Source organism: Vibrio sp. OPT41 (assembly GCF_015163595.1).
Classification (GTDB): domain Bacteria; phylum Pseudomonadota; class Gammaproteobacteria; order Enterobacterales; family Vibrionaceae; genus Vibrio; species Vibrio alginolyticus.
The window spans coordinates 200,981-244,686 of sequence record NZ_JADDYH010000054.1 but is presented as its reverse complement, the minus strand read 5'-3'; the positions used below and the strand labels follow the sequence as shown (position 1 = coordinate 244,686).

Annotated in this window: 22 protein-coding genes; 8 read left to right on the top strand and 14 right to left on the bottom strand. The window is 43.7% G+C overall.

What is annotated here, in order from left to right; all coding sequences use genetic code 11:
• On the bottom strand, nucleotides 1-8,397 hold an 8,397-nt coding region (locus IQP38_RS19890), incomplete at its 3' end, for a hypothetical protein (protein WP_228010129.1).
• A 253-nt stretch (nucleotides 8,398-8,650) separates the two neighbouring features.
• On the opposite strand from IQP38_RS19890, the gene IQP38_RS19885 reads away from it, so the two are divergent.
• On the top strand, nucleotides 8,651-9,613 hold the full coding sequence (locus IQP38_RS19885; protein ID WP_193837934.1) for a peptidoglycan DD-metalloendopeptidase family protein: 963 nt from the start codon (nucleotides 8,651-8,653) through the stop codon (nucleotides 9,611-9,613).
• A 353-nt stretch (nucleotides 9,614-9,966) separates the two neighbouring features.
• On the opposite strand, the gene IQP38_RS19880 is transcribed toward IQP38_RS19885, so the two are convergent.
• Nucleotides 9,967-10,605, bottom strand: coding sequence for a CatB-related O-acetyltransferase (locus IQP38_RS19880; RefSeq protein WP_193837933.1), 639 nt, complete (start codon nucleotides 10,603-10,605; stop codon nucleotides 9,967-9,969).
• A 94-nt stretch (nucleotides 10,606-10,699) separates the two neighbouring features.
• A complete protein-coding gene (ampC, locus tag IQP38_RS19875; RefSeq protein WP_193837932.1) occupies nucleotides 10,700-11,851 on the bottom strand; it encodes a class C beta-lactamase in 1,152 nt (383 codons plus the stop codon).
• A 359-nt stretch (nucleotides 11,852-12,210) separates the two neighbouring features.
• Here ampC and IQP38_RS19870 point away from each other — a divergent pair, with 359 nt between their 5' ends.
• Nucleotides 12,211-13,614 carry a PLP-dependent aminotransferase family protein gene (locus IQP38_RS19870; RefSeq protein ID WP_193837931.1) on the top strand — a complete coding sequence of 468 codons (1,404 nt, stop codon included), beginning with the start codon at nucleotides 12,211-12,213 and terminating at the stop codon, nucleotides 13,612-13,614.
• 514 nt (nucleotides 13,615-14,128) lie between these two features.
• On the opposite strand, the gene IQP38_RS19865 is transcribed toward IQP38_RS19870, so the two are convergent.
• The 4 genes from IQP38_RS19865 to IQP38_RS19850 all read right to left on the bottom strand — a co-directional run bounded on the left by IQP38_RS19865 (nucleotide 14,129) and on the right by IQP38_RS19850 (nucleotide 26,896).
• Complete coding sequence (locus IQP38_RS19865; protein ID WP_193837930.1) at nucleotides 14,129-23,761, bottom strand: Ig-like domain-containing protein; 9,633 nt, start codon at nucleotides 23,759-23,761, stop codon at nucleotides 14,129-14,131.
• A gap of 120 nt (nucleotides 23,762-23,881) precedes the next feature.
• Nucleotides 23,882-24,496: a phage tail protein gene (locus tag IQP38_RS19860; RefSeq protein WP_193837929.1), complete on the bottom strand. Its 615-nt coding sequence runs from the start codon at nucleotides 24,494-24,496 to the stop codon at nucleotides 23,882-23,884.
• Between the two features lie 146 nt (nucleotides 24,497-24,642).
• Nucleotides 24,643-25,590 carry a formyltransferase family protein gene (locus IQP38_RS19855; RefSeq protein ID WP_224721233.1) on the bottom strand — a complete coding sequence of 316 codons (948 nt, stop codon included), beginning with the start codon at nucleotides 25,588-25,590 and terminating at the stop codon, nucleotides 24,643-24,645.
• A gap of 7 nt (nucleotides 25,591-25,597) precedes the next feature.
• Nucleotides 25,598-26,896 (bottom strand): hypothetical protein, encoded by a 1,299-nt coding sequence (locus IQP38_RS19850; RefSeq protein WP_054576104.1) that lies wholly within the window; start codon nucleotides 26,894-26,896, stop codon nucleotides 25,598-25,600.
• 870 nt (nucleotides 26,897-27,766) lie between these two features.
• Here IQP38_RS19850 and IQP38_RS19845 point away from each other — a divergent pair.
• Nucleotides 27,767-30,940: an AAA family ATPase gene (locus IQP38_RS19845; RefSeq protein WP_005373448.1), complete on the top strand. Its 3,174-nt coding sequence runs from the start codon at nucleotides 27,767-27,769 to the stop codon at nucleotides 30,938-30,940.
• A gap of 134 nt (nucleotides 30,941-31,074) precedes the next feature.
• On the opposite strand, the gene IQP38_RS19840 is transcribed toward IQP38_RS19845, so the two are convergent.
• Nucleotides 31,075-31,548, bottom strand: coding sequence for a DUF1842 domain-containing protein (locus IQP38_RS19840; protein ID WP_005373450.1), 474 nt, complete (start codon nucleotides 31,546-31,548; stop codon nucleotides 31,075-31,077).
• Between the two features lie 283 nt (nucleotides 31,549-31,831).
• Between IQP38_RS19840 and IQP38_RS19835 the strand changes: the two genes are divergently transcribed.
• The 3 genes from IQP38_RS19835 to IQP38_RS19825 all read left to right on the top strand — a co-directional run bounded on the left by IQP38_RS19835 (nucleotide 31,832) and on the right by IQP38_RS19825 (nucleotide 35,697).
• The gene (locus IQP38_RS19835; protein WP_193837928.1) at nucleotides 31,832-33,523 is read left to right on the top strand and encodes an FAD-binding oxidoreductase; all 1,692 of its coding nucleotides are present in this window, start codon (nucleotides 31,832-31,834) and stop codon (nucleotides 33,521-33,523) included.
• An 87-nt stretch (nucleotides 33,524-33,610) separates the two neighbouring features.
• Nucleotides 33,611-33,937, top strand: coding sequence for a hypothetical protein (locus tag IQP38_RS19830; RefSeq protein ID WP_005373454.1), 327 nt, complete (start codon nucleotides 33,611-33,613; stop codon nucleotides 33,935-33,937).
• Nucleotides 33,938-34,407: 470 nt separating this feature from the next.
• Complete coding sequence (locus IQP38_RS19825) at nucleotides 34,408-35,697, top strand: linear amide C-N hydrolase (RefSeq protein ID WP_017635214.1); 1,290 nt, start codon at nucleotides 34,408-34,410, stop codon at nucleotides 35,695-35,697.
• 146 nt (nucleotides 35,698-35,843) lie between these two features.
• Here the strand turns inward: IQP38_RS19825 and IQP38_RS19820 are convergent, their stop codons facing one another.
• From IQP38_RS19820 to IQP38_RS19800, 5 genes are all read right to left on the bottom strand, one after another.
• Entirely contained in the window at nucleotides 35,844-36,887 is a 1,044-nt protein-coding gene (locus IQP38_RS19820) for a GMP reductase (RefSeq protein ID WP_005373458.1), read from the bottom strand.
• 436 nt (nucleotides 36,888-37,323) lie between these two features.
• Nucleotides 37,324-38,865: a bifunctional ADP-dependent NAD(P)H-hydrate dehydratase/NAD(P)H-hydrate epimerase gene (locus tag IQP38_RS19815; RefSeq protein ID WP_017635213.1), complete on the bottom strand. Its 1,542-nt coding sequence runs from the start codon at nucleotides 38,863-38,865 to the stop codon at nucleotides 37,324-37,326.
• A gap of 86 nt (nucleotides 38,866-38,951) precedes the next feature.
• Nucleotides 38,952-39,389 carry a PAS domain-containing protein gene (locus IQP38_RS19810; protein WP_005373463.1) on the bottom strand — a complete coding sequence of 146 codons (438 nt, stop codon included), beginning with the start codon at nucleotides 39,387-39,389 and terminating at the stop codon, nucleotides 38,952-38,954.
• On the bottom strand, nucleotides 39,389-40,393 hold the full coding sequence (locus tag IQP38_RS19805) for a response regulator (protein ID WP_005373466.1): 1,005 nt from the start codon (nucleotides 40,391-40,393) through the stop codon (nucleotides 39,389-39,391). The genes IQP38_RS19810 and IQP38_RS19805 overlap by 1 nt, the downstream gene beginning before the upstream one ends.
• A gap of 367 nt (nucleotides 40,394-40,760) precedes the next feature.
• Nucleotides 40,761-41,669, bottom strand: coding sequence for an aldo/keto reductase (locus IQP38_RS19800; RefSeq protein WP_193837927.1), 909 nt, complete (start codon nucleotides 41,667-41,669; stop codon nucleotides 40,761-40,763).
• Between the two features lie 95 nt (nucleotides 41,670-41,764).
• Here IQP38_RS19800 and IQP38_RS19795 point away from each other — a divergent pair, with 95 nt between their 5' ends.
• Nucleotides 41,765-42,178 carry a helix-turn-helix domain-containing protein gene (locus IQP38_RS19795; protein ID WP_005387686.1) on the top strand — a complete coding sequence of 138 codons (414 nt, stop codon included), beginning with the start codon at nucleotides 41,765-41,767 and terminating at the stop codon, nucleotides 42,176-42,178.
• Here the strand turns inward: IQP38_RS19795 and IQP38_RS19790 are convergent.
• A complete protein-coding gene (locus tag IQP38_RS19790; protein WP_225466132.1) occupies nucleotides 42,159-42,773 on the bottom strand; it encodes a hypothetical protein in 615 nt (204 codons plus the stop codon). The two genes, IQP38_RS19795 and IQP38_RS19790, sit on opposite strands and share 20 nt — an antisense overlap.
• Nucleotides 42,774-43,244: 471 nt before the next feature.
• On the opposite strand from IQP38_RS19790, the gene IQP38_RS26645 reads away from it, so the two are divergent.
• Nucleotides 43,245-43,706 (top strand): chloride channel protein (locus IQP38_RS26645; protein WP_228010128.1); only part of this gene is annotated, 462 nt, incomplete at its 3' end.

Sequence of the window (43,706 nt, the reverse complement as noted above, 5' to 3'; positions counted from 1 at the left end):
TAAGTCTTGGTAGTCACGAACTAGTAACGCCACATTCAGCTCTGACGAGTCTGGTACCACTACATCACCAGTCCAAACACTTGGGTCCGCGGTTGCCATTAATGAGGTGATCGTCGTGCCACCTAACTCCGCTGCGGCGGATTGCAGATCTTTATCGAATTCCAGCGTCACCGTCACGCTTTGGCCGATGGCTTGGTGCTCAGGCGTAAACGTCACGTTAGTCAGCGTTGGCAGAGACTGCGCCAGTGTAAAGCTCTGGCTTTCACTCACTTCAATGCCGGCTGAGTTCGTCCCTGTCACAATCACGGTATAAGTGCCGTTGGTTTGGTGACTCATATCAATCGCGTCACTGGTCCAATTGCCACCGGCTTGTACCGTCGCACTGCTGCTTTTCAATACCGTCGCGCTGCCTTGGGCTTTTACTTCAAGACGCAGGGACTGACCGTCAAAACGTGTCGACGTGCCTTCGAATTGTAGCGTGGCGGCATGCGTTTCATCCACATTGCCCACTGGCGTGATGGCTAAGGTTGGCGTGATCGGTAATTCGTGAGCGGTGTTATCCTCACCTATGTTGCCAGTCAAATCTTTAAATTGACTAACAACCAAGTCGACACTTAACAGCGCGGTGCTCGGAACTTGTACATCACCAACCCAGACCTTTTTATCTGCCGTTGCTGACAGAGAACTAATGCGATTGCCGCCAAGCGTAGCGGTCGCCTCTTGGAGCTCTTTATCAAACTCAAGCGATACATTCACGCTTTGACCCACACTCTGATGCTCGGGGTTAAATGTCACATTGGTTAGTTTTGGTAAGATTCCTTCAACCGCGATACTTAAGCTGCTTCCTTTTCCAGGAATTGTGTTGGTACTTTGATAGCTATTGTCTTCTACCTGAATAGTGATATTTTTATCTTGTTTTTCTGGGCTGACATAGTTAACCGTCCACGTAATATTGTCTGAAGTCGACCAAGTATCTTGTTTTAACGTTCCTGTTGCACCGCTATCACTAGCGACAAGATGGACATCTGAGATATCAAAGTTCGTAACTTCTTCTGTAAAGTTAAACGCAAGCGTAATCTCTTCGCCTCCAAAAAGAGGGGCGCTTGAGGCGGTAGAGATACTTAGCCCGGGAACGGTTGCCGCTTCCACATGCGCGTCAATAGAACTTTCACTCTTGTTATCCACCTTGTCTGTTGCTGCCACCGTGATCGTATGATCGCCTTTCGGTAACAAATAGCTTATGACATAAGGCCCCGCTTCGGTTGTCGGCTCAGTAATCGCTTGAGGAGCCACAGTGCTGCCACCACTCACCGCTTTTGACGTGACGAGATTTAAATTTTTATCTGTAATGTATGCACTAATTTCTAGTTGATACTTATCGTTTGTCGGCACCTTAGAGGTTTGATTAGCACTTAAGCCGGAAATACTTGGAGCGTCATAATCAACAATAGACTCGATAACCTTTCCATCATAACTTTTTCCTAGTAATTCAAAGCTTGTATTCTCTCTTCCAACTGAGTCCGTCACTGTCACTTTAAGGGTATATGACCCTTGGTTATCGACGGCAAAGTTCATCATTCCATTGCCACTGGATGAAACAATATCACCAGAGTAACGTAAGGAATCACCGAGACTTGGAATAAGCTCCACAGAGTATTGTGAAGCTTTCACTCTTTCTCCTTCCACCGTAGATACCGTAAACGGCTGGCTCGCCTTGGTTAAAAACAGTTTCCCACCCTGCAAACTCGTAATTCCATCGAAATCAATCGTGACTTTAGGAACACTAATATCAATGACTTTTCTGATGTCTGAATATAGCCCAACACTATCTGTTGCTTTGATATCAACTGTGATTGAACCACGCCCCTCTAACTGAGATTTTGATAGTTCAAAGTACGTAGATGAACCGTTCCCATCCTCTACTCTTTCTTCTTGATAGCTTGGGTTTAAAACCGAATAGTTTACTTTTGCCAGGCTGCTACCAGTGTCCGTTATGTCGAAACGAAAACGAACATTATCTGGATTTGTTGGCGATTCAGTTACGATAATCTCATCGCCAACACTTGGAGATGTATTGTCAACTTTAATATCAACGGTCGCTTCACCGACTCTCGACCAAACATCCGTTGCTGTAATCGTTGTCCTGATCGTTTTTCCATCCGCATCGCTAGGAAGTTCACTTGTAAATGTTGAACACTTGTAGGTTGGATCATCTGCACACACCTCTAATTGTGCAAACTTCTCCGGATTATCTTTATAGTTGTAGGATTCCGTTCCAAACCTGGCCATCACATTGTCTAGTCTAGAGTTTTCATACAGCTTAATTCTGAACTTGGCGACAAGCTGCTGACCATTAATGGTTGTGTTTCCAACCGGATCAGTAATTTCAACGACTACCGAACCTTTAGGTAATTCAAGCAGTAGATCGTGCTCTGGCGTCAAGTTTCCTGCTAAATCAGATAAGTTCTTGATTTTGTATTCTTGAGTTGTACTCAGGCCATCAATAATATCGGCATAGGATTCAGAATACGTACACTTGATATTTCCAACACCTTTGGCACAAGTCGTTGGCGTATAAGCTTTGTTGCCAAGATTACGAACCAACTTTGGATATTCATCTGAACTTTCGGTATTCACGCCTGATAAAGCATCATTAAAAGAGAGCTCAAATGTGAGCATCTTCTTCTTCAAAGCTTCATCAAACCAAACATCACTTCCTTTAAAACTGTATGAGTTACCATCCACGACTGTCGGTGCATCAATATCCACCATCGAGAAATTGAACTTGTTGATCGTTTCACGCCCATTTGTACCCAAGGTTTTAGTAATCAAAGTAACAGGTGCTTTGGTCATGTTTTGCCCAACATTGACACTACAACTGTAAGGTTCTTGCGATACGTTGATAACACCAGAAGTTGGTTGCTCATTAGTTGGTGGCGCATCTAGAGAGTTGTATTCTTCACGAACCCAACACTCTAACGTTTTGGCTTTGACCGCACTCAATGTAGTAAAGGTGACATCAAGAACACCATCAGATAAGTAATTTTGGAAGTCCAGCGGGCTTTCAACTGTTAGAACCACGCCTTCACGCTGTACGCTAAAGGTTTGGTTTACTTTTCCAACCTTTCGGTCTTTTTCATCAAGGTAACGAACTTTGTTATAAACCTTGATATCAAGTTCATAATTACCATCTTTGGCAATTTGTGTAGAAAGCAACGTTGCAGTCCAAGTGCCATCTGCGGTTTCTGAGAACGTAAAGTTAGTCCCGTTTTGCTCTCCAGAGAATCTATAAGTTGAGTCAATTCGATCAACGCCACTATCATCAACAATATCAAGCGTAAGTACGATATTCCCATCTTGATAGATGGTGTTGTTTGTAATTGGCGTTCCATCCGTGTAACTCATCGCCAGCGTCACCTGCGGGATTGAGTTGTACACTTTGACGGTAAAATCTTGCTCATCACTGGTTAAGGTTGTGTTGCCACGAACATCAGACCCTTTTAAACGAACCTTGTGTGTACCCGTACCTAAATCACCAAGGCTCACTTTGAGATCCTCATTGATTTTTGTACCAGGAGAGCCAGGTAATGGCTCCAGATCGCTAAACGTCCAATACTCTAGGCTTTCTCGATTTACGCCATTAATTGAAACATCACCGTTTGCATTTAGGTCTAGCGCCGTTAGGTCAAAGACATAGTTACCTAAGTAGTAGTCATTCGCATTGAAACCACTTAAGCCTAATGTTGGCCCATCACGATCAAGAATAACCTTGTGCGTGTTAGAACTAGACTCAAAACCATAAATATCGGTTGCTTTTACATACAATGACGTTGTTTTTTCATCTTCAGAAATGTCTATTTTATCTGTGTCACTCTTGATAAGAGACATGACAAACTCTTTAGATGAATCCGTTGGCACAATTGTCTTAATTGGCGAATCTTTACCACTTTGATACAGCGAGACTTGCTCAAGGTCTGAATCGTCTATTACGGATTTAAATCGCACGTTGAACTCACGCCCTATGACATAGTTCTCTTTGGACAATGTGTCTTCAACCCAAGGTGTATTTAGGATGATTTCAGGGCCTTTGTTATCGACTTGGAATGTGAATTTCCCTGTTGTACTGACATTGGCAGGGTAAGCGTTGTCCGTCGCAGTGACGTAAAACTCATTCCATTCATCGTAATCAAATGCTTTTGAAACCAGTTGGACTTTGACGTCAGGCTGTTCACCAACTAGGTATGGTACGTCACACGCCTCTGTTAGAGGGTCACAGCTTTCTAATGTCAGAGCCTGACCAGATCCGCGGCGCAAATCTATTTTTACGTTATTGCCAGAGCTTAACGTCCCCCAATCAATGACAGGTGCCCATTGGTTATTACCACCTAAACGGCTTTGAACCTGCTCACTTTTTACAATAGGGGCCTCAGAGTCGATACGAATATTGAACCTCGGAGCGGTGCTAGTTAACTCTGAAACGGAGTTACCTAAGTTGTCCTCTGCTGCTGCAACAACTAACCAATCTCCATCACCAGGATAAATCGTAGAGCCTTGATTTGAACAAATCTCGCCCGTACATAGTTTGACTTTAAACGCGTCTTTCGAGTTACTTGCAAAGTTTTCTGGTGTGTATGTTACTTTTTCACCGGTTTGCTGGTAGAAAACAAGGCCCCTCGAGGCAAGCTTATCACCAACAATATCCTCAACGTTGAAGGTTAATTCATGAGTATTGTTCGCATTTAAATAAATACCGTTTTCTACAGGTTTACCATCGACATCATTGGGTGGAAGGTAACTGGCCTTAGGGAAGTCGTTATCAATAAACACCGATTCTATAAACGGAGATTTACCATTGTAACCATACGCATTGCCATGTGGGTCCATAGCACTGGTCTCCACGGCAAACTCTATAATATCTTTTAGTTCACTAGACTGGGAGTTAAGGGTGAAGAAGTACTCTTTTCGATAAGCATTGCTGCTGTCTGAGTTTTCTACGATGTTGATGTCCAGTGGTATTTCAATATTTGGCTCATTGGCTTGATACCACATCGTGCTAAACTTCGGGCCGTGAGCGTCGGTTCCTACAATACCAGAAGGATCGTCTAGGACAATTTTAGAAACAACCTCGCCAGCGATATAAAGCCTATTACCAACCATCGTCTCTCTACCGCTTTCAATGGTTAATTTTGGCTGCGGAGGCAAGGTATCGATACTGCTACCCTCTGTATCAAAAATGTTCTTACCATTTAAGTCAGGATTAGCCATCGAAATATCATCAGCATAGAGCTGCGCGATATTGGTCTCAATACCGTATTTGCTCGCCATGATTTCATAATAAGATTGCGCCAGATCTTTTCGGTAAGTTTCAGCGCCAAACGTGTAAGAATCGAGCGTAACTTGACTTCCTCCTGCCCCTACACCATTTGCTTTTCCATCGTAGCTAAAATCATCGTAACTAGCAGATGCAAAATCTAATGAGTTATTTCTTGGCATTCTCTCGGCAATACTATCAATTGCTTCAACAAGGAATCGGTGTAGATAGTCATTTGATGGCTTGTCTGGAATCGCTTTAGTCGTAAGCATTTCATTGGTTGCATAAGACACAACCGTTGGGTCAAACCCAAAGAATGAGTTGTTATTCGTACCTGATAACGCGTAGCGCACCTCATCAAGAATTTGAATCGCACGTTCTGAAGTTTTCTCTCCCGCTGTCACTTGATCCCACTGGAAATCAAACAAACCAGTCTGATATGTCGATAGTTCAGTAATATAGTAAGTTTGAGAACCTTTGAGCTTAAAATACACACCAATATTGGCCTTGTTTAAGTCAACCGTAACTTTCTTGGTCCCTGGATCTCTTTTCCATTGGTAATAGTATGGCTCACTGCCTTCGATACCAATTAAACGAACACGCATGAAATCATAATTCACTACGTCAGTTGTGGTTTCACAACTCGCTACGTCAAGAGCCATGGACTGGTCACTTTCCAGTTGCTGGATAGTGGTACAACTTGCAAGTGAAGTGAATTCACCACTTGGGCTCAACCCTTCAAGTTGAGCTCGCGCACCAATAAATGGTGTCACCACTTTTATGGTTGGTAGGTCAAAGCTACTTCTAAAATATACTTCTCTTGGAGTGCTTTCGTTATCAGACTCATCGATGGTTTGAATGACTAACTTTTGACTACTGTTTTCTGATACCGATTTAAAGCTGTCACCCAAAATATCTCTTACAAAAGGAATGTAATAAATGACATCCTCTACTCGCCCATTGCTATCTAACAGCGTTTCGTGCGGAATTTTTGCGATGTAATCGTCATCGGATGCGGTTGTGTCAATAACTTGCTGAAGTGAGTAGTTGTTATCGTTGTTTTGGCTTACGTAGTACTTGACGACGAGCTTAAGCTTATTAGCGTTGGAGCCTAAAACCGTATCGGTGTTTACGTCTGAAACTTTCACACGAACATAAGGGATTTTATTCTCTTTCAATAAATTAGCGTTGAAGTTACTAAAATCTATCCCTTTTAATGAGTTCTGAATCCCTAAACTTGCGTACGCATAGTCAATCTTCAGGAAATCGCGGCTTGCTTGAACATTGTCTGGGGTGTACGTATCTTGAGAGTAGATACCATCGTAAGTGGTTCGTTCACCATCTAAACCCACATTTACGTACGTCATTGACGTACCTTCAGGATAGGTTATCGTCTGTGCTGGCGCTTGATCGTCACGACTTACTGCATGCTGCGCAGCGCCCGTATTCCCTTTGCTATCCTTCGCTCGAACCTCAAAGACCGTCGTAGATAGGAATTCATCAGTTGGGTAAGCCTTACTAAACTCACAAGCATTTCCAGACTCTACAGTGACAGGAGAACATGTGACGCCCTCATGTAAGCCATCTTTAAATGAAATACTGACCGAACTAATCTCTTGCGAGCTTTCTTTTACAACCCCTTTCAGAACGTATTCTTTAAGTTGGTTATTAATTGCACTCGCCGATGTAATATCGATAACAGGCGCATCGTTATCCCATTCAAAGTTGATATGAAGACCCGAATGGCTGCCTGGAATTAACTCATTACCCAGTACATCCGCTGTATATAAGACTAACCGTGCTGCTTTTACGTTTGAGAGCCCTGTGGCAGGGTTCATATCTACACTATCGATCTCTTTGGTATTAATGTTAACTTTAACGTTGGTCTCTCGAAGGCCAACTTCAAAATCATCAAATTCAACCGAACAGAATGTGCTTCCAAAATCTTGTATGTCGTTACATTGAAATTCACCAGACCAAGAGCCATTAATCTGATACTGAATAAAGGCGGATACGTCTTCTACACCGATATCATCAACAATTTTTAGGTCAACTTTATCGGTGCCTGCAAGTACATCACGGTCAATGCGTGTCACGATAGGCGCTGTGGTATCGATCTCCGTCCCATCTCGCGGTGGAATGACACCATCTGTACTGCCATATGTACCTAAGTCATTAAGCTTCTTACTAAAGTCGACATAGTCGGCAGCATCAGTACCAGAAATATTGATACTTGGGTCGTTTACCACGATCAAAACGTGCTGAGATAAGTCACGTGTGTAAACGTCGCTGTTTATCTTTTTCTGTCCAAAGCTGAGGGGAGTCACTGCTCCTGAAGTCTGACTCACTTCAAGACCATCAAGAACACCATCTGCAATAACATCCCGATATTGGATGTCAGCGAAATGCATTGAAGTGTAGACGTTATCGCTGTTGCCGTATTTTTTTATAAGATCGTAAGAGTAAGACGAGTATGCAGTTAATAAAGCGCCGTATTGATGCCCAGCACTAGCAAAACTGCTTTGCCCACCTTTGGTTATATCAATAGGTTTGGTCTCATTTACGTCAAAACCATACATGCTATTGATACTATCCAAAGCGGTTGAAAAGGCACTCTCATCTGTGGCCCCCTGAGAAATTTTGTACTTTGCCAAGCCTGCTGCCAAGTTCGACAGCGGAGTAAGCATTAACTTTTGCTCACTCCCCTCTTTAAAGTTCACAACACCTTCAAATTTAAGTGTCTTCGCATTACTCACAGATACCGTTTCATTTGTAAACGGATCGGTATAACTCCCCTCTTTTGCAACAACAAAAAGAGGCATTGACGACGATTCAAACTCTAGCAGATAGTTTCCGAAGGCATCAGACGTCGTGTTAGCCAACTTCCGACCTAAGTTTCCATTTTTGAACTCGAAAACCTCAATCTTGGCGCCATTGACTGGGGCGTCAAACACCATACCGGAAATGCTTCCTTTGCTTCTAGCTGGAGGTGTGTTGTCTCCTCCATCACCACCACCACATGCACTCAATAAAAGAGATGTAAGAGTAAGACCTAATGTTAATTTCAGCGTATTTTTAGCGAACATAGTAATTTGGCAAAATATATTTTCCCGAGATTATATTATTGAAAAATATTTTCTCAACGTGACATTAACACCAACAAAATAGGCATAAACACCAAGCCAACCGTCACTTTGACTGAATTATTAAAATTATTTTTACATCCTATAATTATTAACTTAGTTAAAACAGAGGAATTACTCATGCTTTAATGCTAGTTTTTATTTAAAATATTATACTCTACGCACAACTGTCAGTATTGATAAACCAACAAAACTAATGACTATTTTAATAATAAAAAGGGGTGTGCAAGCTCCTACCGTAGCCCTTATCACTACTGCGTTAATCATATTGATTAGCGTATCGCTTTCTCACTACTTCCTCACTCCTGTGGATAGGCTACCTACCATCAAGCCTTTAGAATTCGAAAGTGAGAATGTGCAGCCATCAATTAAAAAGAAGACTCGTAAGCAAAAAATCACTATCGGTGTTGTTGAATACTCTTTTGTCGCTTCATTATTAAAATCAGGAGTGAGTCAAAAAGAGATCAACTTGCTATTAGCACTTATCAAAAGCAAGTTTAATATTATTGACTCTATTAAAAGAGGTGATAACTTTATCTTAAGAACTAAATTAAATAGTAAAAATGAAACTTACATTAGTTCTTTTTACTATTTAGGCAGTAAAACTGATTTATTTATTATCAATGATGGTCACGGTAACGTATTTGATGAGCATGGTGTGTCGATAAATAATCAGTTCATGTTTTCTTCACCCTTTGATAAAAACTACAGAGTGAGCTCTGACTATGACTTAAAGCGAACACATCCAGTGACCAATATAACGACTCCGCACTTAGGCACTGATTATGCCACACCTGTAGGTACACCGATTCGTAGTATTGCTGATGGCGTCGTTTTAAAGTCCCGCTACAACCGTTTTGCCGGCAACTACATTAATATCCGCCACACAAATGGCTCTGTATCACGCTACCTACACTTATCTCAGCGCAACGTCCATGTTGGTGAGAAGATCAGCCGAGGACAAGTGATAGGGAAAACGGGTAACACAGGAAGAACAACAGGGCCGCATTTACATCTTGAACTGCACATCAATGGTGTTCCGGTTGATTACGAGCGATACATTCAAAGGCACCCAAACACTGACGTAAATATAGAAATGCTGATTGCAGCGAGAAAAGAAAAAGCGGAATTAACAGCGGAATGGCAACGGTATAAGTAGTCAAACAGGTAACAACAGCCACTTCGATTCGCTCTTTCTTCATTTATCTGAAGCGAGTCCTCGTAACCCTCTGAGCGCTTCGTAGTCTGTCGCCACTAACCAATTTCATGATCAAAAAGAGCCGCTACATGCGGCTCTTAATGATTATAATTTCCCGATATTCCATCGGTTTCCCCTTTACCAAACACGTTGTCCTCTTGTTCTTGAACGCAAGTGGTGCGCACCTCTATCATGTTCACATAAAAAATCAATAAAAGAATAAAATGAATACTCATTGTATTGGTTAGATATTTAATACAAAGAGGCCCAACAATGGCCTCTTTCTGATTTTTTAAATAGTGACATTGTCACGATTATGAGTAGTTTCTATCATATTCAGCGCTTGCCTTTCTCAGCCCTTCTAAATCGTCTGAACATAAAAATCTCTTCAGGCTGTCGATTTTCTTATCAGGCCAATCATATATCCTAAGAGCAAGCAGTTCGTCTATCGTCTCTCGAGAAAAGCGATATTTGACATGCTTAGCTGGTGAACCCGCAACCATACTGTAAGGCTCAACATCTTTCGTCACCACACTGTTTGCCGCAACGATTGCTCCTTCTCCGATAGTCACACCCGGCATTATCATGGATCGCATACCGAGCCAGGCGCCATCGCCGATATGAGTATCTCCTTTCCCGACGTACGCTTCTTCAATAAAGTCCATAAATGGGTACAAGGAGAACCAATCAGCTCTATGTGTACTGTTTCCCCCCATAACAATGACAACTTCCGCTGCAATACAGACAAAGTCACCTATATGTAACTTATCAATCTTCCATTTTGGTTCCCAATCGCGGCTGAACTCATCGCCTTGTAGATATCTTACAACAGACTCTTCAAAACCGGCGTCCCAACAATCACTGTAATAACTATGTTTACCTTTAATCGTTATATTTGGGTTCGTAATAACTTCATGTAGCAAAGTCACCTTAGACCAATGCTTAGTTTTCATGAATACTCCTATAAATACTATCGAATAAAACACTGCAGATAGTATGTATCTAAATAAGCTCTAATAATTACATAGTTCCTAATACTACTAAAATTCACTTCACCACCGAGCTAATAATATGGTAAGCAGCCTCTACTCTTTCGGCATTAGGGTAGTTTTTATTCGCTAGAATCACTATGCCTATTTTTTCAGAGGGTACATACGCGACATATGCCCCAAAGCCACCTGTTGAGCCCGTTTTGTTATACCAAATGTCTCGACCGAGAGTACCGGATTCACTTGCTTGAACCGGTTTAGCGTTGAGAATTACGTCGCTGGAGTTACCTTTCAATAATTGTGAAAGTGAGACGGGATAATCATAACCTTCCCACCCTACTGCTTGCGTAAATGTATCGGTATTAAAATACTTAATGTGAGTTTGCTCTAGCGCATTCTCCATATCATTATTCAGTTGCGCTTGCCCCATATTTGCTTCGATATATTGAAGCATATCTGAGCTCGTTGATTTAATACCATAGGCTTGCGCATCAAGAATACCTGGATTAACTCTAACGGGGTTTCCCTCAGAACTATAACCAAAAGCATAGTTATTAAGCTTATCCTTTGGTACATCGACAAAGGTATTGGTCATACCGAGCTCAGGCAGGATGACGGTTTCCATCATTTCCGTATAGTCTGACTTGATACTCAAGGCACCGATGTAGCCAAATAGACCAATACTAGGGTTTGAGTACTTCCTCTTAGTACCGGCTTCGTACTCCGGTTTCCACGTTTTGTAGTACTGCATCATTTCAGCGTCGTTCGTTACTTCGCTAGGAAATTGCAATGGTAGACCACCCGCAGTGTAGGTGGCGACATGAACTAGCTTGGTATTACCCAGAGCACTATTCTCTAATTCTGGAATATAATCTTTGACCTTGTCATCCATGTCTAGCTTACCTTTTTCTTGGGCATACCCAGTCAAAGTAGCGGCAAAAGTTTTACTGATAGAACCGAGTTCAAAAATTGTGTCGTTGGTGACTAAACTCCCCTTACTTTCGTCAGCAAAACCGTAATTGTAAAAATAACGCTTGCCATCAATCGTTACTGCAACAGCCAACCCCGGAATGTCGTATTCGTTTATTAATCCTTTAGCGCAATCATCAACTACGCTCTTTAATTGACTGCTAACCGTTAACTCCGTTTTCGCAAACGTGACGAAAGAAGTGAGCGATAAAATGGCCAGCAAGGCATTGTTTAACTTCATTGAACCCTCAATTTTTTAATTTTAACTTATAATTAATTTCTAGTTTATTCCAAGGCTTTTAACTTTTTATATAAAAGTAATCCTGACTTGAAGAACTCCAATCGTTAACCCTCGATGAATAACACTGTGTCTTCAAATTTTTAGTGCGATATAAACAGGTCTAAACCTGATCACCGTTGATAGGTAGGCCGGTTAGATACGAATGTAAGTAACATCCGTTTCCAAAATGGGGAAATAGTGTACTCATTACGCTTTCTCCATATCACGATAACGGTATACTAGGTAGATATACTTGGTATATACAGATCCACATCCTCACAACGCTTTAGAACCACTTTTCAACGTCTACAGAGAAAACGATGCCATTTTCACTACACTTCGAAACTGGAAAAGTCACCAGCCAACAGCTTTATTCCGAGATATACCAAGGGATATTAGAAGGCAGATTACGATCAAATGAGAGATTACCGTCAACCCGCATGCTGTCGAAAAAGTTAGGCATAGCAAGAAACACTGTCATTTCGGTGTATGAGCGACTTCAGTTCGAGGGGTGGATAGTAAAAAAGGCAGGGTCTGGCACGTACGTAAGTAATGCTCTAGAACAAACGATGGATCAAGATAAGAGACCAATAAAACACTACCAACTAGGGGGGTTTGGCACTAACGCAGCGAAGAAGCCAGAGATCATCGCACCAAAGAATCTAGACTATGACTTCACTTTAGGCGTTCCTGATCATCAGAGAATAGCAAAGCATATTTGGCGACACTCAAGACTGAGTAGGCTCAATGCATTAACTCCAGAGTTTGCACATGGTGGTGATTTGCAAGGGTTAGCTTGTTTACGAGAGTCTATCTGCGAGTATGTGAGACACTCGAGAGGCGTAATCTGTGACCCTGAAGACATCATCATTACGCAAGGGTGCCAGCAGGCAATAATGACGACTCTCCTTACATTACTCTCTCCCGGGGATCTCGTGTCGACGGAAGATCCAGGATATCCTGTTTTTCGAAATCAAGCTCGATTACTTGGCGCGCAAATAGGCTCCGTGCCGATGGACGACCAAGGTGTTGTCGTTGAATCAATCCCTTCTAATACCAAAATTATTTATACAACGCCTAGTCATCAGTTCCCTTTAGGCTTTAGCTACTCAGTTGAAAGGAAGTTAGAACTGCTGAGATGGGCAGAAGTTAATAACGCAATCATTATCGAAGATGATTATGATGCGGAATATCACTACCTCAATACCAGTAAGCAAGCTCTCAAGTCACAAGATAAAAATGACTGCGTCATTATGGTAGGCAGTTTCTCTAAAATACTATTTCCCGGCATACGCATTGGCTATATGATTCCACCAAAGTCTTTAATGGAGCCAATTTCAAATATGTTGTGGCACTTGGGAAGAAGTACATCTGTAGTGTCTCAAATCCTACTTGACGAATTCATGCGTGACGGTCATTTCTCTCACCATTTACTCAATATGAATAAAATCTATAGCGAAAGGTACCATAAACTCACTCAATTAATTGACAACGTAGATTGCTTACAACGTATTCCAAGCCAAGGTGGATTGCATATAGCAGCTGAAGTATCGGGATGCGCGACACAAATGATGAATAAACTGGCTTCATCAAATGTAGCGGTTTATCCATCATCGCATTTTTCTATCAACAATCATTCTAATGCCCTCTTATTTGGGTTTGGCATTATCCCTATCCAAAAAATAGAAACAGCATTTGATATTATTCAATCAGTATTGGATTAAAGCAGATATAAAATTATCGTTTTGCTCGGTATCAATTTATCGTCTTGTTATCACCAGCAGAGTCAGGGGCAACTGCGAACTTGGAACGCTTTTCAACCAAATAAGAGTTCACTACGAATTGTGTCGCTCTAACCCGCTTGGTTTGGCTTCAGCCCCAAAACTATATTTCTTCGACTGTAGACGCACTAGGTTCAAGTAAAGCGACGTATCACGCTGACACTTTCAGCGCCACCAGCAACCCTATTGCGTAAATCATCTTCTTTTAAGTTCACATCGAGCATTCAATGAACCTTATTTTTCTAATATCGAACAGTAAGTTCTGCTTAACACTCTATCAAAACACTATCTTTCGCTAGATGTTAAAGAAGAAAAGACTTCAAGGTAATTAAGGATTTGTTATAGAGTATTGACCTACATAATAAAGATCACAATCACGACATTAATCTCCAGTAATTTACCATATCGCTTCATGATCGCTTAGGATACAAATTATCGAAAAATACCAAACCCTAGGTTAATACGCTGTTAACGGCTCAAAAAAATAACGAAGTTGTACCGCAATTATATCAACATCATTTTCATGTAAAAAATAACGAGCGCCTTGGATACCGATCTCCCAATTATCTGAGAGGTTGTAGCCAACTTCTGCACCAATATATCCATCAAAACCATCCACTTCCGTCGTTATCTTGCTGCCTTGATACGTACTTTCAATATCGGTATCCCAGAACAAGCCCCCCAAACTCAGTTTTGCGGACCATGAATTGTATTGCCAGAACTTATAACCGATGTCGAAGCCCATGCCCTTAACAAGGAGTGGGGCTATAGATGCGACATTGGCGTGATAGTCTTCTGGTGAAGTAGTAGCACTACGCAATGTAGCACTACCTTCACCCATATCAATATAACGAATAGTTCCAGACCATTGATCAGAAAAAGTATATCCCAACCCGACAGAGCGATAGAACCCGGTGTTGTCAGTAGAGATTACGTTATCACCTTTAACAGCATCACGCTCATCTGCATGGCTTGACCCCATTTGAACATCAACATACCAGCCCGCTTGACTACTAAAACTAAACACAGCAATTAGTGCTAGAGCACTGTTTCTTCCATAACGTTGCATGGCTCCTAACAAAATCAAAAGCATCAACACCATGCCACCCAATGATCCTGCTGAAGTATTTTCAACCTTTACATCTCTTACCAACTTAACGGTCACTATAACTTTCCCCGCGTCTTGCAGGCCTTGGCTATCCTGAATGATATATGTCAACACATCATTGCCTTCAAACCCTGAGGTAGGGGTATAGGTCACGCTCTGATCTGCATTCATGACCGCCTGCCCATACTGCGCTTGGACTGAAACCAACTTCAATGTGTCGTTATCCGGATCGGTATCGTTAGCAAGGACATAAACCGTGACAGGGGTACGATCATCGGTGGTAATATTATCGTCCACCGCATTCGGATTCTGACTGTTTACCACATTTACCGTCACCTTCGCCGATCCCGTTCCACCATTACCATCCGTTACGCTATAAGTGATCAAAGCCTCCCCGTAGTACTGTGGTTGAGTGACATAACTTAGTTTGTTATCAACCACGCTAACACTACCAATATCTACAGAAGCGCGACTTACCTTCAGCCCATCACCATCAGCATCAGCATCATTGCTCAATACATCGATCGTCACCGTACCATTGAGACTAACAAACGCATTGTCGTCAATCGCTTGAGGGAGTGTATTATTGCTTACACGAGCGGCAACGACGCCAGGGTCAACGACACTGCCATTAGCCAATCCGTCATCATCGTTCGGACCACCGTCTTCAATGGTAAGTTGTACACACCAGTCACCTTCAGTCAGACCCTGTGACCATGAACTGTGCCCTGGTGGCGGACAATAACCAGCCTCGCCAGCACTAGAAGAAACCGTGTTTTGAGCATCCTCAATAAAGTCTATCCACCCCTGTTCAGCGTTATACTTTCGGTACACTGCATTTGCTGGAACAGGTAAACGCTGAGGCAAAACTAATTGATAGCTTTGGCCGGGCAGCGGCAAATTAGTTACTACAAAATCAAAGATTCCCCCTATGCTCTTCATGTTGATATCTTTAGGAAGCTCCTCATCCAGCAATAAAGCTCCTCCTGTTGCGTTAGTCAGAATGGTTATTCCTTTGCGTAAACAGACACCTGGCTGCCCCTCAATGAGGAAGCGATCTTTTTCTGACACAACCTGTTGAATTACGTTACAGTCAGAAATTGCATCAAGATAATCAGGGATACCATCACCATCACTATCATTATGACCTTCTTGATCATCCGGGATTAAGTCGCCATCACTGTCTTCACTCCCGAGCTCCGCCAATGTTTGTACCACTTCTAAATAGACATTCCGTGTCACTGATAATGGTGGAGTGCCATTGTCAGTAACTGTCAATTGCAAATTGTAAATCGCTGAACTCAGTAATTGCGGAGAGAAAGTCAATGTTTCGCTGTACATCTGCCCCGCAATCGCTTGGTTAAGTACATCGCTATCACTACTCCATCTGAAACTGTGTATATCGGACATATTGGCATCACTAACACTGCTCGTGATTGTGACCGGTTCAACACCATTTTCAATTTGGCTCCGCTGCTCCCCCGCCTGAGATACACTTACCGTGACCTTCGGAGCCACATTCTCTTCAAAGATTGTCAAGGTGTAACGACGCTTACTACCTAGATTAAGGGTGCTGTCCAGATCAATCACTAAGGTTTCAACGCCCTCATTTTGTCCATCATTAAGTAGTTCGAACGAAAGTTTGCCTTCGGTACCACTAGGTATCACCACTTCACCAGAGGTGAGCGTGTGGTCATCACTGTCCGTGCTTCCTGAAACCGTATAAGGTATGATTACTGGGTAGCTCGGCGAAGGACCGTTAAGGTGTATCGATACGCTATGATTGGTGCCTTCCGTGGTTTGCGCATCTTTGGAGATACTTATCAGTGGATACACTGTTACCGTTTGACTAGCTTCAGCGACGTTTCCATCAGAGTCTTGAGTGCGCCAATAGACCGTATTAGTTCCAGGTCGGAAAAAAGTCGTGCTGTCGACCAATGAAACAGGTAATAGCTTGCCTGTACTATCTCGTGCCACAGCAGAGCCTAATGCAACTTTAGTAAAGAGCGAAGTTGCGTTCACTTCGATATCTGAAGGTGCGGCTATTGTTGGTGCGTCCAATTTCGCACTTTTAATTGTCACGATTGCTTTCGCGGTGGCCTTTCCACCGTTACCATCTTTCACACTGTATTGCACTGCCACTGTACCAATTGAGGTCGTTACCAATTGGATTTGACTGCCCACAATCGTTGCCGTTCCAGATGTAGGTTTAACCCATTCCAGTTGTAATGTATCTAGATCAACATCGCTGTCGTTGCTGAGTACATCCAATAAGTAGCTACCATCGTTACTCTCGGTAAAGACATAGGTATCATTAACCGCCACTGGCTCATCATTAACGTTGATTACCGTGATGCTAAACGCTGCTAAAGATGTGCTTAGCTCACCGTCTGAGACACTAATAACAATATTATTGGTGCTGCCAACATGCTCATTTTCCGGCGTACCACTTAGCAACCCAGTTGCTCTATCAAAGGTTGCCCATGATGGTTTATTGCGGATTGAAAAGCTCAAGCTACTACTATCAACATCCGATGCCTGCAGCGCAAAGCGGTACGTACTGCCTTCGTTGACGGTAAGAGCAGGAGTGCCACTGATCACTGGCGCGTCATTGACATTGTTAACCACAATACTGAATCTATTGAGCATTGTGGTCGTGAGACCATCAGAAACCGAGATAACAATGCCCTGATATTTGCCAACATCACCATTATCTGGTGTACCACTAAGCGTGCCTGTTGATGCATCAAAGCTAGCCCAAGATGGCTTGTTCACGATACTGAAGGTGAAGGCTTGGCTGTCAACATCTGACACTTGTGGCGTGAACAGATAGGTGCTGTCTTCATTCACTTGTGTTGCTGGTGAACCAGAGATAACGGGTGCATCGTTAACGTTATTCACAGTAATCGAAAAAGCTGACAATGAGGAAGAAATAGTGCCATCGGATACGCTAATCACGATACCTGGATAAGTCCCCACATAACGGTTACTTGGCGTGCCAGAAAGCGCTCCTGTTGTCTTGTCAAATGTAGCCCAAGGTGGCTTGTTAGCTATCAAGTAGGTCAGAGTATCCGCTGGGTCATTGTCCAATGCCGCGGGCACAAACTGATACACACTATCTTCATCAACTTGCGCCGATGGGGTACCCGTAATCACTGGCGCGTCATTAACGTTATTCACCGTGATGGTCACTAACGCCACTCCAGAGGTAAGTTCTCCGTCACTTACGCTGTAAGTGAAACTGTCCTGACCAAAGAAGTTACTGTTACCCGTATAAACCGCGTGATTGCCTGTGACGGTAACATTACCGTTGACTGGCGATTTTACAATTTGATAGCTCAAAGATGAGCCTTCTGCATCGTTACCATTTAAAGTAATGGTCAGCGGTATTTCTTCCTCTCCCGTAGCACTGATATCGGTCGCGGTTGGTGTATCGTTGACTGCATTAACCGTCAAATCGACACGAACCTCTGTCGAGTCGAGATCACCGTCGTTGACCTTGAACAAGAAGAAGTCGGAGCCATTGAAGTCCGCTTCTGGTGTATAGCGCCAACTATTATTGGTCAACTGCTCTAGCACGCCATGACTGACTTGCTCAGTGATAAGATACTGCAGAGTGTCATCATCGTTATCAATATCTGAACCAACCAGCGTGATCACCAAACTATTGTCTTCATCAAGCGTTTGTGACTGTGCTTGCGCCATTGGTGCGTCGTTGACTGGTGTTACTGTCATGGTCACTGTTGCGGCGTTAGATACAGCACCTGCTAAGTCTGCCACCGTATAGGTGAAGCTATCTTCACCGAAGTAGTTCTCATTGGGGTTGTAAACAATCGCTCCTGACGCCGTCACGTTCACACTGCCATGTGCTGGCGTATCGACGACTGTGACACTAGTGAGTTCAAAACTGTCTCCAACATCGGCATCACTATCATTGCCTAATACATTGACCTCGAAGGAGCCTCCCTCTAGTAGTTGTGCACTGTTATCAACAGCAACGGGGGCATCATTCACTGGCGTAATATTGAGCGTGACGGTTGCAGGCACTGAGACTGCTTGACCACTATCGGTTAGCATGTAGGTAAAGCTATGTTGACCATTAACGTTCGCTGTTGGCACAATCTTTAAGGTCCCATCGACATTGACACTGACCGTGGCAAAACTGTATACCCCCTCTCCTTGACCAAGATCTTGCAGGGTAATACTACTCGGGGTGAATGACCCATCTTCAATATCACTGTCGTTACTTAAAATATCGAGTGTCGATGTGATATCTTCATCAAAAGTAAAACTGTCTTCCTCCGCTACTGGTGAGTCATTGACGGAACCGATATTGACGCTGACCGTGGCCGCAAGAGAAACGCCGCCTTCACTGTCTGCGATCGTGTAAGTAAAGCTATCGCTACCATTTTCATTCGGATTCGGCGTATATACAAAAGTGCCTACAGTTTGATCAATGGCTACTTGTCCTTTTTGAGGCAAACTAACTAACGATAAATCACCCGTTGGGATGCCATCTTCAACATCCTCCGCTTGACTACGCGCGCTGACTGCTGCGCTTGCGGTATCTTCGTCGGTGTTGATGGTCAGCGCTTTAGCGACTGGCGCATCATTTATAGCCATGATAGTGACGGTCACTGTCGCCTCTTGCGACTCCTGCAGCAGGGCATCTTTCACGGTATAGGTAAAGCTATCTGTGCCTGTCTCATTATTATTTGGCGTATAGGTAACAACGCCGTTGCTGATCGACACCTGACCTTTAATTGGTTGCGTTTTAATCGTTGTAGAAGAAGCGACCATGTCATCATTAACATCGGAATCGTTGGCTAACAGATTAAATTGTTTCGCCGTATCTTCCTCAGTCGAGAAGCTATCATCAACTACCGTTGGCGCGACATCGTAGCGTTTGGTCACAGTATCCGTCACTGCATCAGATGCGTTGCCTGCGACATCGGTTACCACCACGCTTACTGTCAACGTCCCCTCTTGCAAAACAGTGACGTCAATGCCCGTTACTTGCATGGTCTCCGAAGAAATTGTTTGACTAGCGCCGTCAATGGTCGTGGTACCGTCGGTCACGCTATAAGTGAACATCGCGTTCACTTCAGCTGCTGCGAAGGTAAAGCTCATCGCCTGTTCGTTGGTTTTGTTAATGCTCTCCTGATCAATACTGATGCTATGTCCAGTCGGGATCCCCGTATCCACTGAGATCAACAACTGAGTCGCTGCTGTATTGAGGTTGCCAGCTGCGTCGCTAAATTTCTCGGCTGCAACATCAATAGTTGCATCCTCAGTGCTTTCTTCTGCAGGTGTAAAGGTAGCCGTGTAACTGGCGCTACTGCCCGCAAAGTTAGAAAGAGTTCCTCCAGCCACGGTCACATCGGCTTCGGAAAAATCAGTTGCGGCTTCACTCAAGGTAAACGTGAGTGTTGCCGTTTCACCCGCTTTCAACGCAGCGCTGGAGCTAGTGATACTAACGGTTGGAAGCACAGTATCGACGCTGATGGAAAATGGTGTAGCTGCACTATTGGTGTTACCAGAGGCATCGGTAAATGTGCCTGTGGCAACTTCAATAGTACCGCTCGTCGCACTCTCTTCCGTTGGTGTAAAGGTCGCAGTGTAGCTGCTACCACTGCCAGCAAAACCAGACAAAGTACCGCCACTAACCGTGATATCCGCCTCGGTAAAATCGCTCGACGCTTCACTTAAGGTAAAGGTAATGGTCGCCGTTTCGTCCGCTTTCAGCGCCAATTTATCACTGGAGATAGTCACACTCGGCACTAAACTATCAACGGTTATAGACAGTTGAGGCGCAGCAGTGTTGCTATTCCCGGCAGCATCGGTAAAGAAATCTGCCGCCACGTTAATCGTCGCTGTACTTGTACTGTCTCTATCCGGCGTAAAGGTGGCCGTGTAATTGCCACCGCTGCCCGCAAAGTTAGACAAACTGCCGCCAGTGACGGTGACATCTGACTCAGTAAAGTCACTTGAGGACTCACTTAAGGTGAACGTGATACTCGCCGTTTCGCCAGAGATCAAATCAAGGTCTGAGCTGCTCAAAGAAACAGTTGGCCTCACGTTATCTAACGTAATTGTTGTGCTATCTATACTGGAGGTGTTGCCCGCCGCATCGCTCTGGCTCGCCGCGACCGTCAGGGTGCCGTTGTTAAACGCACTTACATCAAACTCACTGCCAATAGTCGTCCAAGCCCCGGTATTGTCGGCCGTCACCGTACGACTGACTGAGTTGTTATTGTCCGTGATGGTCACGGTCACACTATTGCCAGCCTCCGCGCCGGAGCCAGCAATCAGCACATCACTGTCTTCTGCCGCATTGACGATACCGTCGATTGCAATCGGCGTGGAAATGGTAACAGCGGATGGCGCTGCGTTATCTAGGGTTACGCTCTGGGTGGCTACGGTGGAGATATTACCTGCTATATCAGCTTGGGTTGCAGACACAGTCAGGGTGCCATTGCTCAAGCCACTGATATCCAGCTCGCTGCCGCTCAACGTCCAGTTGCCTGAGTTGTCGGTCGTCACCGTACGACTGACAGAGCTGTTGTTATCCGTGATAGTCACGGTCACGCTGTTGCCTGCTTCCGCGCCGGAGCCAGCAATCAACACATCGTTATCTTCCACTGCATTAACAATACCATCGGTTTCAATCGGTGTAGTGATGGTCACAGCTGATGGTGCGGCGTTATCTAAGGTAATGCTCTGGGTGGTCACTCTGGAGGTATTACCCGCCGTATCCGATTGCGTCACAGCAACTATGAGTGTGCCGTTGTTCAGGCCACTGACATCAAGCTCAATGCCGCTCAACGTCCAGCTGCCTGAGTTGTCGGCCGTCACCGTACGGCTGACAGAGCTGTTATTGTCCGTGATAGTCACGGTCACGCTATTGCCTGCTTCCGCACTGAAGCCAGCGATCAGTACGTCGTTGTCTTCTGCCGCATTGACGACCCCATCAGTTTCAATCGGCGTATTGATGATTACAGCAGATGGGTCTGCATTGTCCAGAGTAATACTCTGGGTGGCTGCGGTAGAAGTATTACCTGCTATATCTGCTTGGGTTGCAGACACAGTCAGGGTGCCGTTGTTAAACGCACTTACATCAAGCTCACTGCCGCTCAACGTCCAGTTGCCTGAGTTATCGGCCGTCACCGTACGACTGACAGAACTGTTATTGTCCGTGATAGTCACGGTCACGCTGTTGCCTACTTCCGCGCCGGAGCCAGCAATCAGTACGTCGTTGTCTTCTGCCGCATTGACAATACCATCGGTTTCAATCGGCGTGGTGATGGTCACTGCTGATGGGGCTGCATTGTCTAGGGTAACACTCTGGCTAGCTGCGGTGGAGATATTACCTGCTATATCTGCTTGGGTTGCAGACACCGTCAGGGTGCCATTGTTCAGGCCACTGACATCCAGCTCGCTGCCGCTCAGCGTCCAGTTGCCTGAGTTGTCGGCCGTCACCGTACGACTGACAGAGCTGTTATTGTCTGTGATAGTCACGGTCACGCTGTTGCCTGCTTCCGCGCCGGAGCCAGCGATCAACACATCGTTGTCTTCTGCAGCGTTGACGATACTGTCAGCCTCAATCGGCGTGGTAATGCTCACTACGGATGGTGCTATTGTATCAATGGTGACACTTAACGCGTTGGATGCCGAGCTAACATTATCATCGCTATCAGACGCTTTAGCACTTATTGCATGTGTAATACCAGACGCCAACTCATTGGTTGTTATCTGCCAGTTTCCTCCAGTAGCAGTGCCTGTGCCAATAACCGTTGCACCTCCACCGACTTGATCACTGTATAAAGTAACGATCGATCCACTCTCAGAAGTCCCACTAAACGTTGGTGTAGTGTCACTGGTAATATTATCAGTATTTAATGACCCGGTATCCGAACTAGCATCTAAATCGGGTGTAGATGGCGCATTTGGCGTAGTATCGACTGTCGTAAAGTTAAATGTGGCATCATCGCTGATCCCAGCGAAGCTATTATTTGCGCTGTCAGCCACGGCACTGGATTCAATATGAATGGCGTAGGTCCGGTTCCCTGCCAGATCACTGGTTGGGTTTAAGTAAACTTTATTGTTGGTAACACTGATGCGACCAGCGCCTGGTGATGTTGTTTTGCCATCGCTTTCGGTGGCAACATTAAATACTTCAAAGTCGCGACTGTCGGTAACATTACGAATGGTAATATTGCCGCTCTTCAGCTCAATATTTTCATCGAAGGCAATCTCGATGTTGTTGCTAACAGAAACATTGGTTGCATCATCAGTGGGGGTTGAGCTCGCACTGACAAAAGTAGGCGCGGTAGAGTCTGAAACCGCAGCTTCATCAATCTTGATACTTCTGATAAGATAACGAGAGTCAGCACCCGGACTTCGGGTAAACGCCATAGTCACTGTATCAACGTCCTGCCATGCCGAATCATTAAAATCTGTACCACGGGTCAGGGTAAACAAGTCCTGTAACCCTGAGTTTGCTTCACCACCTTTTGGCAAGGTGACAGTTTCGGTCACTGTTTGAGTATCATTAGAGAAGCCAGTTAACACAAGTTGATACGTTTTATCTGAGTCTCGCGCCGACCCCTGCATAAAGGTAATTTCGTCGAAACTGAAGTTAGTACTTGATTTCTCAAAAAAGCGGAAGCCACGATTGTTGAACTCATTAATCATGGTATTTGAGTAAAGAACACCAGCTACAAATCCGAGGTCATTTAGGCCAGTAAACGGAGTGCTATCAGTGCTATTGCCGGCATCTAATACCATAGACACAGCACCTGCATTGGTAAGAGTGACCGAGGGCATACCCCCAGTGACGCCGGTCTCCACCTCACTAAAACTGGAACCTGAACCATTAGAGTAGTTAATCGTTTGCTGTGCAGCCCAGGCTTCACCGGAAAAAAACGCTGAGGACACCCATGCTGTTGTAATTGCGATCGCTACCTGACGACGTAATCTCATTTTCCTCTCCTGAAGATGACGGCCTTATCAACATAGCCGGGTTATCATAATCAACTTAAATGTTTAATTTTTTTATAGGAAAGGATTAGCGATAGTTTCAGCCAATTCTTTCTTGGTTGATTAGCTGCGTGGTGGGTATACTCCCGCAGTGGCAATTAACCAATTAATCGGCAATACCGGGCTCAAAATATTAAGTGGCATTGAACCGCCTGTTTCAGTCACAGCTACAGTACCTCCGCCCGAGCCACCATCAGACACACTTAAGCCTTCGATCTCGGTCAAATCTGGTTGCTGAAACGTCGGTTTATAGAACCCGGGGGTAGAGTTTTGCGCTATATACGAATTACTATCGGGTACCTGTGTATTTGCAGCATTGGTAGCAACCTTCATCCTGCCTGTTACAGGTGCAGAAGTGCCAAGAGGGGTAAAAATTGCCGTATGTAAGTGTGCTGGCATTTGAGTTATATCAATAGTTACCAGTTCAGTACCCAATCTTTCTCCCTGATGATAATCCATCCCCCCAGGTCGTGTGCCTACACCAACTGGACTGCGGCCACGCAAATCAGGTAAACCAAAGGTAGTTCGGGCGTCACCTCCGTATAGAGTGCTAACTAGAGAGAAGAGCGCTGGATTATCTTCAATTGCCTGCATTTGCCCCGAGCACATTGCCCAATTTCTAATTGCAAAATTGCCACCAAATGCGGTTAGTGTCCCAAGATACGGTTCTGTAGCCATACTGTTCTTCCTTTCAACGTATACACTTAAGTTAAAACCAGCCCATAACGAAATTGGTGTGGTTGGTTAAAACTTTCCAATCTCGCATTACTAAATACCGTTACGGGCTTCATCACTGCCGCAAAGAGCCGTATTGAGATATTTATTTACTCACAAGCAGAAGCGTGCTGGAGCAATGACATCCCAGCATCTAGCCCAGCCATTTGCGCATAGCGATAACCCGAAAACACGCCTTGCGGTGTAGCAATAACATCTATTGATATGGCGCTATCTAACGTTTTCACTTGTAACCCATGTTGTGGGCTGATCTCGAGAATTCTCCCCGCCTCAACACCGACTAAAGAAGTCTCCATTGCGCTTGCTTGCAAAACATTGGCGACACCACTTGGCAAGCTCAACATCGCACCACCGAAGTCATGATTGCCTGCTCGCACTAAGTTGACGATTTCGCGACTCGTTTGCACGTTCCAACGAAGGTGCAGATCATGTTGGTTTACTGCTCGTGCCACTTCGTTGGGGTTTGATACTTGTTCACGCCAAACCAGCCCTTGCTTTTGTTGCGCGATGAGGAAGTCATACATCAGCTTAGCCGTCATTTGTGACGCTTTTTGCTGAGCACTGGTTAAGGTCTCAAACGGGTGAAATGGTACCTCTAACTCCATTCCTATAGCGCCGGAATCAGCCGATGCCTCAAGACGATGCAGGGTGAGGCTAAAGGTGTCTAAACCCTCTCTTAATTGCCAATAGAGAGGCATCGGGCCTCGATACTCGGGCAGCTTTCCCGGATGAATGTTGTACAAGTTTCCGTTGAAAAACTGACACAGCGAGGAATGAACTATGTGCCTGAACAAATAGATAACGCCATCCGTGACTCGCCAAACATCGAGTTGCGCTATCAAAGCACTGCTGTCATTGGCGGTATACTGAGCAATATGAATCGATTGAGCGCTCAGATAGCTCTGTAGCTGCTGTAAGTCAGGATTTAGTTCTCCTTCCGGTACTACCACGCCCGCCAATTTATGCTGTTGTGCCAACAACTGAATGATGGGCAAGGCGTAACAACTTCCTGTAAAAACGACGTATTTTTGCTGCATATCGAAATCATCCATGGGTGGCGACAAAACCTGGCAATCCGGTTAACTGATAATAGAAACTGACCTTATCCCCTCCCTTCGCTTCAAAGTAATGGTGTTCAACAGCTTTGGGCTTGGCATCCACATAAAAAGTCATGTCGGGTTTAGGATGGGTAATACCAGAGTCGTATTGTCCGACCATCGCATCTCCGTAAGTATCGATATGGCTGTAAATGGCGAGGATACGTTTTGCCATATCTGGCACATCTTTCGGCAGCTCAATGGTGTTGCCTTGCAGCATTTTTATTCCACCATCTAGCTCAAAAATCTCGCTTCTGAGCAACATGGCTTTATTGACGTTAAGAATTTCTCCCAGATCAATTCGATCATCGATCGCTTCCGGCTGGCAATGGTTGGAATGTGCATACTCTGCTTTTTCCCATTGTTGATTAAATTCCGTCTCCCCGATGACCATCATGGCGCGCACAGATACCTGATTGGGGATCATTTCGCCTTGAATATGTAAATATTGAACCAAATGTTTCGCGATGCTGAGGAACCCTTCCCGACTAAAGCCATGCTGCATCGCTTCAAGTATCAGGAGATCAAACGTTTGAGTTGGCGAAAATTGGGTAGCATCTTCTTCCACTAAGGCTTCAATGTAGTCTGCGATATCGAGATCCGCGATCAATTGATTGAGTGCTTTAATGGCTCCGGGGTGAATATCTACTAGTGTCACCTGAAGCTGCTCTGCGCTAATTCGATCACTTTGTTTGTAGTGAGCAAGTAAAGGCAGCAGCAATGGTGCAAAGGGGCCGCAAGCTGGATAAAGCACTTTAACCTGTGACTTGTTGGCAAGCATATGTTGGATAGCTTTGTTTATACCACACGCAAAGCCTTTAATTCGGTACACATCTTTGATGGTGTGTTTACAGTTAAGTGGGGACATCACCAGCCCAGACGTGGAAATGTACTGTCGGGTCAGTTCCTCTTGAGTGAGTTTAGCCAGAGAAAGAGATTGGCAAGCGTTGCCATACATGGTCTGAAAGGCTTGCACCAGTGTTCGGTGCTCAACTTTCGTCTCCTTCAATACGAGCTCAACTGCCGCAGCGAAACTCTCTTTCAGTTGTCGTCGGCGTTCAGCCGTGCTGAGTTGGGTTTGGAGCATAGCCTCAAGTTGAGTCCGTAATGAGTACTTAAGCAGCTCATCCATTTCGGGTTCAGCAAAACCAAACTGTTGAGTTTGTTGCTGCACTTCTTCAACACCGATCGTCTCACGAGATTGAGGACGTTGCTGGTAGAATTCTATAGGTGAGCCCTTTTGCATAATTCATGAACCTCAATTGCCGCTTTAGCAGTAGTGAATGATGTAAACAAGCCTGTACTTGAGAAAAACATACGCCATAAGCTCGGCGTTATAATATCTGAGCTCACGGATCTAATTTCATAAACCGTACTGACAAAATTGGGCAGAAAAATTGAGATAAAAACAGTTCCAATCCTGTAAATTCAGAGAGTAGTAAATAGTTAGGGTAATAGGCCTTTCGATATGATTCTTCTAAGGCAAGCGCTTGCCAATCCCCTCGATGACAAGATCGTTTGACATATGGCAGCCACGCAGTCTCCTTAATAGAGGTAAGCGCGGCACTCAAGTGTGGTGTAATATGAGAGCCATTTAACAGGCAGAAAAAGCCAATATCCATTGTATAAAGCCAACTATTTATAATATTGAAATTAAAATAATTTTGTCGGCAGTTATTTTGAAATTGCCGATATTTGATTTATAGACTAGAAAAAATTAGTTAGCCAGAATAGAGATCAAAAAAAACACTAAAAATAAGATTGTCAATTTATATCTCTAAAATTAAAGGATTTAATTTTTAAAGCTTAATGCCGTCCAATATAAGTTTAAGGTGTGCAATCTTTTAAAAGATATAAGTTTAAAGATATTTCAAAAAACTTATTAAGAAAAACATGAACTCACAAAAATAAATATCAAAATTATTAATAAAAAAACACCACTAATATAACAATGAATTAAGGTGGTTTGAAGATTAAAATGCCCATTTCATTTTCGTATATAACATTTTAACTACTAGTATTATATATGTGGTGAAATAAGATAAATTTATTCACTCAACATATCCAATCGATTCAGGTTTACTGGGAAAAGCTATACGTTACAACGGAGTGAAATATGGCAAATAGGGATGGAAGAATTCAACTCAACGTATTACGACTCAAAGAACTGAGAAAGAAATTAGGACTGAGCCAAGAAAAACTGGCGGAAGAATGCTTTCAACAGGGTTTTGTCGTATCTATTGCTTCTATAAAGCGAGCAGAGTCTGGGGCGAATGTGCTGTATCGTACCGCATCCAATCTCGCGGAATACTTTTCTGTCCCCGTAGAGGACCTTTTAATAGATCGGGCCTCAGAACCATTATTTACAAATGTATCTTCATCACCACCATATTTTTTTATTTTTGCAATCGAAGCAAAGTGTGATTTGACCGCAAAGGCTCTGCAAACCTTACTTCTCAGCCAAAACACTACACCCATAATACAAAACCGAACGTTTGTTCTTACTTGGTCTTTACAGGAATCGGACGAATATATTTTTGAGCGAATTCGACAACTAGCCCTTCAATTAAAGGTTGCTCTTTCGGCTTCGATTCGGTCTTTTATCAATGTGAAATACATGCATCGAATCACTGAGCTATCGGAACATCCGAATGCGATAACCCCAATCAATGAAATCCTAGTTAAAATCCCTTGGGGAGAAATAGCTGCTTGTCCTTGCTTTATCTCGTCCAATTGTGCCAGACCAATAAAACCTTTTCTAACAGGAGAGCCAGACTTCAACAACTGGCATTTTGTATCCTTACACCAAAACCATACTGACTGTTTCGTAGGGCGTAAACTTGAACTAGAAACATTGAATAGCGGAATCAAGCGATGGCAAAAACAAGAAGCAGGCCAAACGTATTGTATTACTGGTACCGCAGGGATAGGAAAGACCAGCCTACTCAACCAGGTCATTTCGTCTTTGAGTCGTTCTTCGTGTTTAACCACAGAGATTCAAATCCTGAATCATGGCAGTGCTGATCTCTTGTCCCCTCAAAATATATTCACTCGGGCAATTTGTTCATTTACTCGTGAAGATACCGATGATTCTATTCGTCAGCAGACTGTCGAGTCATCAATTCCCTCTTCTTTCCATCTCTGCCTTTATTGGTTAATGGGGGTAACACTCAACGAATCAGAAAAACAGCTGCTGAACTTAATGGAGTTCCAAACGCTGAAACAAACGATAGAGCAATCTATCCCTTTCTTAATTCAACAACGGCAGAGCAGCAAACCGCATTTGATTATTGTTGAAGATGTCCATTGGGCCGACGAGGTAATGTTGGCATTTCTTGAGACACTGCTACCTTATATTACAAACACCAATATTTTACTCTTTCTGACGTTTAGGCAGCAAAAACGACTTAGTTCCAAACAATCTTGGTTTGCCAACGTGAATCTAATCGAACTTAGGGAGTTATCATCTGAAGAGTCTTACGAGTTAGCTTGCTCAATCACATGCCAACAGAATAAACATATCAATGACTGTATAAAGCTTGCGAAAGGCCATCCTCTATACTTACGCCAAACACTACTTTGTTCTCAGTTTGATAAAGACGTTCCGGAGTCATTGGAACATTTAGTTTCGATACAATTAGCTCAACTTCCAGCCCAAGATCGCCAAGCACTCTGTACTGCATCTGTGTTGGGGCAGTACTTTCAACTGGAGCAACTGCGTGAAATCACTCGAATTCCCGGCTACGTACCAGATAAGTTAGTCGACGCTGGCTTAGTAAAACTCAATGGCGATCAATACCTTTTCCATCATGATTTGATTTGTAATGCTGTTTTCCGTCAAATAGACAAGTCACAGTGTTCAAAAATACACATGGCCTGCGCAAAATGGTATGAGAACCGAGATCGGTTCTTATATGCAGTCCATATCAATCATGCCAAGGGCGAAGGTGTATTTACTGTTCTTGACCAGACCGCCAAACATTACCTGAGCAATTATCAATTTGAAAAAGCACTGACTCTTATTGAATACGCTATTAAAGAGTCACCTAAAGCACAGATGGCGTATGCACTAAATATGAAAGGAAACTGCCTGTATTCGATGGGACGCATCAAAGAGAGTATTGAGGTTCTTGAGCAAGCGATTCATCACACAGAAAATGATTCTGAACGTGTTCAATACTATTTAGACCTCATTAACCCCTACCGTTTAACCGACAACTTTGTACAAGCGATGTCGATTTTAGACCAAGCCCAAGCCCTGTGCGAAAAGCTGACGTTAAATAAATCTTTGTGTGAAATTCACTCGATGAGAGGTAATATGCTGTTCCCCACTGGGCAGCTAGACGAATGTGAGAAAGAACATTTACTTGCATTAGATTACAGTCAACGAGCAAACTGTTTTCGCGCGAAAGCAAAATCGCTTGGCGGCCTCGGTGATTGTGCCTACGCACAAGGAAAAATGGCTCGCTCATACGAGCACTTAACCGAGTGTTTGCAACTGTGTGAAGAGCATCAGTTGCTTTCGATTGAAACTGCCAATCGCTACATGCTGGCAACAGTGATGATCTATCAACTGCAATCTGACGAAGCACTAAAACAGGCTCAGCATGCCTCGAATCTTGCCTATCTCACGGCAAACCGCCGAGCAGAAATTGTTTCTAGGCTTACGGCTGCATGGATCTTTCTCGACCGTAATGTCTTGGTGCAAGCTGAAAACGAAATCTCGACCGCTCTACAACTTTCAAAACAGCTTAATGCTCATCGATTTGTCGCTTTTCTTTTGGAGTCCAGTGCAAGATTGCACTGGTATCAGGGAAAAGAGGAGAAAGCCCTTTCGGACATCGACACGGCTCTAGATCTTGTTCATATCAATAAGCTACACAATTTTATTGGTCCTTGGCTCGTATCTACCAAGGCACTTATTTGTGGCGATGAATCAACGGCCCTCTCCGCTTTGCGCACTGGTGAGGCTTGGCTAGAATCTACCTGTGTTGGTCATAACTATTTACGCTTTTACCAACAAGGAATCCAAGTAGCGTGGCAGTATAAGCAGCCTACGCTACTTCGAAAATATCGCGATAAGCTGTCTAACTTCACCCAAGAAGATCCGCATCCATGGGGTGATTTTTATATTGAACAAGCGAATCTGATGCTTGCCTTACTCGACCAGTCCAGCTCCGTCTCTGAGTTGTTAAACTTCAATCAGGCCGCGCGTAAGCATCAACTGAATCAGGCTCAAATAAGTGTTGATGAGCTCGACCATTGGCTCTCCACATCTACTCAACCATGAAATATTCAATAAACGAAGAAAGTCGATTAATTGCACCGTCAAGTCATCGTGTTTACTCGATTTACCTCGTCAAACACAGATATTCGAAACCATCGAATATCTGTGTTTTGGCACAGTGTCATCGCTGATGAGATTTATGCTGGCGCAAGATCATTTTGCTCCACCTTAAAGTTCTCGATGCTAGGAACATGCTCAGGCAAAAGTAGAGTAACGCGTTGATTTGCTGCTTCAATCCATTTACCTGAACTATTTTTATATCGATAGAATGCCACGCCTGATTTCCAATCATCATTAAGTAGGAGGTTGAGCGTTACGTTATGAAGATCAGCTCCTAAAGGAGCAATGCCTAGATAAGGCTGGTAGCCCTGCAACGTCACCATGATATGACAATCACGCATCGTGCATTGATAGTTGAAACTACCATTGAGATCAGACACCACATTTAACGGTGGGTTAACGGCCTGAAAGATATGTCCTTTACCCACTATTGATTTGTCTTCGCTGGCCACGAGTAGATTAACATCGAAGCTCACTCCTCCAGGTAAGCCGTTACCAATTTGATAATGAGCAGTAAAAATTGCTTGTGATTCTTTTGAGTCCATTTTCATTGTGTTCTCCAACTGAATTTATTGTCGTTAGTGACCCATTCAATGTAGATAACACGTCATTCTGGTTCAGTATCAATTTAGGCTCAGATCTACTTGACTACATAAATTATCCACGGTCACGCAGATGCCGATCGTTCTTTTCATCAACCAGATATTGTTGCTCTCTCGCTGATGCTTTTGGCGATTTGTACAGAACAACTGATACCAAACTGATATGGTGAATTTATGCATTTGGTTTAATATTTGAACAACTATTCAATACATAAGCCAAATGGAAAAAATAATGGAACATGAATGGATGCAGGGAACTAAAGAAAACCAAGTGGTAGAACAGCACCCTAACCCTCAAATACAACGCCTCGCTGTACTTAGCGCGTACTCAATCTCAGTCAATAATGCCAAACTGTTTATTCAGAAAATGGATAAGTGCGGTTTTCCTAAAGAACGATTACTGACACCTCTTGAAAACACGGTTTCACCGGTTCCCGGTTTGAACCAATATCAAGTCGAGTCACTCATCTTCAATACTCGCTATCAACACCAACCCTTTGTCATTGTCATGTGCGAAAGTACGCAAGAAGTTCAGCAAGCCTATCTAACAGCAACTCAATTCAATCTCCCGATTCGTGTTCGCTCAGGAGGGCATGATCACGCAGGTGAATGCAGTGGTGGCAACGTCATTTTGATTGACGTGAGCAGAATTAAGACCTTCCAATTGTGTGACAATATTGCCACCATTGGTGCTGGCTATCGCTTCTATCAACTGACACCAAAACTTGCAGAGCATGATCGAATGATTGCACATGGAACCTGTGCCACAGTTGGGTTGACTGGCTATATTCAAGGCGGAGGATGGGGCCCTTGGACGCGAAAATACGGCATGTGTTGTGAGCACCTAGTGAGTGCAACCGTGGTATTGGGTGATGGTACGATCACAGAAGTCTCAGCAGAGTCCAACCCTCACCTATTTTGGGCACTAAGAGGCGGCGGAGGCATGAGCTATGGCATTGTTACCGAGCTACGCGTAAAAACATTCCCTTTACCCAAAGAGATCCACCGCTTCGAGCTTCAGTGGAACCTCTATCCAAAAATCAACGGTATGCTTCAGCCAATACCAACGCACCCTACCATAGATGTGCTAAAAAATTGGGAGCAGGCTATAAAAAGCCTCGATACGCCTAAACTTCTTGGCACCAACTTGCAAATTGATGCTCTGCCTGAATCATCTAACCACTGTGATATTGAAACCATCAGCCATCACTGCACCATGTATGGCTACTGGGAAGGAACAGAACAAGATCTTCACCAATTTATAGCCGTTCAATTTGGCGCTTGCTTCCCTGATTTAGTTCAAGTCTATGAAGCACATGGCACTGACTTTGACGGGAAGAAATACGATCACTCCCTGATGAGCACATGGGGGCGCGATTCTTTGTGTCAAAACGGTTCTCCTTTCCCTCCCGATTATGACGCCCCAGCACCTCACAAAATCACTTCGCGATTGGTGTCAGAGCGAGGTCTTAAACCAGAAGGCTATACTGCACTTTTGCAAAGCTTAACTTCACCTTTGATAAAGCCAGAAAACCGCGATCAAGGGCTATTTAGTTACGTAACCTTAGGGGCGATCACTGGCGGTTTTTATCATCACTCAGACGACCTTGAAGACATATCTTTCCCCTACCGCCAGTGTCAATATACAGTCCAATACCAAACCTGGTGGAATGAAGAGATAAAGCAAAAACTAGAACTACAAAATAACCCAGTACTTGTTGATGTAAACAGAGCCATGGACTGGATTGATAAAGCCAGAGAAGCTGATATACCGGGAACCTATGGTGCCTTCATCAGCTTTAAAGATCCGGCAATTCCGACAAGCGTTTATTTTGATCGAAGCTACCGCGACTTAATCGGTATAAAAGAAAAATACGCTAAGGATAAGTTTAATCACCTTAGAACTAATAAGACCATCATTTAACATCAATATGCATCTTAAAAAGCATATATTAACAGAACGTCATTTGGCCGTTCTATCACGTATAGAAATTAAAAAAGAGGAAAAATTATGACAACTAAGGGTTCATTTTACGTTAAAAATAACTCCAACGATAAAATCACCGGATATGTGAGATTTAAAGACTCTCCGGAAATGGAGGTTCATTTCGACTTGAATATTGGCGAACAATCTGAATCTGCTAGTTTTGAATCCGGTGCCGCTACCCATGACTCCTGGTATTACAGTTTCAAAAAGGCAGGTAAAACCTATACTGGGGACAAGTCCTGTGCATACTATGCAAAAGATGAAAATAAAGGCCCCGTCGTTGTAGAAATCTTTAATGATAATTTAAAAATATCTCCACCACTTAGCGGTTCTTGTGAGAAAACTTTATAGCTGCTCACCTGATTCATCACTTCGCCCGAGACAGTTGCACAACTTCTCGGGCAGTTTCATTTCTCGGTATTTGGATTGAAGACTCTCCCCATTTTCAATCACAATCTGAAATTGTTAACTTTATGTTCTCACTTTATATCACCACTGCAAGATAATCGAATAAATACAAATCACTTTTAAAATAAACTTTAAATCTAGAGTAACCAAGATTGAAAAAATAAATATATTATTAATTTCTAAGATCAAAGAGTTTTACTTAATACATCACTTTTTATTTTAACTCTATCAACTGATACTAAACTGCTACTGACGTTTTTTTATTGAATGCTTAACTTAATAGCATGCGCTTATCTCAATGGCTAAAACCATTATTAAAGCGCAATTCATCTATATCCACGTAATCTCTAAGCATTTGATTCAGAGGGTTTCTTGGATATTCATCATTCAGATAAACAACGGAAAGCATGGCTATGTGTACAGATGTTAATATCAATTATGGTTGCAACAACCAAACCTTATCCGCTAGAACCATGGAGTTTGCAGTTAACCTTCAGACCGAGATTTGGTTTAGAGCCCAACAAACTTACCAAATTACGACCTTTACTTCCGACGGAAAAGCCGACCGTGTTTTCAATGGTCAGCCGCCAAAACGTCACAGTAAAGAATGTGAGTTTCGAGCAAATTGGCAGGGAGAGTTGAGCTTCATACACTGCAATGCCATTACCCGGTATAATAACCCTCTTTTAACAGCTGATGGCATTAATGAATCTGGCCTTTCTGTTGGGTCACTGTACTTGCCCATTCTCAATCAAAATGTATCGACCTCTCACATCCCTGATGATGCCTTTGCATTAGGCAGCGGCCTGTTTGGTACTTTTATCTTGTCTACGTTTAATACTGTGGACGAGATGGTGACCTACTTCACCACCCACCCCGTTTACGTGTTTAACTCGACTATTTCAACTGGTGAAACAGAGAGTGACAACATGGCTTTGGACCAGCATTTCGTGATTCACGATGCAAATAATGACAGTGCCGTCATTGAGTTTCTTAACGGTAATATGCATATCTATCGAGCATTCAAAGAAAGCGATATGTTCAGCAAAGAGGAAAATCAGCAAGCACGCTATCAATGTACCGAATACGACTTTGATGATTATAAAGTGGTTGTGGACCACTCCTATGTTGGAGTAATGACTAACTGCCCAAATTACCATTGGCATGTCAATCACCTCTCTTATTTTTCCAATTTGCGCAACTACAACCCAGAACCGAACAATGAAGCAACCATGCAACGTCATGTCCAAGTGCCTGGCCCACTTCAATCAATCAATGGCGCTGGCTTGATGGGTCTACCCGCCGACCCAACACCGCCGTCTCGATTTGTACAAACCTATGCAATTAAGCAGTTAAGCGAACAACCAACTAACTTCGACGAAGCCTTCTCACTCGGACAAAAGCTACTTAATCGCGTTGATATACCTTTGGGCATCATGGCGAATGAGTTTGAGACATCCGATAACCCTGAAGTCTTTTTTAGTGATATTACCCAATGGAGCGTTATTAGACATAACAGTCATCAATCACCCGCGTTCTATCTGCGTACTTACGGAGACATGACTTGGCGAGTCGCTAATGTCAAAGACTATATTGGGTTAAATAGAGACTGTCAGATTTCAAGCGTTTTACAGCTCATGCCAGTTACAACATCATTACCGTTTGAACAAGTCGAATCTCGACCAACTATTAAAATCGCTTAGAGTTAATTTTGAAGCGCAAACAAATGAGAAGCAAAAAGCCAGAGTAAGAAATCAATCTCACTCTGGCTCATAGCTGCATATAGTATAGTTTTATCTGCTATAGATATAACGTATGGTTGCTTTTACACTTGTTACATTCAGTCGATTTACTCTTTACCGAACACGTTGTTCTCTTGTTCTTGAACGCGGATGAATGTAGTACGCTTGGTTAGCTCTTTAAGCTTTGCTGCACCCACGTATGTACAAGTTGAGCGAACGCCGCCAAGGATGTCTTGAATAGTGCCGTGAACGCTACCGCGGTATGGCAATAATACGGTTTTACCTTCGGCCGCACGGTAGCCAGCGACACCACCTGAGTGCTTATCCATCGCGCTCTTCGACGACATGCCATAGAATTTCATGAACTTCTCGCCGTCTTTCTCGATCACTTCGCCGCCTGACTCTTCGTGACCCGCTAGCATCCCGCCTAGCATTACGAAATCCGCGCCACCACCGAATGCTTTCGCTACGTCACCCGCACAAGAACAGCCACCGTCACCGACGATCATGCCACCAAGGCCGTGCGCTGCATCACCACACTCGATGATTGCAGAAAGCTGCGGGTAACCAACACCCGTTTTTACACGAGTTGTACATACAGAGCCTGGGCCGATACCCACTTTAACGATGTCTGCACCAGCTAGGATTAGCTCTTCACACATATCACCAGTAACCACGTTGCCTGCAGAAATGACCTTGTCTGGGAACTCAGCTCGCACGCGTTCAACATACTCGACCAAATGCTCTGAGTAACCATTAGCAATGTCGATACAAATGAAAATAAATTCATCTGAAAGCGCCATGATGTCTTTGGTTTTTTGGAAGTCTGCGTCAGATGTTCCCGTAGACACCATAACGTTATTCATGGTTACTTTATCTGCTGATTTAGCAAACTCAGCCCAATCTTCTACCGTGTAATGTTTGTGAACAGCGGTCATTACACCATGCTCAGCCAGCGCTTTAGCCATTGCAAAGCTACCAACCGAATCCATGTTTGCTGCGATTACTGGCACACCAGACCATTGACGACCACTATGCTTGAATGTAAAATCGCGGGTTAAATTTACTTGAGAACGGCTCTTAAGGGTAGAACGTTTCGGGCGAAACAGTACATCTTTAAAACCTAACTTAAGTTCTTGTTCGATACGCATTGTGTAATTCCTTGATTCATATGTATATGTGTCATTCCAGAGTGCGTAGTGATTTCGTTGGCAGACGAGTTCACTGTTCTTCGGACACAAAAAAACCGGAGCGTTGGCAGACGCTCCGGTTTTCAGCATTATAGGCTGTGATTTATTTCCTACAAGTCTGATATTTGAATTTTTTTTGTGATACCATCTTGAAAATCGCATATCAAAAACGCTCCCCAAGTCACCAAAACCTCTTATTATTTATAACTATCAACAACTTGAGAAAGCACTTGAGTTAACCTATTGCGCAAACCTTTGCGTCATATCTTAAAAATTAAAACGCATCACCTCTCAAACCTGCCTAAAACTCAATCACCTAATACTAAGATGCCCTGCTAATTCGTAAAACAGTACTCAAAAAAATCGACCAATTTTCTCAGCAATGCATGAAATCTAATTAATTTCGATAGAGCTCTTGGGTGATAGCGGTACGAAGAGTGCTAACGACATCACTTGCCAAAAGACCAATTTGACCATTCTGACTCACGTTTATATCAGCAGCATGACTGTGAAGTACCACACCTAAACGTGCGGCAACAGAAATTGGTAAACCTTTGGCTAGTAATGCACCAATGACTCCAGATAACACATCTCCCATTCCCCCCGTCGCCATTCCGGCGTTACCCGCTAGACAGACGTACATTCTCGTTCCATCGTAAATAAGTGTCCCCGCGCCTTTTAAAACCACTACACCGCCATAACGCTCTTGCAGTTGTCTTGCAGCAGAGTATCGGTCACTTTCTATTTGTTGAATGGTTACATTTAGTAGTCGAGCAGCCTCTCCAGGATGCGGCGTGATCACTCGATGGTTGTCGTACACCAGAGTGCCATCGCATCGCTGGCTCAGCATCGCTAGAATATTGAGGCCATCAGCATCAACAACTTTAGGTTTCTGCTCTTGAGCCAGATATTGATAGGCTTGATAAGCCCACTCATCATCTCCAAAGCCAGGACCAAACACGAATACGTCAGCCCAGCGAATGCGTTTAGTTAAGTCGTTCTCAGTATCCCTGAGTAAGTCAGCGGTGATGCTCTGGCTCATTACTTCTGGGCAACCAACCTGCAGTGGAATAAGGCTACTCGTGTGAGTAATTGCGGCAGTTAAACCCGCTCCGGCTCTAATCGCAGCGGAGGAACATAAACGAATCGCTCCAGACATCCCTTGGTTGCCACCAACACAAAGCAACTTCCCGTTGTCACCTTTATGGACCGTTGGATTTGGCTTGGGCATTAATCTTGAAACAACCTGATGATCAATACCTAATGCACTTTCTACTTCGATAGTATCAAACTTAGTATTGACGCCTAAACCACAAAAGTAGAGCTCGCCAACTCGATCTCTCGCTTGTCCAGTGCATAAGCCTTGCTTAACCCCAATGAAGGTTACAGTATGCTCGGCACGAATAGCATCACCTAAAACTGCACCTGTATTAGCACACAGACCAGAAGGAACGTCGACTGCAATCACAGGGGTATGAATTTGATTAATTTGGTCAATATAGCGACGATACTCCGAACGAACCTCACCGCTTAAACCAGTGCCTAACATGGCATCGATGATCACATCTGCTTCTAGCAATGCGGTATTCCATTCATCCCAATCATTGTTAACACCGTCGATTGACTGCCAGTCTTGGTATGCGCGCAAAGCATCACCTTTTAGCACAGATACATCACCAATTTGGAAAACATGTACATTGAGTTGAGCTTGTTTCGCAAGAGATGCAAATACGTAACCATCGCCACCGTTATTCCCTTTACCGCAAATCACTAAGATATTTTTTGATTTAGGATACAGATGTAAAAAGCGCTCATACACGGCCATACCAGCGCGTTGCATTAAGCTATACATAGAAACACCAGCCATTTGCGCAGCCAGCGTTTCACCGTTTTTTACTTGCTCTGCGGTGTAGAGTTTTAGAGCGAGATTAAAGTCCATATTCACGTTCTACGCATTGGGAAACACAATTATAAGTATACAAAAAAGCCAAGGCGGACCTTGGCTTTTGAGAAAGTTTTTTATCGCTATTGATTCTGAGACATCAGAGCTTCAGCCGTCGCGTCTTGTATAGACAAAAACAACGAGTTGATTTTTCCAGTCGGTGTGCGCATTGGGTTCAACGTAACATTCTGGTACATAAACTCCGCTTGCTGCGTAACTGGTCGAACATTGCGACAGCAGAATAAGTAAGGTCGTTGTCGCCATGTGATGAAGCTGCGACAGCCTAGGTCATACACTGGTTTTGTTTTTAATTTAAACCACTCCTGTGGGATTTCAGGGAAGATATCAAATATAGAACGACCTATCGCATCATGAGACTGCAAACCACTGTGATGAGTCATAAACCCATTCCAGACCTGTACATTGTAATCTCGATCAATGACCACTAAGCCCATGTCGACGTTTTGTACCATATCCACCATCCAATGGAATTGTTCAAACTCTGCTGGCATATTCAACATTAGAACTCCTCCATTAGATAAGACAGTTTGTTATCAAGCAGCGGCAAGGATTCATCCACAAACATAAACAACAAGTCACAACGAATCGACGTTCCTTCAATGTTGTAGCTCACTTCGAATGTCATCGTGCGGCTGAATGCTCCAGTTGTAGATTCAATGATCGAGTCAATTGAGATATGCTGACCAAGGAGTACTGGTGGACTTTGGAAGAATCGGACTTCAGACTGCTCGCCTAAACCATTTAAGAACGACCCCACCAAAATATTAGAAATATCCATTAGCAGCTCAAGCTCTTCTAGCTCTTCGCTGTCTGCTGGTACTTTCATCAACTTTTTGAGATCAGATACGCTTGAATCACTCAAAATCACTAGCGCTTCGCCAGCAATACCTTCGCCACAAAATCCCTGACAAACACCCGATACGTTGTCATGCGACGCCAAGTCGCGTAGGGCCATGTGAAGTTCGCTCACTTCAAAGATATTGACGTTCGGCAGAGGTAGTTGCACAAACACATCAAAGTGACGCGCCAACGCATCGGCTGCTCGACCAATTGAAACGTTAGCCACTTCCATGTAAATATCGCGACGACGTAAAATCGGTAACTCAATAGAGACAGGCGTGATAATTTGAGGACGAGGTTCTGGCTCGACCAACTCTTTAAGCGCCTTCTTGAGTTCATCTTTGGCGATCGGTTTTTGAATAAACGCTTTTGCACCCAGTGCGAACACGCGCTCTTTCGCTTTAGGTTGGATATCCCCCGACACCACAACCACCGGAGTTTTATCCCCTAACCGTTGCATGTGCTCTAGTGTTTCAAAGCCATCCATTTCTGGCATGGTCAAATCAAGAAACATCAATTTAAACTCGTTTTTTTCGAGTTCTTCTAGCGCGTTTTTTCCGTGGATAGCAAACGTAATATCGGCATTCAATGTGGCTGGTAGTGATCTCGCCATCTGTTTGCGTGCTAACGCTGAATCATCACAGATGAGTACGGGAAAAGACATTCAATCACCTTTTTATATTCCACAATCTGCGCCGGAGTCTAACAGATTGTTACAGCATGTAATACGAGAAAACTGACGAGTTTTTTATTTCTTTATTATTCAATAAGCATACGCAATATGAATGAATGAGTGAACAAAATGACTAAAAAGCAAGCATCACATTCGCTGTTTAGTGACATAAAACAAACATGGGTAAAACTCCTCCACCAAAAGTAAGCAAAAAGTTGCAGCTAACATCCAAAGCCCATTTTTGCTCGAATTTCATTCTTTCCATTTCCATAATGGGTAAACAGTAACGCGCTAAAACTAAAAAGGCACCCTGCTAGAGGATGCCTTTAATAACAATTTCATCGATAAGATATCAATTCTATGGCACACCATGACCTTTAGAAGCCACCCATACGCGATACCATTGCTCTCGAGTAAGTTCGATGTTCAATGCATTAACTGCAGTTTTCACACGCTCGATTTTACCAGAGCCAATGATTGGAATAGGGTTAGATGGCAAACGACGTACCCAAGCATAAATTACTTGGTCAATACTCGCTGCGCCAACTTCTTCACGAATTGCTTCTAATTCGTTACGGACACGAACAGCTTGCTCACTGTCACCACTAAAAATTGAACCACCACCGAGGCAAGACCAAGCCATTGGTCGCGTGCGCAACATTTGCATTTGATCAAGCGTTCCATCGTGAGCAACCTCAAAGTTAAGTGGGTTGATTTCCACTTGGTTAGTAACCAACGGCTTACCTAAGCGAGATTGCAGCAGTTCAAACTGGCGTGGAGTGAAGTTAGACACGCCAAAGTGCTTCACTTTGCCGACTTTATGAAGCTCAGAAAATGCTTCTGCAACCTCGTCTGCATCCATTAACACGTCAGGACGATGAATTAAAAGTACGTCGATTTCATCCACATTCAAACGTTCTAGCGAGTTATTCACCGATTGGTAGATATGTGCTGAGCTCGTGTCGTAGTGATTGATCTTACGCTCTGGCGTTTTATCGCCACACAAATTGATGTCGCATTTCGTCACGATCTGAATTTGCTCACGAACACTCTTGTCTAAAGCTAGCGCTTCACCAAACAACGCCTCACACTCGTAATTGCCGTAGATGTCGGCGTGATCGACCGTCGTAATGCCTAACTCAATGTGTTGCTTAAGAAATGACAAACGCTCTTGAGCCGTCATTCCCCACTCAACTGCACGCCAATATCCTTGAACCAGCTCTGAGAACTCTGGGCCTTTTGGTGCAGTTACTACTTTTGCAACCATGGGTTTTCTCCTTCAATTGATCTGCATTCATCGTAGTCTTGTTTTCGTACCGGCTCAACGGGTAAACTTTCGCAATTCGAACTGGAGTACGAAATATGTCTTTTGCCCAACGCCTAGCCACCCTGATCGGAGAAGAAAGCATCAGCGGGTTCGCTCGACGCGTCGATGTGTCTGAAGCTTTAATACGCAAATACCTTAAAGGCAGTGAACCTAGCCTAACCAAAGCAAATCAAATTGCAATGCGCGCCAATTGCTCTCTCGAATGGTTAGCAACGGGATGTGGTTATTTATATCGCCGTGCTGAAGTCGTGGATATGGATGCGTACAAACTTGCCTTTCAACACGTTATGAATCAGCCGTTGTCAGACGATGCAGAAGAGCTACACCGCAAGCTAATCGCAGGCTATCAATACCTGCGCGCTCACAAAAAATCGGATGGTTTTTTGGATGAATCAGCAATGGCGACCTTCCTATCTCTCCATAAAGAATCTAAAAACGAGTCACTTTGACCTCGATAATTTCGCCATCACTGCGCAATTGCACATTTAAGGACGGTGATGGCGTCAGAAACTCGTCCGGTTTTACCCAAAGCAAACTTCGAATCGTTTCTTGTGGATAGCGGTTCATCAACAAAATAACTTCTTTATCGACAAGCTCGGAAGATTTCTTTTCCAGAGCTTCAACGACATCATAGTGTTCTTTTCCGATAGTGACTCTGCGTAAAACTAACCCATCCTTTCTTAAGTTGAGAAGTAAGTCATTCAGACGCTGCCACTCGTATTCAGTGAGAAACGAGAACTGAGCACTTTCTCTTCTCAAAACCACTTCACCATACAAGTGCTGCTGGTAGTACGAAAAATCATCCAAACAAAATGCGCTGATAAACGTTGAATTGTCTAGCAGCTGCACTTCGCAACTATACCAGCTCCCACTTTTTTCTATACGTTCTTTTAGATTGGAATATGGCACAGCTGACAACGTGTCTTGCCACCAGCTCGGCGTTGAAAGTGCCGGAAACGTTACCGAACAACAACATAAAGAAAGTAAGAGTCGAAGATAAAAGCGCATGCACTGCTCTAGTTGGTTGACATCGAACCAAGACATTACTAACTGCAAGAAAATGTTCAAGAGAAAAATAGTGGCAGGTGGCGATGAAAGTTATGGTGATGAAAGTTATAACGCAGAAATTAAGAAGGCGCACATGTGCGTGCGCCTCTACCTCGTTACTCAATCGTGAGTGTGCGAATCGGTGATGTCTATTGATGCATCCCGAACATAAAACGAGGACTTACCGTAGGGTTTGAATCCATCCAAATTGTGTGTAAAACCTCACATCCCTCCTTCTGAAGCAGTCATGTTGCTTTACATTTAAAGCATGGTTCATTTTTCTCAAAAAACAAGTTTTTTATCCTAAATTATGAGAGCAATAGCACAATCTGAGTGAATGAATAATATCGCGACACTTCGAACACTCAATAGTGAAAAGCTAAATTGCATCTTTATTGATTAGGTCTAGACTCTGCGAAGCGTATACTTTCTTTCGTCCCTTCCCCCCAGCAACAGGAGAGCTTTTTAATGACCAAACGCGAGAGAATTGTGAAATCTGTGTTGGCGCACGTACCGAAAGATGCGATTAACCAGTTTGTCTCTCGAGGGTCAACACCATTTTCTGTTCTCATTATGGCCGCCATTGTGGGTACGTTGGCTGGTTTTGTCGGTACGTATTTCGAGCTTGCCGTTCATTTCGTTTCTGAAACACGAACAGAATGGTTAAGAAGCGAAATTGGTAATGTTCTACCGTTGTGGCTGGCAGCGGTTCTCATTAGCGCACTTTTAGCTTTTATTGGCTATTTTCTTGTGCACCGCTTTGCGCCAGAAGCGGCAGGTTCTGGTATTCCTGAAATCGAAGGGGCAATGGATAATATTCGTCCAGTGCGCTGGTGGCGAGTTCTACCAGTAAAATTCTTCGGCGGCATGGGCGCACTTGGCTCAGGTATGGTGCTGGGTCGTGAAGGCCCAACCGTTCAAATGGGGGGC

What these genes read in the sequence shown, in the direction of transcription:
- IQP38_RS19815 (WP_017635213.1), bottom strand. Translation starts at nt 38,865, where the DNA reads ATGGACTTTAATCTCGCTCTAAAACTCTACACCGCAGAGCAAGTAAAA.
- IQP38_RS19825 (WP_017635214.1), top strand. Translation starts at nt 34,408, where the DNA reads ATGTGTACAGATGTTAATATCAATTATGGTTGCAACAACCAAACCTTA.
- IQP38_RS19820 (WP_005373458.1), bottom strand. Translation starts at nt 36,887, where the DNA reads ATGCGTATCGAACAAGAACTTAAGTTAGGTTTTAAAGATGTACTGTTT.
- IQP38_RS19810 (WP_005373463.1), bottom strand. Translation starts at nt 39,389, where the DNA reads ATGTTGAATATGCCAGCAGAGTTTGAACAATTCCATTGGATGGTGGAT.
- IQP38_RS19800 (WP_193837927.1), bottom strand. Translation starts at nt 41,669, where the DNA reads ATGGTTGCAAAAGTAGTAACTGCACCAAAAGGCCCAGAGTTCTCAGAG.
- IQP38_RS19805 (WP_005373466.1), bottom strand. Translation starts at nt 40,393, where the DNA reads ATGTCTTTTCCCGTACTCATCTGTGATGATTCAGCGTTAGCACGCAAA.
- IQP38_RS19790 (WP_225466132.1), bottom strand. Translation starts at nt 42,773, where the DNA reads ATGTCTTGGTTCGATGTCAACCAACTAGAGCAGTGCATGCGCTTTTAT.
- IQP38_RS19865 (WP_193837930.1), bottom strand. Translation starts at nt 23,761, where the DNA reads ATGAGATTACGTCGTCAGGTAGCGATCGCAATTACAACAGCATGGGTG.
- IQP38_RS19835 (WP_193837928.1), top strand. Translation starts at nt 31,832, where the DNA reads ATGGAACATGAATGGATGCAGGGAACTAAAGAAAACCAAGTGGTAGAA.
- IQP38_RS19885 (WP_193837934.1), top strand. Translation starts at nt 8,651, where the DNA reads ATGACTATTTTAATAATAAAAAGGGGTGTGCAAGCTCCTACCGTAGCC.
- IQP38_RS19830 (WP_005373454.1), top strand. Translation starts at nt 33,611, where the DNA reads ATGACAACTAAGGGTTCATTTTACGTTAAAAATAACTCCAACGATAAA.
- IQP38_RS19880 (WP_193837933.1), bottom strand. Translation starts at nt 10,605, where the DNA reads ATGAAAACTAAGCATTGGTCTAAGGTGACTTTGCTACATGAAGTTATT.
- ampC (WP_193837932.1), bottom strand. Translation starts at nt 11,851, where the DNA reads ATGAAGTTAAACAATGCCTTGCTGGCCATTTTATCGCTCACTTCTTTC.
- IQP38_RS19795 (WP_005387686.1), top strand. Translation starts at nt 41,765, where the DNA reads ATGTCTTTTGCCCAACGCCTAGCCACCCTGATCGGAGAAGAAAGCATC.
- IQP38_RS19855 (WP_224721233.1), bottom strand. Translation starts at nt 25,590, where the DNA reads ATGCAGCAAAAATACGTCGTTTTTACAGGAAGTTGTTACGCCTTGCCC.
- IQP38_RS19840 (WP_005373450.1), bottom strand. Translation starts at nt 31,548, where the DNA reads ATGAAAATGGACTCAAAAGAATCACAAGCAATTTTTACTGCTCATTAT.
- IQP38_RS19845 (WP_005373448.1), top strand. Translation starts at nt 27,767, where the DNA reads ATGGCAAATAGGGATGGAAGAATTCAACTCAACGTATTACGACTCAAA.
- IQP38_RS19870 (WP_193837931.1), top strand. Translation starts at nt 12,211, where the DNA reads ATGCCATTTTCACTACACTTCGAAACTGGAAAAGTCACCAGCCAACAG.
- IQP38_RS19850 (WP_054576104.1), bottom strand. Translation starts at nt 26,896, where the DNA reads ATGCAAAAGGGCTCACCTATAGAATTCTACCAGCAACGTCCTCAATCT.
- IQP38_RS19860 (WP_193837929.1), bottom strand. Translation starts at nt 24,496, where the DNA reads ATGGCTACAGAACCGTATCTTGGGACACTAACCGCATTTGGTGGCAAT.